General features: G+C 58.1%; 53 protein-coding genes and 2 pseudogenes (1 of these 55 only partly in view). 32 read left to right on the top strand and 23 right to left on the bottom strand.

Going from position 1 to position 56,553, the window contains the following annotated elements; all coding sequences use genetic code 11:
• Positions 1–194: 194 nt before the first annotated feature.
• A complete protein-coding gene (gene queD, locus ACZRMH_RS12270; protein WP_016781692.1) occupies positions 195–551 on the bottom strand; it encodes a 6-carboxytetrahydropterin synthase QueD in 357 nt (118 codons plus the stop codon).
• Between the two features lie 235 nt (positions 552–786).
• Here queD and ACZRMH_RS12275 point away from each other — a divergent pair, with 235 nt between their 5' ends.
• Genes ACZRMH_RS12275 through ACZRMH_RS12285 form a run of 3 tightly spaced genes read left to right on the top strand, consistent with a single transcriptional unit; the run spans position 787 to position 3,061 of the window.
• Positions 787–1,062 (top strand): PepSY domain-containing protein, encoded by a 276-nt coding sequence (locus ACZRMH_RS12275; RefSeq protein WP_464013724.1) that lies wholly within the window; start codon positions 787–789, stop codon positions 1,060–1,062.
• Positions 1,062–1,730: a response regulator transcription factor gene (locus ACZRMH_RS12280; protein ID WP_464013619.1), complete on the top strand. Its 669-nt coding sequence runs from the start codon at positions 1,062–1,064 to the stop codon at positions 1,728–1,730. Before ACZRMH_RS12275 ends, ACZRMH_RS12280 begins: the two co-directional genes overlap by 1 nt.
• Positions 1,727–3,061: an ATP-binding protein gene (locus ACZRMH_RS12285; RefSeq protein WP_464013620.1), complete on the top strand. Its 1,335-nt coding sequence runs from the start codon at positions 1,727–1,729 to the stop codon at positions 3,059–3,061. Before ACZRMH_RS12280 ends, ACZRMH_RS12285 begins: the two co-directional genes overlap by 4 nt.
• 20 nt (positions 3,062–3,081) lie before the next feature.
• Here the strand turns inward: ACZRMH_RS12285 and ACZRMH_RS12290 are convergent, their stop codons facing one another.
• Positions 3,082–3,837 carry a methyl-accepting chemotaxis protein gene (locus tag ACZRMH_RS12290; protein ID WP_464013725.1) on the bottom strand — a complete coding sequence of 252 codons (756 nt, stop codon included), beginning with the start codon at positions 3,835–3,837 and terminating at the stop codon, positions 3,082–3,084.
• 102 nt (positions 3,838–3,939) lie between these two features.
• Positions 3,940–5,229, bottom strand: a pseudogene (locus ACZRMH_RS12295) (cache domain-containing protein); the annotation flags it as partial.
• Positions 5,230–5,545: 316 nt separating this feature from the next.
• Here ACZRMH_RS12295 and ACZRMH_RS12300 point away from each other — a divergent pair.
• A complete protein-coding gene (locus ACZRMH_RS12300; protein ID WP_464013621.1) occupies positions 5,546–6,865 on the top strand; it encodes a Na+/H+ antiporter family protein in 1,320 nt (439 codons plus the stop codon).
• Positions 6,866–6,884: 19 nt separating this feature from the next.
• Here ACZRMH_RS12300 and ACZRMH_RS12305 read toward each other — a convergent pair whose 3' ends face one another.
• Positions 6,885–7,745 (bottom strand): pirin family protein, encoded by an 861-nt coding sequence (locus ACZRMH_RS12305; protein ID WP_464013622.1) that lies wholly within the window; start codon positions 7,743–7,745, stop codon positions 6,885–6,887.
• Positions 7,746–7,809: 64 nt separating this feature from the next.
• Positions 7,810–8,226 carry an OsmC family protein gene (locus ACZRMH_RS12310; protein WP_464013623.1) on the bottom strand — a complete coding sequence of 139 codons (417 nt, stop codon included), beginning with the start codon at positions 8,224–8,226 and terminating at the stop codon, positions 7,810–7,812.
• Between the two features lie 136 nt (positions 8,227–8,362).
• Between ACZRMH_RS12310 and ACZRMH_RS12315 the strand changes: the two genes are divergently transcribed.
• Complete coding sequence (locus ACZRMH_RS12315; protein ID WP_464013624.1) at positions 8,363–9,376, top strand: amidohydrolase family protein; 1,014 nt, start codon at positions 8,363–8,365, stop codon at positions 9,374–9,376.
• Positions 9,377–9,858: 482 nt separating this feature from the next.
• On the opposite strand, the gene fabB is transcribed toward ACZRMH_RS12315, so the two are convergent.
• The 3 genes from fabB to ACZRMH_RS12330 form a co-directional block, all read right to left on the bottom strand.
• Positions 9,859–11,079, bottom strand: coding sequence for a beta-ketoacyl-ACP synthase I (gene fabB / locus ACZRMH_RS12320; RefSeq protein WP_016781684.1), 1,221 nt, complete (start codon positions 11,077–11,079; stop codon positions 9,859–9,861).
• A gap of 11 nt (positions 11,080–11,090) precedes the next feature.
• Complete coding sequence (gene fabA, locus ACZRMH_RS12325) at positions 11,091–11,606, bottom strand: 3-hydroxyacyl-[acyl-carrier-protein] dehydratase FabA (RefSeq protein ID WP_003210552.1); 516 nt, start codon at positions 11,604–11,606, stop codon at positions 11,091–11,093.
• Between the two features lie 250 nt (positions 11,607–11,856).
• Complete coding sequence (locus tag ACZRMH_RS12330) at positions 11,857–13,755, bottom strand: response regulator (RefSeq protein WP_464013625.1); 1,899 nt, start codon at positions 13,753–13,755, stop codon at positions 11,857–11,859.
• 222 nt (positions 13,756–13,977) lie between these two features.
• Between ACZRMH_RS12330 and ACZRMH_RS12335 the strand changes: the two genes are divergently transcribed.
• The 8 genes from ACZRMH_RS12335 (at position 13,978) to ACZRMH_RS12370 (ending at position 20,238) form a co-directional block, all read left to right on the top strand.
• Positions 13,978–15,003, top strand: a complete 1,026-nt coding sequence (locus ACZRMH_RS12335) for an NAD(P)H-dependent glycerol-3-phosphate dehydrogenase (protein ID WP_464013626.1) — start codon at positions 13,978–13,980, stop codon at positions 15,001–15,003.
• A gap of 18 nt (positions 15,004–15,021) precedes the next feature.
• On the top strand, positions 15,022–15,354 hold the full coding sequence (locus ACZRMH_RS12340; RefSeq protein WP_464013627.1) for a DUF4389 domain-containing protein: 333 nt from the start codon (positions 15,022–15,024) through the stop codon (positions 15,352–15,354).
• Positions 15,351–15,800, top strand: a complete 450-nt coding sequence (gene sixA, locus ACZRMH_RS12345) for a phosphohistidine phosphatase SixA (protein WP_464013628.1) — start codon at positions 15,351–15,353, stop codon at positions 15,798–15,800. Before ACZRMH_RS12340 ends, sixA begins: the two co-directional genes overlap by 4 nt.
• A gap of 126 nt (positions 15,801–15,926) precedes the next feature.
• Positions 15,927–16,370, top strand: coding sequence for a hotdog fold thioesterase (locus tag ACZRMH_RS12350; RefSeq protein ID WP_464013629.1), 444 nt, complete (start codon positions 15,927–15,929; stop codon positions 16,368–16,370).
• A gap of 112 nt (positions 16,371–16,482) precedes the next feature.
• Positions 16,483–17,283, top strand: coding sequence for an alpha/beta fold hydrolase (locus ACZRMH_RS12355; protein WP_464013630.1), 801 nt, complete (start codon positions 16,483–16,485; stop codon positions 17,281–17,283).
• Between the two features lie 12 nt (positions 17,284–17,295).
• The gene (locus ACZRMH_RS12360) at positions 17,296–18,150 is read left to right on the top strand and encodes an alpha/beta hydrolase (RefSeq protein WP_464013631.1); all 855 of its coding nucleotides are present in this window, start codon (positions 17,296–17,298) and stop codon (positions 18,148–18,150) included.
• A 145-nt stretch (positions 18,151–18,295) separates the two neighbouring features.
• On the top strand, positions 18,296–19,114 hold the full coding sequence (locus ACZRMH_RS12365; protein WP_464013632.1) for a DUF4892 domain-containing protein: 819 nt from the start codon (positions 18,296–18,298) through the stop codon (positions 19,112–19,114).
• 74 nt (positions 19,115–19,188) lie between these two features.
• A complete protein-coding gene (locus ACZRMH_RS12370; protein WP_464013633.1) occupies positions 19,189–20,238 on the top strand; it encodes an AI-2E family transporter in 1,050 nt (349 codons plus the stop codon).
• Position 20,239: 1 nt separating this feature from the next.
• Here ACZRMH_RS12370 and ACZRMH_RS12375 read toward each other — a convergent pair whose 3' ends face one another.
• The 3 genes from ACZRMH_RS12375 to ACZRMH_RS12385 form a co-directional block, all read right to left on the bottom strand.
• Entirely contained in the window at positions 20,240–20,710 is a 471-nt protein-coding gene (locus ACZRMH_RS12375) for an RNA methyltransferase (protein ID WP_060696952.1), read from the bottom strand.
• A 166-nt stretch (positions 20,711–20,876) separates the two neighbouring features.
• Positions 20,877–21,251, bottom strand: a complete 375-nt coding sequence (locus ACZRMH_RS12380) for a YajD family HNH nuclease (protein ID WP_016781673.1) — start codon at positions 21,249–21,251, stop codon at positions 20,877–20,879.
• 52 nt (positions 21,252–21,303) lie between these two features.
• A complete protein-coding gene (locus tag ACZRMH_RS12385; RefSeq protein ID WP_464013634.1) occupies positions 21,304–21,990 on the bottom strand; it encodes a spermidine synthase in 687 nt (228 codons plus the stop codon).
• Positions 21,991–22,072: 82 nt separating this feature from the next.
• On the opposite strand from ACZRMH_RS12385, the gene ACZRMH_RS12390 reads away from it, so the two are divergent.
• Positions 22,073–22,366, top strand: coding sequence for a hypothetical protein (locus ACZRMH_RS12390; RefSeq protein ID WP_464013635.1), 294 nt, complete (start codon positions 22,073–22,075; stop codon positions 22,364–22,366).
• Between the two features lie 611 nt (positions 22,367–22,977).
• On the opposite strand, the gene ACZRMH_RS12395 is transcribed toward ACZRMH_RS12390, so the two are convergent.
• Entirely contained in the window at positions 22,978–25,023 is a 2,046-nt protein-coding gene (locus tag ACZRMH_RS12395) for a S9 family peptidase (RefSeq protein ID WP_464013636.1), read from the bottom strand.
• Between the two features lie 101 nt (positions 25,024–25,124).
• Between ACZRMH_RS12395 and ACZRMH_RS12400 the strand changes: the two genes are divergently transcribed.
• The 6 genes from ACZRMH_RS12400 to ACZRMH_RS12425 all read left to right on the top strand — a co-directional run bounded on the left by ACZRMH_RS12400 (position 25,125) and on the right by ACZRMH_RS12425 (position 29,594).
• Positions 25,125–25,619 (top strand): MFS transporter, encoded by a 495-nt coding sequence (locus tag ACZRMH_RS12400; protein ID WP_464013637.1) that lies wholly within the window; start codon positions 25,125–25,127, stop codon positions 25,617–25,619.
• A 34-nt stretch (positions 25,620–25,653) separates the two neighbouring features.
• Positions 25,654–26,430 (top strand): class II glutamine amidotransferase, encoded by a 777-nt coding sequence (locus ACZRMH_RS12405; RefSeq protein ID WP_464013638.1) that lies wholly within the window; start codon positions 25,654–25,656, stop codon positions 26,428–26,430.
• Positions 26,431–26,442: 12 nt separating this feature from the next.
• Positions 26,443–26,976, top strand: coding sequence for a DUF2937 family protein (locus ACZRMH_RS12410; protein ID WP_464013639.1), 534 nt, complete (start codon positions 26,443–26,445; stop codon positions 26,974–26,976).
• A 250-nt stretch (positions 26,977–27,226) separates the two neighbouring features.
• The gene (locus ACZRMH_RS12415) at positions 27,227–27,979 is read left to right on the top strand and encodes a 5-oxoprolinase subunit PxpA (protein WP_464013640.1); all 753 of its coding nucleotides are present in this window, start codon (positions 27,227–27,229) and stop codon (positions 27,977–27,979) included.
• The gene (locus tag ACZRMH_RS12420; RefSeq protein WP_464013641.1) at positions 27,976–28,680 is read left to right on the top strand and encodes a 5-oxoprolinase subunit B family protein; all 705 of its coding nucleotides are present in this window, start codon (positions 27,976–27,978) and stop codon (positions 28,678–28,680) included. Before ACZRMH_RS12415 ends, ACZRMH_RS12420 begins: the two co-directional genes overlap by 4 nt.
• On the top strand, positions 28,677–29,594 hold the full coding sequence (locus ACZRMH_RS12425; protein ID WP_464013642.1) for a 5-oxoprolinase subunit C family protein: 918 nt from the start codon (positions 28,677–28,679) through the stop codon (positions 29,592–29,594). The genes ACZRMH_RS12420 and ACZRMH_RS12425 overlap by 4 nt, the downstream gene beginning before the upstream one ends.
• Before the next feature lie 239 nt (positions 29,595–29,833).
• Here the strand turns inward: ACZRMH_RS12425 and ACZRMH_RS12430 are convergent, their stop codons facing one another.
• Complete coding sequence (locus ACZRMH_RS12430) at positions 29,834–31,012, bottom strand: vWA domain-containing protein (RefSeq protein WP_464013643.1); 1,179 nt, start codon at positions 31,010–31,012, stop codon at positions 29,834–29,836.
• Positions 31,013–31,033: 21 nt separating this feature from the next.
• Positions 31,034–31,879, bottom strand: a complete 846-nt coding sequence (locus ACZRMH_RS12435) for an AAA family ATPase (RefSeq protein ID WP_464013644.1) — start codon at positions 31,877–31,879, stop codon at positions 31,034–31,036.
• Between the two features lie 207 nt (positions 31,880–32,086).
• Between ACZRMH_RS12435 and cysK the strand changes: the two genes are divergently transcribed.
• The 3 genes from cysK to ACZRMH_RS12450 all read left to right on the top strand — a co-directional run bounded on the left by cysK (position 32,087) and on the right by ACZRMH_RS12450 (position 35,837).
• Positions 32,087–33,061 (top strand): cysteine synthase A, encoded by a 975-nt coding sequence (gene cysK, locus ACZRMH_RS12440; protein WP_464013645.1) that lies wholly within the window; start codon positions 32,087–32,089, stop codon positions 33,059–33,061.
• 216 nt (positions 33,062–33,277) lie between these two features.
• The gene (locus ACZRMH_RS12445) at positions 33,278–34,216 is read left to right on the top strand and encodes an aspartyl/asparaginyl beta-hydroxylase domain-containing protein (protein WP_464013646.1); all 939 of its coding nucleotides are present in this window, start codon (positions 33,278–33,280) and stop codon (positions 34,214–34,216) included.
• 757 nt (positions 34,217–34,973) lie between these two features.
• The gene (locus tag ACZRMH_RS12450) at positions 34,974–35,837 is read left to right on the top strand and encodes a DMT family transporter (protein ID WP_464013647.1); all 864 of its coding nucleotides are present in this window, start codon (positions 34,974–34,976) and stop codon (positions 35,835–35,837) included.
• A 29-nt stretch (positions 35,838–35,866) separates the two neighbouring features.
• On the opposite strand, the pseudogene ACZRMH_RS12455 reads toward ACZRMH_RS12450, so the two are convergent.
• From ACZRMH_RS12455 to ACZRMH_RS12470, 4 genes and pseudogenes are all read right to left on the bottom strand, one after another.
• A pseudogene (locus ACZRMH_RS12455) lies at positions 35,867–36,013 on the bottom strand (EamA/RhaT family transporter); the annotation flags it as partial.
• Positions 36,014–36,124: 111 nt separating this feature from the next.
• The gene (locus ACZRMH_RS12460; protein WP_464013726.1) at positions 36,125–36,502 is read right to left on the bottom strand and encodes a hypothetical protein; all 378 of its coding nucleotides are present in this window, start codon (positions 36,500–36,502) and stop codon (positions 36,125–36,127) included.
• Between the two features lie 22 nt (positions 36,503–36,524).
• The gene (locus ACZRMH_RS12465) at positions 36,525–37,673 is read right to left on the bottom strand and encodes a polymorphic toxin type 44 domain-containing protein (protein WP_464013648.1); all 1,149 of its coding nucleotides are present in this window, start codon (positions 37,671–37,673) and stop codon (positions 36,525–36,527) included.
• 205 nt (positions 37,674–37,878) lie between these two features.
• A complete protein-coding gene (locus ACZRMH_RS12470; RefSeq protein ID WP_464013649.1) occupies positions 37,879–38,769 on the bottom strand; it encodes a DMT family transporter in 891 nt (296 codons plus the stop codon).
• A gap of 138 nt (positions 38,770–38,907) precedes the next feature.
• Between ACZRMH_RS12470 and aceK the strand changes: the two genes are divergently transcribed.
• From aceK to ACZRMH_RS12495, 5 genes are all read left to right on the top strand, one after another.
• Positions 38,908–40,620 carry a bifunctional isocitrate dehydrogenase kinase/phosphatase gene (gene aceK / locus ACZRMH_RS12475; RefSeq protein WP_464013650.1) on the top strand — a complete coding sequence of 571 codons (1,713 nt, stop codon included), beginning with the start codon at positions 38,908–38,910 and terminating at the stop codon, positions 40,618–40,620.
• A gap of 84 nt (positions 40,621–40,704) precedes the next feature.
• Positions 40,705–44,616 (top strand): ATP-dependent RNA helicase HrpA, encoded by a 3,912-nt coding sequence (gene hrpA / locus ACZRMH_RS12480; RefSeq protein ID WP_464013651.1) that lies wholly within the window; start codon positions 40,705–40,707, stop codon positions 44,614–44,616.
• 210 nt (positions 44,617–44,826) lie between these two features.
• Positions 44,827–45,948 (top strand): beta-ketoacyl-ACP synthase III, encoded by a 1,122-nt coding sequence (locus ACZRMH_RS12485; protein ID WP_464013652.1) that lies wholly within the window; start codon positions 44,827–44,829, stop codon positions 45,946–45,948.
• A gap of 113 nt (positions 45,949–46,061) precedes the next feature.
• Positions 46,062–46,673: an RNA polymerase sigma factor gene (locus tag ACZRMH_RS12490; RefSeq protein WP_464013653.1), complete on the top strand. Its 612-nt coding sequence runs from the start codon at positions 46,062–46,064 to the stop codon at positions 46,671–46,673.
• A complete protein-coding gene (locus tag ACZRMH_RS12495; protein ID WP_464013654.1) occupies positions 46,667–46,900 on the top strand; it encodes an anti-sigma factor family protein in 234 nt (77 codons plus the stop codon). Before ACZRMH_RS12490 ends, ACZRMH_RS12495 begins: the two co-directional genes overlap by 7 nt.
• A gap of 127 nt (positions 46,901–47,027) precedes the next feature.
• Here the strand turns inward: ACZRMH_RS12495 and ACZRMH_RS12500 are convergent, their stop codons facing one another.
• A complete protein-coding gene (locus ACZRMH_RS12500) occupies positions 47,028–48,320 on the bottom strand; it encodes a putative porin (RefSeq protein ID WP_464013655.1) in 1,293 nt (430 codons plus the stop codon).
• Positions 48,321–48,600: 280 nt separating this feature from the next.
• On the opposite strand from ACZRMH_RS12500, the gene ACZRMH_RS12505 reads away from it, so the two are divergent.
• Complete coding sequence (locus ACZRMH_RS12505; RefSeq protein WP_464013656.1) at positions 48,601–49,725, top strand: GNAT family N-acetyltransferase; 1,125 nt, start codon at positions 48,601–48,603, stop codon at positions 49,723–49,725.
• Positions 49,726–49,743: 18 nt separating this feature from the next.
• Here the strand turns inward: ACZRMH_RS12505 and aqpZ are convergent, their stop codons facing one another.
• From aqpZ to ACZRMH_RS12525, 4 genes are all read right to left on the bottom strand, one after another.
• Complete coding sequence (gene aqpZ / locus ACZRMH_RS12510) at positions 49,744–50,445, bottom strand: aquaporin Z (protein ID WP_464013657.1); 702 nt, start codon at positions 50,443–50,445, stop codon at positions 49,744–49,746.
• Positions 50,446–50,646: 201 nt separating this feature from the next.
• Positions 50,647–52,479 (bottom strand): ABC transporter ATP-binding protein, encoded by a 1,833-nt coding sequence (locus tag ACZRMH_RS12515; RefSeq protein ID WP_464013658.1) that lies wholly within the window; start codon positions 52,477–52,479, stop codon positions 50,647–50,649.
• A gap of 196 nt (positions 52,480–52,675) precedes the next feature.
• Positions 52,676–53,239, bottom strand: coding sequence for a peptidylprolyl isomerase (locus tag ACZRMH_RS12520; RefSeq protein ID WP_464013659.1), 564 nt, complete (start codon positions 53,237–53,239; stop codon positions 52,676–52,678).
• A 155-nt stretch (positions 53,240–53,394) separates the two neighbouring features.
• Complete coding sequence (locus ACZRMH_RS12525; RefSeq protein WP_464013660.1) at positions 53,395–54,318, bottom strand: LysR family transcriptional regulator; 924 nt, start codon at positions 54,316–54,318, stop codon at positions 53,395–53,397.
• A 156-nt stretch (positions 54,319–54,474) separates the two neighbouring features.
• Here ACZRMH_RS12525 and ACZRMH_RS12530 point away from each other — a divergent pair, with 156 nt between their 5' ends.
• The 3 genes from ACZRMH_RS12530 to ACZRMH_RS12540 form a co-directional block, all read left to right on the top strand.
• Positions 54,475–55,074 carry an FMN-dependent NADH-azoreductase gene (locus tag ACZRMH_RS12530; protein ID WP_464013661.1) on the top strand — a complete coding sequence of 200 codons (600 nt, stop codon included), beginning with the start codon at positions 54,475–54,477 and terminating at the stop codon, positions 55,072–55,074.
• Positions 55,075–55,299: 225 nt separating this feature from the next.
• Entirely contained in the window at positions 55,300–56,160 is an 861-nt protein-coding gene (locus tag ACZRMH_RS12535) for a carboxylate/amino acid/amine transporter (RefSeq protein WP_464013662.1), read from the top strand.
• Between the two features lie 40 nt (positions 56,161–56,200).
• Positions 56,201–56,553, top strand: the 5' portion of a protein-coding gene (locus tag ACZRMH_RS12540; protein WP_464013663.1) for an RBBP9/YdeN family alpha/beta hydrolase. 208 nt of this gene lie beyond the right edge of the window; the window shows 353 of its 561 coding nt (coding positions 1–353); its start codon is at positions 56,201–56,203; the stop codon falls past the right edge of the window.

The following is a 56,553-nucleotide window of genomic DNA, read 5'->3' on the forward strand; positions in this document are numbered from 1 at the left end:
CCGATGGTAGTGTGGGGTTTCCCCATGTGAGAGTAGGTCATCGTCAAGATTAAATTCCAAACCCCCTGTCTGCTAACGCAGACAGGGGGTTTGTTTTTGCGCCGAGAAAAGTTGCGGTGCACGACCCGTTTTAGCGGGGGCTTTTTCAAAAGCAAAAAAAACCACCTCGCAAGGTGGTTTTTTTTGCCTGCTATTCAATCACCGTAGTAGATACAGCCACTGGTGCAGGTTTCATGAATGCGTATCGCCGACAACTCTGGAAGCAAAGGCTTCAACTGTTGCCAAATCCACTTGGCCAGCACTTCGCTGGTTGGATTTTCCAGGCCAGGAATATCGTTCAGGTAGTTGTGATCAAGCTGCTCATAAAGTGGCTTGAAAATCGCTTTGATCTCAGAAAAGTCACGGATCCAGCCAGTTGCAGGATCGATATCGCCGCTTAAATGGATCGCCACTTTGAATGAGTGACCATGCAGGCGACCGCATTTGTGGCCTTCAGGAACGAAAGGCAGGCGGTGTGCAGATTCGAAGGTAAACTCTTTGAAAATTTCCACAATATTTATAGCTCTTGAAGAAGTGACTATCGCCAGAGCGATAAATACAGGAGCGCAGTTTAACAGCTAACGCCCTGTGCAGGTGTATACCTCCCGGCAGGGCTGGGCCATTCAGTTTCAATTAAGCCAGTAGCGTTATGCTCCATGCTTTTGATAGTGCATAGATGACGTTGAACGGAGGCCAGAGAGGCAAGTGATAACAGTGAACCTGCGAACGGGCGGATTTGTCGTAGTGATGCTCTGTGCTTTCTGTTCTTTGGCCTTGGCACGGGACCTGGGGCAAGACGAGGCGCTGCGTTTGCGTGAGCAAGGCCTGATCCAGCCCATGGAGCAATTGCTGCAAAAAGCCCTCGAGCGCCATCCAGGTGCAAAGCTGCTGGAAGTGGAGTTGGAGGAGGATGACGACGTTTATGTTTATGAATTCGAGCTGCTTACGCCCGGTGGCGTTGTACGCGAGATCAAGCTGAACGCCAGTAATGGTCAATTGCTCAAAGACGAGGTAGATGATTAATGCGGTTGCTGCTGGTGGAAGATCATGTCCCTTTGGCCGACGAGTTGTTGGCCGGGTTAACCCGTTTGGGCTATGCAGTCGATTGGCTGGCCGATGGCCGTGATGCCCTGTATCAGGGGCAAAGTGAGCCCTATGACCTGATTATTCTGGATCTGGGCCTGCCCGGAATATCCGGGCTTGATGTCCTCAAGCAATGGCGGGCACAAGGGCTGGCAACCCCGGTATTGATTCTGACTGCCCGCAGTTCATGGTCTGAGCGCATCGATGGCCTTAAGGCCGGTGCCGATGACTATGTGACCAAGCCTTTTCATCCTGAAGAGTTGCAGTTGCGGGTGCAGGCGCTGTTACGTCGCGCCCACGGGCAACCGAATCAACCTTTGTTGAAGTGCGCAGGGCTGCAACTGGATGAGGCGCGCCAATGTGTGATCAATGATGGCGCTGAGGTGCAACTGACCGCGGCCGAATTTCGTCTGCTGCGCTATTTTATGTTGCACCCGCAACAGATTCTCTCCAAAAGCCATCTGGCCGAGCATCTCTATGATGGTGAGACCGAGCGTGATTCCAATGTGCTTGAGGTTCATGTCAATCACCTGCGTCGCAAGCTTGGGCGGGCCGTGATCGAAACCCGTCGGGGTCAGGGTTATATATTTGGCGCTGGCGCCCAGTGAGATCCATTCAGAGGCGTTTGAGCCTGGGTTTGGTCAGTGTGCTGCTGATTGCCGGGCTCGTGGTTGGCCAGGTCAGCCTGTGGCTATTTGAGACTGGCTTGCAGCGCTATCTGGAGTCGGGCCTGCAAAACGAAAGCGAAAATCTGCTGATTGCATTGAGTCGCGGCCCCCAAGGCTTGCAGCTGGATGAGCGGCGGCTGTCTCCAGCTTATCAGCGCCCTTTTTCCGGCCATTATTTCAGTATCGAGTTCGGCGATACTCATTGGCGTTCGCGCTCGCTGTGGGACGCGCAGTTGCCACGACCCAGCCAGCCCGGGCTGGACAGCGTGTTACAACCCGGCCCCGAAGGGCAGATGCTGCTGGTCTTGCGCAGTGACTACCAACGTTTGGGCCAGGCGGTGTCAATTAGCGTGGCTCAGGACTACACACCGATCCGTGACAGTTTCAAGCAGGTTCAGCGGATCGGTCTGGGCATGGGCGTCCTGGCGCTGATTGTCGTCTTGCTGTTGCAGCGGGTCACTGTTCGTCGCGCACTGCGACCCTTGGAAACAGCACGCAAACAGATTGCCCAATTACAGGCAGGGCAGCGTTCGCAACTGGATGCACAGGTGCCCCTTGAGCTTGAACCTCTGGTAACGCAGATCAACCATCTGCTGGCTCACACCGAAGACAACCTCAAACGCTCGCGCAATGCGCTGGGCAATCTGGGGCACGCTTTAAAGACCCCGCTGGCAGTTTTGATCAGCCTGGCCAATGACCCGAGGCTTGCTGCTTATCCCCAGATACAACATACCTTGCGTGAGCAACTGGAGCAGATACAGCAGCGTATGGGTCGCGAGCTCAATCGTGCCCGCCTGGCGGGTGATGCCTTGCCGGGTGCGCAGTTTGATGCCGACGCAGAGCTGCCCGGGCTGCTGTCGACTCTGGGCATGATTCACGGTGAGCATCTGGAACTGGTGCTCAAGGCTGCGCCGGGGCTGCATTTGCCCTGGGATCGGGAAGACATGCTCGAAATGCTCGGTAATCTATTGGATAACGCCTGTAAATGGGCGGATGCCCAGGTAGAGCTGAGTCTGAGCCAAACCCCGGGCGGGTATGTGATTGAGGTGCAGGACGATGGCCCGGGTATTCCCGAGGGCGAGCGTGATCAGGTATTCAGTCGGGGCACCCGCCTGGACGAGCAAACCAGTGGCCATGGTCTGGGCTTGGGGATTGTGCGAGACATCGTCGATGCCTGGGGCGGGGAGATGCAGCTTGAAACGGGGGCGCGCGGCGGGTTGCTGGTAAGAATCAAGCTCCCGGGACGTACGCAAAAGGCGACGACAGCCTAAGGCCGCCATCGCCCCTCGAATCAGACGCGGAACTGATCCATCAGTTTTTGTTGCTGGTTGGCCAGCGAGTTGAGTGACTGGCTGACCCGCGCCGATTCATTGGCTTGCTCGGACAATGACTCGGTTACATCGCGAATAGTAGCAACGTTGTTGTTGATCTCTTCTGCCACGGCACTCTGCTCTTCAGCAGCGCTGGCAATCTGCAAGTTCATGTCGGTAATCACGGTCACGGCATCGCCGATTTGCTGCAAGGCCGTTACCGCTTGGCCGACCTGCTCGACACTGCCCTGAGCCTGGCGATGGCTGTTGTTCATCGAGCTGACGACTTCCTGGGTGCCTGCTTGCAGTTGTTCGATAACCTGGCGTGTTTCTTCTACCGACTCCTGGGTCCGGCGCGCCAGATTACGCACTTCATCGGCCACCACGGCAAACCCGCGCCCGGCTTCGCCTGCGCGCGCCGCTTCGATCGCCGCGTTCAAGGCGAGCAAATTGGTCTGCTCGGCAATGGCACGAATCACTTCCAGCACCGAGCCGATTTTCTCGCTATTGGCAGCCAACCCTTCAACCTGGCTCATGGCCACGCTCATATCGGCGGCCAGATGGTCGATGCTGGTGGTGGTGCGATCGATGATGGTCAACCCCTGACGCGTTGCCTGATCGGCATCACGGGCGGCCTGAGCGGCTTGTGCTGCGCTGCGCGCCACATCCTGCGCGGTTGCGCTCATCTCGTGGGACGCTGTGGCTGCCTGATCGACCTGACGGAACTGCTGCTCCATGCCGGCGCTGGTCTGGGTGGCAATGGCCGCTGACTGATCGGCGGTACTGCGGGCATCCTGTACCGAGCGTTTGACCTCGGCGATGGTCGGTTGCAGCTTGTCGAGAAAACGGTTGAACCAGCTGGCCAACTGGCCCAGCTCGTCTTTTTTGTCGTAGACCAGGCGGCGGGTCAGATCGCCTTCGCCACTGGCAATATCTTCCAGCATATGGGCAACGCCAAGGATTGGCCGCGTCACGCTGCGGGCCAGCATCCATACCAGCAGCAGCCCGATGATTGCGGCCAGCGAACCCCAGGCCAGTTCTGCCAGAGCTCCGGCCTTGTTACGTGCGTCCAGCTCGGCTTGCAGGGCCTGGGCAGGGCCCACCAGCACTTTTTCCGGTACATCGAGCAATACGCCCCAAGGCTTGCTGCCCGGGATCGGCAGGAAAGGAGTAAGGACTTTCAAGCGTTGTTGGCTGCGAATGCTTTGCGCCTGATTGTCGTTGTGCATCATCCGCAGCAGTTCAGCACCGTCTGTGGTATCAATTTGGTCAAGGCGCTGAGCAAGTTTGCCGGCATCGGCACTGAAGCCGGCCAGGATGCCTGCCGAGCTGATAATGCCTACGCGGGTTTCACCGTTGTACAGCTTGTGGCTGGCTTGCAGGCTAAGGGCTTGCAGGCTGTTGAGGTTGATATCGACCGACAGCGAGGCGATGACCTTGCCATTGACCAGCAGCGGGAAAACGATGCTGGTCAGCAGCACGTTTTGCCCGTCAATCTCATAAAAGTAAGGTTCGATAATGCACGGTTTGAGCGTTGTGCGAGGGCAGGTGAACCACGCGTTATTGGCCTGGCCGCTGGGGCCGGTGCTGGTGTCGGACATATCCGATTCCGGCAGGGCCATGGAGGTCAGCTTGCCCGGTGTCGGTTGCGACCAGTACAGGGCAAAGCGCCCCTTGTCGTTACTGCCCAGCTCTTTTTGATGGTCGAACAACTGATCCTTGCCATCCAGGGCGTTGGCTTCAAACACCAGCGATAGCCCCAACAGGTCAGGGTTGGCCTGCAGGGCGGCCTTGACCTGGCGGGTCAGGTCTTCACGCAGGTCGAAGGCATCCAGAAAGCGTTTTTCAGATTGCTCACGCAAAAACAGGACCTGGCGGGCGAATCCGTTGCCGTACTGGTAGGCGTCCATAAACTGGCGGCTGATTGCCAGTGCCTGGGCTTCCCCCTGAGCTTCAATGCGCTCCTGTGCCGCCTCATTGAGCATCTTCGAACTCGATGCCTCCACCAGGTCGGCGGTGTGGTCCATGCGATAGAGCGAAAGCCCCACCAGCAGGGTGACAACAGCCAGCAGGCTGAGTCCGGCGAGAAGGGTGATTTTCCATTGGATGGAAAGCTGTCTGAGCGACATGGAGACATCCTAAAAAGAGGCTTTGTCTGTTAGCGGCCGTAAAGGCGTTTTCTTTACGAGAAAAGCTGATTTTTTAGTCGCGTGTGCCACCTTTAAAAAGGCGGCTTATCCCTTTGAATATTAGGGTTAAAGCCGGTGGTGAGGGTTTGCTTGCAGGGCTTTGGCATGCGCTTTGACAAGGCGCCGATGGTGTTGCAAAGTGTGCGCCCCCAAATTGGTCCACCCTTCCAGATCCGGCGATTGGAACAGTGTTCTTTTGCCCGAAATTTTCCGCTTTACGGTGTTTTATCGTGGTGCGCGCTATGAGGTTGTAATCATGAATGCAGTAATTGCCGCGGTCGGCATCATGCTGGTGCTCAGTCTGTCCCGTGTGCATGTAGTTATCGCCCTGATTGTGGGTGCCGTTGTAGGCGGCCTCGTGGGCGGGCTGGGTATTGAGGCTACACTCAATGCGTTCAACGGTGGTCTGGGCGGTGGTGCTCAGGTTGCGTTGTCCTACGCCATGCTGGGTGCTTTTGCAGTGGCGATCGCCAAGTCGGGCATGGCCCACGCATTGGCGGACAAAGCGTTGCTGATGGTCAACAGGCAACATTCAGCAGGGGGTAACAGCGTCAAGTGGCTGCTGATTGGCCTGCTGTTGGTAGTGGCTGTTTCTTCGCAGAATATTGTGCCGATTCATATCGCCTTTATTCCGTTGCTGGTCCCGCCTCTATTGTATGTACTGACCAAGCTGAAAATTGACCGGCGCCTGATTGCCTGTGTCATGACCTTTGGTTTGATCACGCCGTATATGTTCCTGCCGGTGGGCTTTGGCAATATCTTCCTTAACCAGATCCTGCTCGCCAACGTCAGCACCAGTGGCGTGGATGTCAGCCAGGTCAATGTGACCCATGCGATGGCCATTCCGGCCTTGGGCATGTTGTTCGGCTTGCTGGTGGCGGTGTTTATCAGCTACCGCAAAAAGCGCGAATATGACGTAAGCAAAATCGAGCAGGTTGAACAGGTTGCTGTCAGCTATAACCCGCGTACGTTGCTGGTAGCCGCTGCGGCCATTGCGGCGGCGTTTATCATTCAGCTGTGGCTGGGCTCCATGATCATTGGCGCGCTGTCAGGCTTTCTGATTTTCTCGGCCTCGGGGATTGTGCGCTGGCGCGAGACGGATGACCTGTTTACCGAAGGCATGAAGATGATGGCCATGATCGGTTTCATCATGATCGCGGCTTCCGGTTTTGCTGAAGTGCTCAAGGCCACGGGCGAGGTCAAGTCGCTGGTTGAAGCGTCAGCCGGCTGGATCAACCACAGCAAGGGTGTGGGCGCGTTGCTGATGTTGCTGGTGGGTTTGCTGGTGACCATGGGCATCGGCTCGTCATTTTCCACTGTGCCGATCCTGGCGGCCATTTTTGTACCTCTGTGCGTGCAACTGGGTTTCAGCCCCATGGCCATCGTGTGCATCGTTGGTACGGCGGGAGCATTGGGCGATGCTGGTTCGCCGGCGTCGGACTCCACCCTCGGGCCGACTTCCGGTCTGAATATCGACGGCCAGCATCACCATATCTGGGACACCGTGGTGCCCACGTTCCTGCACTATAATTTGCCGCTGCTGGCCTTTGGCTGGGTTGCGGCAATGGTGTTGTAAGGCGTCGGCGGGTCAGACTTCAGGGCAGTTCGATACGTCCGGTTTCCCCGGGAACTGTCGGCCAGTCACCCGCCGCCCAGCGGGCTCTGGCCTGCTCGATCAGCGCCGGGTCACTGGCGACGAAGTTCCAGTTCATGCGCCGCGGCGCGTCCAGTGGTGCGCCGCCGATCAGCACCAGATGGCTGTCTTCCTGGGCGAAGAGTGTCATCTCTTCGCCCTCCGGCATTAGCACCAGGCTGCGAGGCTCAAGGGGCTGACCGTCCAGTTGCACTTCACCTTCCAGCACATACAGCGCGCGTTCCGGGTGTTCGGCCGGGATCAGCAGGGTGGTGGCTGTTTGCATCTGTATTTCGGCATACAGGGTCGGGGCGAGCACAGGTACGGGTGAGATCAGGCAAAAACCCGTGCCGGCAATCAGGCGAATCCTTACCCCCAGACTCTCGCTGACCGGCAAGCTGTCGGCACGATAATGGCTGTAGTGCCCGGGGCCTTGCTCATGTTCTTTGGGGGAGGCCAGCCACACTTGCAGCCCGTGCAGGCTCGAACCCTGTGCAAGCAGGGTTGAGGGTGTGCGCTCGATATGGGCAATGGCCGCGCCTGCGGTCATCCAGCTGACTTCGCCGGGGCCAACCAGCTGGTCTGAGCCCAGGCTGTCCTTGTGTTGCAGTTGACCTTCAAACAGATAGGTCAGGGTGGACAGGCCGATATGCGGATGCTGGCGGATATTCATCCCGTGGCCCGGTGGATAACGGGTTGGCAGCATATGATCGAAAAATACAAAAGGCCCTACGCTGCGGCATTTGGCCGACGGCAGGGGGCGCAGGATCGGTTGGCCTTCGACATCCTCGGCGCGGGGCCGAATCACGGTCAGGGTAGGCATGGGACGGTTCCGGCAGTGGAGAAGCGTTGAGCATAACCCAACGCCGCTCAGTCCCGTCTGTGCGCTACTGGCTGAAAGCGCCTTCAGACAAGTGGGTTTCGATGGTGACCTCGGCGGTCGTCATCAGTTTATGCACCGGGCACTTGTCGGCCACGTTGTGCAGTTCTTCGCGCTGGGCATCGGTCAGTACGCCCTTGAGGGTCAGTTTGACGTGCAGGGCGTACTTGCCTTTGAGCTCTTCACTGGCGTCGTGTTTGACTTCAACTGTGACGCCAGTGAGCGGGATCTCCTTTCTTTGCGCGTAAAGCTTGAGCGTCAGGGCCTTGCAGGCACCGAGGGCGGCATCGAAGTAGTCATGGGGTGACGGTGCAGAGCTCTCGCCGCCCATGGACGTGGGCAAATCGGTGAACACTTCGTGATCGTCGATTTTGATGCTGTGACGAAAACCCTCGTGGGACGCGGTATTAACGGTAACAGTCATGGCAAACCTCCAGTGGCAGTTAAAAAGCTCCTGATCTTTATAGAGCATGCTGCGCGCCAAGCGTTCCTTCTGATTGCATGCTGAACCCTGGCGCGATCCTGCGGGTCTATTGAAGCTCATCGAGAGGAGATTGCAGGTGCGACTGAAATACTGCGTGCTGGCTGCTGCCCTGGCTTGCTCAAGCGCCTGGGCCCAGGCCCGTGAATATGCCTACAGCGATGCTCATCTGCATTATGTCGATTTCTTTCAGGAAACGGCCGGGATGGACAAGTTGCTGCGCGCCATGACCGACAATCGTATTGAGCACGTCATGATTTCGGGTGTGGCGGTCGCCAAAAAATGGCACGAAGACGAGCCCAGGCGCCCTCGTTACTATGCAGGCGATGATGCGGATGCCTACTGGTACAGTGCGACGGACGTGTGGGTGGCCGCGGCGGTCAACCGCTTGACCCCGGAGCAGCGTGAGCGCTTCCATCCTTTTCTGGCGGGGTTTAACCCCAATGACAAAAATTCGGCGGCGCATATCCAGCGCATGATCGATCTGGATCCGGGCATGTGGCAGGGCATCGGCGAGGTGTTTACCCGCCACGATGACCTGACGGCGCTGATTTCCGGGGACACGCCACGAGCCAATAACGAAGCCATGAACAAGATTTACGCGCTGGCGGCCGAGCATGATCTACCGGTTCTGGTGCATTCCAATATCACCTCAAAACGTGAGCGCAATCCCTTGTATCTGGCCGAGATTGAAGAGCCGTTATCCAGGCACCCCGATACCCGTTTTATCTGGGCCCATGCCGGGACCAGTGCCGAGATTCACCGGCATCAGACGCAAATGCCTTTTCTGTTGCCCACCCTCACGCGGTTGCTGGAAACCTACCCGAATCTCTACGTAGATTTGTCCTGGAGCATGCTCACGCCGTATTTGCTGGATGCACAGGGCAAGGCCAGGCCTGAGTGGGTTGCGCTTGTAGAGCGTTTCCCCGGGCGTTTTATGCTGGGCTCGGATGCGGTGGGGCGTTTCGATAAGCTGGGTAAGGAGTTGCGCAGTTTTGATCCGTTTCTGGATGCTTTGCCCGAAGATGTAGCGCGCAAGGTGGCCAGGGATAATTTTCTGGCCGTGTTGCCGAAGAAACGGATAAAGCCTTGACCAGTGGTGATGGCGTTTTGAGCCTCATCTCGCCAAGGCGATGCCTGAGTCAAGAGGGGCTCTGCAGGTGTAAACAACTGGTAGATCCGGCAATGTGTCCGTGTCGCCGCGCAATTCCTGTAGTCGCTGACGAGGAACGATGGCTGCGTTCGGCGAAGTAACCGTCGTGAACCCATGCCGCCCACTCATTCAGAGACACCGCGATTACCGGGCTTGCGACGACTGTGTCGTCGAACGTAGCCTCGTTCTACTCGTCAACGGCTACAGGGTTGAGCACACAGGCGTTTTCGAGGGCAGCGATTACACATCTGCTATTTCTTGAAGGCAAAAAAATGCCCCGGCTTAGCGGCAATGCTGTTCACTTAAGAGCAACGCTACTCAATTGTGGGAGCGGGCTTGCCCGCTCCCACAGAGGTAGAAATCGCTTAAGTGAACAACATTGCCGGCTTAGCGGGGCATTTTATATTTCGCGAGGGGAAGGCTTATTTGCCCGCCCAGCGCTTCAGTACCAGAGTGGCGTTAGTGCCACCGAAACCGAAACTGTTGCTCATCACATTGTTCAGCGTGACGTTCTCGCGGGTCTTGGTCAGGATCGGCATGTCAGCGACAGTCGGGTCCAGTTCCTCAATGTTGGCCGAACCGGCGATGAAGTTACCTTCCATCATCAGCAGGCAGTAGATCGCTTCGTGAACGCCTGCGGCGCCCAGGGAGTGACCCGACAGGCTCTTGGTAGAGCTGATCGCTGGAGCCTTGTCACCGAATACCGCGCGAACACCTTCCATTTCCTTGACGTCGCCTACCGGAGTAGAGGTGCCGTGGGTATTGAGGTAGTCGATCGGGCCGTCAACGGTGGACATTGCCATCTGCATGCAGCGGATGGCGCCTTCACCGCTAGGGGCAACCATGTCGTAGCCGTCGGAAGTCGCGCCGTAGCCAACGATTTCGGCGTAGATCTTGGCGCCACGCGCCAGGGCGTGCTCCAGTTCTTCAACGACAACCATGCCGCCGCCGCCAGCAATGACGAAGCCATCACGGTTTTTGTCGTAGGCACGGGACGCTTTTTCAGGCGTGTCGTTGTACTGGGTGGACAGCGCGCCCATGGCGTCGAACAGGAACGACTGGCTCCAGTGTTCTTCTTCGCCGCCGCCAGCAAAAACGATGTCCTGCTTGCCCAGCTGGATCTGCTCAACCGCGGTACCGATGCAATGAGCACTGGTGGCGCAGGCCGAGGAGATCGAGTAGTTCACGCCCTTGATCTTGAAGGGAGTGGCCAGGCAGGCCGAAACGGTGCTGCCCATGGTCCGCGTTACACGGTACGGGCCTACACGCTTGACGCCTTTTTCACGCAGGATATCCAGCGCTTCCATCTGATTCAGGGTCGACGCGCCGCCCGAGCCGGCGATAAGGCCGGTACGCGGGTTGGAGACTTGCTCCTCGGTCAGGCCCGAATCAGTGATGGCGTCTTTCATGGCCAGGTAGGCGTAAGCCGCTGCGTGGCCGACGAAGCGATAGATCTTGCGATCGATCAGCTCTTCGAGAGGCAGGTCAATGGAGCCGGAAACCTGGCTACGCAGACCCATTTCGGCATATTCCGGGTTGAATCGGATGCCAGGGCGACTTGCACGCAGGTTAGCGGAGACGGTCTCTTTGTCATTGCCCAGGCACGAAACGATGCCCAGACCAGTGATAACGACGCGGCGCATGCGGATAACCCTTAAAAGTTGTCAGTGGAAGTAAATACGCCGACCCGAAGGCCTTCGGCAGTATATATTTCGCGACCGTCGACAGTCACCGAACCATCGGCAATGGCCAGGTTCAGCTTGCCCTTGAGGACGCGCTTGATTTGAATGTTGTAGGTGACTTTCTTGGCGGTCGGCAAGACCTGGCCAAAGAACTTCACTTCGCCCGATCCCAGGGCACGACCGCGGCCCGGCAGACCCTGCCAGCCCAGGTAGAAGCCGACCAGCTGCCACATGGCGTCAAGGCCCAGGCAACCTGGCATCACCGGATCGCCTTCGAAATGGCAGGCGAAGAACCACAGGTCCGGGGTGATATCCAGCTCGGCGACCAATTCACCTTTGCCGTACTTGCCACCCTCTTCGCTGATATGGGTGATGCGATCCACCATCAGCATGTTAGGGGCGGGCAGTTGCGCGTTACCCGGGCCGAACAGTTCGCCGCGGCTACAGCGCAGCAGATCTTCCCGAGTAAAGGCGTTTTGTTTGGTCATGCGAGCTCCTCAATAATCCCATGCGGCGGGTGGGGCAAAATCTTCCCGACCAACTGAAACACAGGTGTTCCAGTTCGCCAGCCTACACATAGACTATTGCGTTGTAGTGAAAGTCACAGCGCAAAGGACACAAATGTACACTTGTGCACTGAAAATTTAAATCGGGCCGGTTCAGTGGCCCATTCGGGTGTCTAAGACTGCCGCACTTTTGTCTTTAACGCCAGTCGCAGGTGGCGTATTAGCCATTAAGTTACTGGACCCAGCGCTGCAGTATTTGTTCCAGATCAGCTCGTTTGAACGGCTTGGCCAGGTAATCGTTCATTCCCGCCTGCAGGCAGGTTTCCCGATCGCCCTGCAGCGCGTTGGCAGTCAAGGCAATAATGGGCAGGCCCCGGCAGCCGGGCAGTTGGCGGATTTGCCGGGTCGCTTCATAGCCATTGATGATCGGTAGCCGACAGTCCATCAGGATCGCGGCAAAACGTTCGGTATTGGCGAAGTGAATGGCCTGCGCGCCATCACTGACCAGGCTCACTTCATATCCGAGGCTGGTGAGCATGGCTTCGATAACCGTCTGATTGACCTGATTGTCTTCCACCAGCAGGACTTTACGCCCGGGTGTGCAGGCCGTATCTGGCTCTTGTTCCGGCATGAGGCCTAGCTTGATGGGTTGATGCAGCTCCAGGGGGATTTCCAGGGTGAAGACCGAACCATGGGTCTCTTCGCTCAAGGCATGCAGCGTACCGCCCATGCGCTCGGCCAGCGTGCGGGCGATGGGCAGCCCCAGGCCTGTACCGCCATAGCGCCGTGATATCGAGCTGTCGGCCTGCTGGAAAGCGTTGAACATGGAGTCGAGCTTTTCGCTGCTGATGCCGATACCGCTGTCGCGTACGGCACAGCTGAACCAGATCAGTTCATGATCGAGGCGTTGCCACTGAGGCTCGATACTGACCCGGCCATGTTCGGTGAACTTCAAGGCATTGCCGATCAGATTGACCAGAATCTGCCGGATTCGCGTCGGGTCGCCCAGTACCGGCAAGTCCTGCAACCCTTCAGGGATCGTCAGTTGCAAGTGCAGGCCACGCTGCGCGGCATTGTGCTGGAATGCCTGGGCGCAGTTGCTGACCAGTTCGGCGAGGTTGAAGGGGATATGCTCCAGCTCCAGGGCTGAACGTTCAATGCGCGAGAAGTCTAGGATATCGTTGATGACCTTGAGCAAGTGCTCGGTGGACTCCGACGCGAGAGCGGCATACTCAGCCTGCTCCTCGGTCATCTGCGTGGTTTCCAGCAGTTGCAGCATCCCTAATACGCCATTCATGGGGGTGCGCAGTTCATGGCTCATCATGGCCAGAAAGTCAGTTTTGGCGCGGTTGGCCCGTTCGGCTTCTTCGCGGGCCTGGATCAACTGCGCAATGGCCGACTGCTGTTCGCGGCTGGCCTGTTCCAGGCCTTCGGCCAGGTTGTTGATATGCTGGGCCAGGCTGCCCAGTTCGCCATCGTCGACCACTGGCAAGGGTCTCTTGTAGTCACCTTGCTGGATAGCCTTGACCGCCTTGCTCATATCGCTGATGGGCCTGGACAGGTTGGAGGCCAGGCGTCTGGCCAGCAGGTAGGTGAAGCCCAGGGCAAACAACGCGAGAATCACCGCCTTGAGCAGGATCTCTTGCTGGCGCGTGCTGAACGCTTCGCCGGACATGCCCACCAGTACCCGACCCAGATAGTCTTCTGCAGGCGCTGGCGCCTGGCTATTGCTGAGCAGGAAATACTCCCCCGAAGGGCTTTTCTGCAATCGCACTGGAGCCTGGAATACTTCAACCTGGGTCCCTTGATCAGGGCCGTGAGAGGGGTGCTCTGCGTGTGCCAGCACTTCGTTGGTACGGTTCTGCACCTGCACAAACTGAACGTGGGGGATGTTCAGCGATGCGTTGATCAGGGTTTCCAGCACATGGGTGTTGCCCGTCATCACCCCGTACTCGGTGGCAGGCGCCAACTGGCTGGCGATCAACTGGCCGGTGTGCTTGAGTTCCTGACGCAAGTCCTGGATGCGAACGAAGGTAAAAAAACTGATCAACAGCAAGGTCAACAGTAAAGCCGGGCCCAGGCTCATCATTTGCGTACGGGTGTGGATGTCCCACCGACTGCGCGCCATCATGGGAATCTGGCTCCTTTTAATTCATGACCCATGTAAGTTGTCATCCTTGACCTGCTGTCGTTCATTTTGAAGTGCAGCAAAGCTGCCTCTTGAATGTGAAAACCAGAAGGGCATGTTAACCGAGGTCCTGCACTTTTTCAGGCAAAGCTATCTATAGGCCAGGAGGGGTGCGCTCCGTATAATGCCGCCATTGCCACTGCTAGATGGAAAACGGGATTGCATATGACTGAACAGCACGCTATTGCGGTCTTGGGAGGCGGAAGCTTTGGCACCGCCGTGGCCAACTTGCTGGCAGAAAACGGTCATCGTGTGCATCAGTGGATGCGCGACCCCGAGCAAGCCGAGGCCATTCGCCTTAATCGTGAAAACCCTCGTTACCTTAAAGGCATCAAGATTCACCCGGGCGTCGAACCGGTTACCGACCTGCAGGCAACGCTCGAGGCTTGCGAACTGTGTTTTGTAGCCTTGCCGTCCAGCGCCTTGCGCAGTGTGCTGGCGCCACACGCCGAACGTTTGCGCGGCAAAATGCTGGTTAGCCTGACCAAGGGGATTGAAGCCCACAGTTTCAAGCTGATGAGTGAAATCCTTGAAGAAATCGCCCCGCAAGCGCGCATCGGTGTGTTGTCCGGACCCAACCTTGCGCGTGAGGTGGCTGAACATGCGCTGACCGCCACTGTGGTCGCCAGTGCCGATGAAGACCTGTGTACCCGCGTTCAGGCGGCCCTGCACGGGCGTACTTTCCGCGTCTATGCCAGTGCTGACCGCTTTGGCGTGGAGTTGGGCGGGGCGTTGAAAAACGTTTACGCAATTATCGCTGGCATGGCCGTGGCGCTGGGTATGGGGGAAAACACCAAGAGCATGCTGATTACCCGTGCCCTTGCAGAAATGACCCGATTTGCCGTCAGCCAGGGCGCCAACCCCATGACCTTTCTCGGGTTGGCGGGGGTAGGGGATTTGATCGTCACTTGCTCGTCGGCCAAAAGCCGCAACTATCAGGTCGGTTTTGCCCTGGGCCAGGGGCTGAGCCTGGAAGACGCGGTTACCCGCCTGGGCGAAGTGGCCGAAGGCGTGAATACGCTGAAAGTACTCAAGGCCAAGGCGCATGAGCTGAATGTTTATATGCCGCTGGTTGCCGGCCTGCATGCGATTCTGTTCGAGGGCTACACCCTGGATCAGGTGATCGGGCAACTGATGCGTGGCGAGCCTAAAACGGATGTCGATTTTATCTCCACCAGCGGTTTCAACTGAGCACGACAGGAGCAGTAGATGAACGACACTAAAAACGCACCCAAGTACGAGTCTCTGGTTTTGCGCGTGCTGTGGATGCTGGTTTTCCTGCTGGTGTGGCAGGTTGCGCAACTGGTGCTCGGCGGGCTGGTGCTTGTGCAGCTGGTTTACCGTGTGGTTTACGGTGCGCCCAACGGTGGCCTGATGAACTTTGGTGACAGCCTGAGCCTGTATCTGGCACAGATCGGCCGCTTCGGCAGCTTCCACACCGAGCAAAAGCCCTGGCCGTTTGCCGACTGGCCAGCCCCGCGCGCTCCGGAAGGCGAAGCACCTTATGTGCAGGGCGCCAAGGGCGAAGAGACCAAGCCATGAAGATCTGGATTTTGCGTCATGGCGAAGCCGAGCCTCATGCCCGCCGTGATGCCGAGCGCGAGCTTACGGCCCACGGTCGTGAGCAGGTGCTGCACAGTGCCGCCCGCTTGCTAGGCGAGCCGCTGGACAGCATTCTGGTCAGTCCTTACGTGCGGGCGCAGCAAACGGCTGAACTGGTGCGCAAGGCCCTGGGCATTACATCCGACTTGATCACCGTGCCCTGGCTGACACCCGAAAGCGAACCCAAATACGCGGTCAGCCAACTGCCGGACACTGGCAATGTGCTGTTGGTCAGCCATCAGCCGTTTGTGGGGGATCTGATCAGTCTGTTGTTGCACGGCCATATGCGCCAGCCCCAGCCCATGCACACGGCCAGCCTGGCTGAGCTGGAAGGTGAATGGCCGCTGGCTGGCAGCATGACCTTGCTCGGCGTGTACCACGGCTGATCGTTGCAATGGTTGCACAGTGCGGCCGTAGTGAAAGATAGTTGGGGGCGGATTAATGGCATTTTGACGCTTGCGCTGCTGGTCAAGCTGTCCGCCACCCCACCTCACTGACCAAGGAATGACCGCATGAGCCTGTGGACGACCCCGCCTGATCTGGCACGCCTCAATGAAATGCGCAAAAACACCATTTGCGACGTGCTGGACATCACGTTCGATGCTTTCGACGACAACTCGATCACCGCGAGCATGGTGGTGGATCATCGCACTCACCAACCGTTTGGTTTGTTGCATGGCGGTGCATCTGTGGTTCTGGCCGAAACCCTGGGTTCGATGGCCAGTTTCATGTGTATTGACACCACAAAATTCTATTGCGTGGGCCTTGAGGTCAATGCCAACCACCTGCGTGGCGTGCGCAGCGGCCGGGTCAGTGCGGTGGCGCGCCCGGTGCACATGGGCCGCACGACCCATGTCTGGGATATCCGCCTGAGCGATGACAACGGCAAGCTCAACTGCATTTCCCGTCTGACCATCGCCGTTGTGCCACTGGGTGAAACACCGCCAGCTCGGTGATCATACGGCCAGCTAATGGCCGTATCGTCGTCACTCATGGCGCATACGATCATTGATATGAGGAAAATTCCTACAGACAATAAGGCATACCTCCTACATCTGGATGCCTTGTATGTCTCGGCAGATTTTCTTCGCCCATGCCAACGGCTTCCCCTCGGGCACTTATGGCAAGTTGTTCAGTGCCCTGGCGCCGGATTTTCGTGTGACACATCTGTCACAGCATGGGCATGACCCGCGTTATCCGGTGGACAACAACTGGTACAACCTCGTTGATGAGCTGATTTTTCACCTGCAACAACAAGATGCACCCGTGTTGGGTGTGGGGCATTCGTTGGGCGGCATGCTGCACTTGCATGCGGCTATTCGTTGCCCGCATCTGTACCGCGGCGTGGTCATGCTCGACTCACCGGTGCTGACGCGCACTGATCAGTGGGTGATCCGTGCGGCCAAGCGTTTTGGCCTGATCGATCGTCTGACTCCGGCAGGGCGTACTCTGGGGCGGCGCGCCGAGTTCGCCGACCTTGAAGCCGCACGTACCTACTTTGCAGGTAAAACACTGTTTCGCAGCTTTGACCCCGACTGTTTCGAAGCCTATCTGGAGCATGGTCTGGAGTCTGTGGATGACCGCTTGCGATTGCGTTTTGACCCGGCCACCGAGATCGATATCTATCGCAGCGTGCCGCACACCAGCCCGGGGCGGGCCTTCAAGCTGCAGGTGCCGTTGACCGTGGTGCGTGGCCGCGACAGCCGCGTGGTCATGAGCCATCATGCCAAGGCCGTTGCGCGTATGCCCAATGGTGAGGCGCTGAGCGTGCCGGGCGGGCACATGTTCCCGTTGGAGCAGCCGCAAGACACTGCCAGCCTGCTCAAACAGATTTTTGCCCGTTGGGAACTGCGTCATCCCGGCCTTTAAAGAGCACTTTGCATGAGCCCTGTGGTTGAAGAAATTCGTCTGAGCCTGCCGCATATCGAACTGGCGGCACATATTTTCGGCCCCGAAGACGGCCTGCCGGTGATTGCCCTGCATGGCTGGCTGGACAATGCCAACAGCTTTGCCCGGCTGGCCCCAAAACTGAAGGGCTTGCGCATTGTGGCGCTGGACCTGGCCGGGCATGGTCATTCAGATCACCGCCCGCGCGGCGCCGGCTATGCATTGGCGGACTACGCCTTTGATGTGCTGCGGGTAGCCGAGCAACTGGGCTGGAAACAATTTGCCCTGCTCGGCCATTCGCTGGGGGCAATTGTGTCGGTGGTCATCGCCGGGTCATTTCCGGAGCGGGTGACCCGGTTGGCGCTGATTGATGGCATCGTGTTGCGCAGCGGCCCGGAAGGGGATGCGGCTGAGCGAATGGGCCAGGCGCTGCAGGCGCAACTGGCTCTGGAGCACAAGCGCAAGTCGGTACATCCGACTCTTGACCGGGCTGTTGAAGCACGAATGAAAGGTCTGGTAGCTGTTAGCCGCGAGGCTGCAGAACTGCTGGCCCAGCGTGGTCTGATGCCGGTGCCCGGAGGCTACAGCTGGCGTAGCGACAGTCGCCTGACATTGCCTTCGCCCTTGCGCTTGAGTGATGAGCAGGCCATGTCTTTTGTTCGGCGGGTCACGTGCCCGACGTCTTTGGTGGTGGCAGAGCAGGGCATGCTGGCCAGTCACCCCGAGTTGCTGGATCGTCTACCCTTCAAGCTGGAACGGCTGCCGGGTGGCCATCATTTGCACCTGAATGACGAAGCAGGGGCGATCCTTGTTGCAGACTGTTTCAATCGGTTCTTCGCTGTTCCTTGACTTGCGGCTGGCAACTGTCGAGGCTTGGCGGGTTGAAATGGGAGACAACCATGATAGATCTCTACACCGCTGCGACCCCGAAAGGCCACCCGGTCTCTATCGTGAGGATGCTGAGCCACACACCATCATTCGGTGAAATACGCCGATGAAAATACCCAATCGTTACATTCTGGCGTTGGGCCTGAGCTGTTTGAGCCCCTTGCTTTGGGCCAGCGACGTACCCGGCAGTCATGACTTGCCGGATGTGCCGCGCCTGGCCGACGCGCAAATTGTCGATTACAGCGTCAAGCCGGATGTCGAGCGCATTTACCCGATGGGCTCGATCCGCAAAATCAGTGGCCGCCTGCGATTTGAGGGGCAGGTCAATAGCCGTGGCCAGACCACAGCTGTCACTTATGAGTTACCCGCCGAGCATTCCGCCACCGAAGCCTTTACGGCTGCCCGTGAAGCGCTACAAAAACAGGGCGCTGAATTGCTGTTCTGGTGCCAGGCCCGTGACTGTGGTGAAAGCAGCCTGTGGGCCAATGAAGTGTTCGGCAATTCCAAGCTGACAGGTTCTGATGAGCAGCAATCCTACTTGTTGCTGCGTCGGGCCGCCCCTGACCAGAACCAGCTGGTGGCCCTGTATGGCATCAATCGCGGCAATCGCAAGGCCTATCTGCATGTGGAACAACTGCAGGCGAGTGCCGACCTGGGCGAACTGCTGCCGACCCCGGCGACCTTGCAGCGGCAGTTGAAAAGCACCGGCGAGCTGGATTTCCCCAAGCTTGCCAGCGAGCCGGATGACCAGTGGCTGACCCTGATCTCCCGGGCATTGAACCTGGATGCAACCTCCAGGGTCAGTTTGACCGGAGCCAAGGCTTCAGCCTGGCGTGACGGTTTGATCAGCAAGGGCGTACGTGCAGCTCGCATGGAACTCGGTAATGAACAGGCCAAGGGCCTGCATATCGAGTTGTTACGCTAAACCTGCGTAAACGGCGGCTACACTCTGCGTAGTCGTCGTCTTTCTTTGTTTTCTGAATTTTCTGTGGAACACACATGCTCAATAACGATCGCCTGCTGGTGCAGATTCTGCTCCTGGTGTTGTTCGGTGCCAGCCTGTGGGTAATGGCACCCTTCTGGTCGGCCCTGTTCTGGGGCGCGGTGCTGGCATTCGCCAGTTGGCCGCTGATGCGCCTGCTGACCCGTTTACTCGGAGGCCGCGAGTCGCTGGCGGCCAGCATCCTGACTCTGGGCTGGATGTTGCTGGTGGCTGTGCCGCTGGTATGGCTGGGGCTGAACCTGGCAGACCATGTGCGTGATGCCACCACCTTCGTCAAGGATGTACAGCTCGAAGGCCTGCCCGAATCTCCGGCCTGGCTGGCTGGTATTCCGATCGTGGGTGAGCGTCTGGTGGGGATCTGGAACACCATCGACGAACAGGGCGCCGCCTTGTTACTGGCGGTAAAACCCTATCTGGGGCAGGTGGGTAACTGGTTGCTGGCGCGCAGCGCACAGATTGGCGGGGGTATTCTTGAACTGACCCTGAGTATCGTCTTTGTGTTCTTTTTCTACCGTGACGGGCCGCGGCTGGCGAGCTTTGTACACGGTCTGCTGGAGCGCTTGATAGGTGATCGTGCCGATTACTATCAGGAGCTGGTAGCAGGCACCGTGCAGCGTGTGGTCAACGGGGTGATTGGTACCGCAGCTGCCCAGGCGTTGCTGGCGCTGATAGGTTTTCTGATCGCGGGGGTGCCCGGTGCACTGGTGCTGGGGCTGGCCACATTCCTGCTCAGCCTGATCCCGATGGGGCCGCCGCTGATCTGGGTGCCGGCCACGGCCTGGCTGGCCTGGAAGGGCGACTACGGGATGGCGGTATTCCTCGGTATCTGGGGCACGGTGATTATCAGCGGCGTTGATAACGTGCTTAAACCCTACCTGATCAGCCGCGGCGGCAACCTGCCGCTAGTGATCGTGTTGCTTGGAGTCTTTGGCGGGCTGATTGCCTTTGGCTTTATCGGCCTGTTTATCGGCCCTACCTTGCTCGCCATCGCCTACAGCCTGCTGGTGGACTGGAGTTCCAGCCAGCAGAACAGAGACAAGGCCTGACTTAACCGAACTTGGGGCCGGAGCGGGTGTTGTTGCCCTTGGCCAGACGGTCGTAGAGCACCACATTGACCGTTGCGGCCAGGTTCATGCAGCCATTGGTGGGAATGTAGATCACGTCTTCGCACCACTCCAGCACGTCTTTGCCCAAGGAGCCGTCTTCAGGGCCGAAGATGTAGATCGCCCGGTCCGGGTGCGTGTACTCAGGCAATGAGCGCGCGCCCTCGACCATCTCCACCGCCACCGGAATACAGCCCAGCGGGATGATTTTTTTCAGGTCATCGATACCGATCAGGGGGATGTCTTGATGGACTTTCTTGGTATCAGTGATGAAATCGCGGGCGCGCTCGTAACGCTTGCCGGTGTAAAACACCGACGCAACGCTGTAGCAACCAGCCGCACGCATCACCGAGCCGACGTTTTCCGGTGATTTGGGGTTATACAAACCAATGCAGCTGTACCGTTTGTTTGCCACGTGCCCGAGCCTTTGCGAAAAAAAGACGCGAGTATACGGCATTGGCACAGGGTGGGCTGTTATCTGTAGTCGCTGCCGCAGGCTGCGATCAGGGGCGCGGCGCCATGCGCAATACGGGTTGCTGCGCTACCCTTCGCAGCCTGCGGCAGCGACTACATAAACAAGGCTACTCGTCTTTCTTCATCAACCCGGCCAACGCTGCAAACGGGTTGTGGGTGGCCTTGGCAATTTTCGGGCTGCTGGTGGAGCTGTCCGAAAAGTACTGCTGGTCGGTGTAACGCGAGTGCTCGTTATCGTGGCAGTACAGGCACAGCAGCTCCCAGTTGGAACCGTCCTGCGGGTTGTTGTCGTGGTTGTGGTCGCGGTGGTGAACTGTCAGCTCGCTCAGGCGCTTGCCGGCAAATTCACGGGCGCAGCGGCCGCACACGTGGGGGTACATTTTCAGGGCCTTGTCGCGGTAGCCCATTTCGCGGTCACGCTGGGCGTCGGCCAGGATGCGGTCCAGCTTGGCAGTGTGGGAGGGTGGGTTCGCCGAACTCATGGGTTCACCTTGTAGGACTGATGACGGTTATGTCGTTAAGTTTAGCTGTTGGTCAGCCTTTGATTTTTTCTGCAATCCAGATTGTATGCCGTGTGCCCTTGTTGCCGTGGGCAAATACCTGGACTTCCTCAGCCTTGAAACCGGCTTTGCGCAGCTTGTCGGAAAACTGTTTGTCAGCGCTGGCAGACCATACGGCCAGTACGCCTTTGGGGCGCAAGGCCTTGGCGCAGGCGCTCAGGCCGCCGGCGGAATACAGCCAGCTATTGGCTTTTTGGGTCAGGCCTTCCGGGCCGTTGTCGACGTCGAGCATGATCGCATCAAAGCCGTTGGGCTCGGCTTGCAGCACCTTGGCCACGTCTTCCATGCGAATCACGGTACGCGGGTCCTGTAGCGGGTTACCCGACTTTTCCCCCAGCGCGCCGCGATTCCACTCCACGACACCGGGCACTAATTCGGCGACCACCACTTCGGCAGTTTTACCCAGATGTTTGAGTGCAGAGGCGAGGGTAAACCCCATGCCCAGACCGCCGATCAGCACCCGCGATTGCGGGCGGCCGGCGACTTTACGGCAGGGGATCTCAGCCAGAGCGTCTTCAGAACCGTGCATACGGGTGTTCATCAGCTGGCCGCCGTCGCCGCCCTGAATCTTGATCACGAAGTCTTCGCCATACTCGAACAGGCACAAGGCACCGCCGTTTTCGGGGATCGGAGTGGTGTCGAGCAAAACAAAACGTTTCATGGAAATCTCATTGAAGGGGGCAAAAACCGCAGGTTACGAGTAGCCTGAGGGCAGACAAGCCGGTCTGGCAACGGAGTGATTGATGAAACGCACTATTCTAACGGTCATTGCAGGGGCTGCGCTCTTGATAAGTGCAGCCCAGGCAACGGAATTGACCACAGTCCCGAGCCCCCCCGTAACTGCGGCGCCGGGTTCACCGGGTACCGCCACGCCGACCCCGTATCCGCAAATCACCCCGCGCGCCGTGCCCAAACCGGTCGCGGGAAGTGGCAGCCTGATCCCGTTACCGCCGATCGATCTGCCGCAACCGCCCAAGGATCAGGCGCTGCCGGGGCTTGAGCCGAAAGACCTGAAGGGCAAGATACCGGCTGATTAAGCTGACTGCTGACTGCTGACTCTGTGGCTGGCTGGTGACGCGGTCTTGTCAGGAAAATCGGGTGGATGCCATCGCGAGCAAGCCCGCTCCCACATAATGATCCCGGCAAGGTCCGAATTTTGTGAATGGCGCAAAACCTGTGGGAGCTGGCTTGCCTGCGATGCTGGCGACGCGGTTTGTCAGGTAAACCGCAGCGATGCCATCGCGAGCAAGCTCGCTCCCACATAATGACCCGGCAAGATCCGAATTTTGTGAGCAGCGCAAAACCTGTGGAGCTGGCTTGCCTGCGATGCTGGCGACGCGGTTTGTCAGGTAAACCGCAGCGATGCCATCGCGAGCAAGCTCGCTCCCACATAATGACCCGGCAAGGTCCGAATTTTGTGAGAAGCGCAAAACCTGTGGGAGCTGGCTTGCCTGCGATGCTGGTGACGCGGTCTTGTCAGGAAAATCGGGTGGATGCCATCGCGAGCAAGCCCGCTCCCACATAATGATCCCGGCAAGGTCCGAATTTTGTGAATGACGCAAAACCTGTGGGAGCTGGCTTGCCTGCGATGCTGGCGACGCGGTTTGTCAGGCAAACCGCAGTGATGCCATCGCAAGAAAGCCCATATTCAAATACCCAGCACCTTGAACACAAAGCCATATTCCAGCGCCACGTCGCGCAAGCCCTGATAGCGCCCGCTCATGCCACCATGGCCAGCTTCCAGCTCGGTCTTGAGCAGTAGCAGGTTGTCGTCGGTCTTGGTGGCGCGCAGCTTGGCCACCCATTTGGCCGCTTCCCAATATTGCACGCGGCTGTCGTTGTAGCCGGCAATCACCAGCATTGCCGGGTAGGCTTGTGCAGTGACATTTTCATACGGCGCGTAAGCCTTGATTCGCTCATACACTTCAGGCTCTTGCGGGTTGCCCCATTCGTCGTATTCGGTGACGGTCAGCGGCAGGTCCGGGTCGAGCATGGTGTTCAGCACATCCACAAACGGCACTTCAGCAATCGCCGCCTTGAACAGCTCCGGGCGCTGATTGAGTACGGCACCGATCAACAGGCCGCCGGCGCTGCCGCCACTGATAATCAGTTGCTCGCTGCTGGTCAGGCCCTGGTCGATCAGATGTTCGGCGCAGGCGATAAAGTCACTGAAAGTGTTGTGCTTGAACTCCTGCTTCCCAGCGCGATACCAAGCCTCGCCCAACTCTCCACCGCCACGCACATGGGCAATGGCAAAGGCCACGCCGCGATCGAGCAGGCTCAGCCGGGCATGGGAAAACCACGGATCAAGGCATTCGCCATAGGCACCGTAGCCATACAGGTAAAGCGGCACAGGTTTGCCCATCACATCGCGTTTGACCACCAGGCTGATCGGCACCTGAGTGCCATCGGGGGCGGTGGCCCAGAGGCGATGGCTGACGTAATCATCGGCATTGAAAGGCCCCAGCACCGGGGTTTCCTTGAGTACGCTTTGTTCGCCGGTGGCGAGAGTCAACTGGCGTACTTGCGCCGGGCGATTCAGGGCCTCGTAGCGCAGGCGAATATACTGGCTGTCAAATTCCAGGCTGTCTTGCACATACAGGCTGTAGGCCGCGTCCGGCAGTTGCACACGATATGACGGCTGGCCGTCGGGGCGTATTTCGATAATTGGCAAGCCTCCCTCGCGCAGGCTCAGGCACAAAGCCTGGGCGTTGAGGGTCATGCCTTCGAGCATCACGCTGTCGCTATGGGCAATCAGCGGCTGCCAGTCATTGCGTGACGGTACCTCGCCGAAGGCGTAATACAGGGCAAAGTTGATGCCGTCCTGATTGGTGCGGATAAACCACGCCCACTGGCCTTCAAACAGACCGTGATCGACGCTGTAGTCGTGGTTTTCAACCCGTGGTGCCAGACAGCTGAACGGCTGGCGCGGCAGGTTGGCATCCAGTACCCAGGTTTCGCTTGTGGTTTTGCTGTTGAGCAACAGAATCAGCTGGCGCTCGGAACTTGAACGGTAGCAATGCAGGAAAAAACGCCCGTCGGGCTCATGAAACATCTCTTGGGCATCTGTCTCGCCCAAGGTATGGCGAAACAGTTTGTGCGGGCGATGGGTGTCGTCCAGTTCAGCGAAAAACAGGGTCTGGCTGTCATTGGCCCAGGTCATGCTGCCATCGCAGTCTTCAAACGGCAGCTCGCTGACAGCGCCGCTGCTCAGTTCTTTGACGAACAGGCGATAAGTCTCTTCACCACTGGTGTCCAGGCTGTAGGCCAGGCGCTGGTGATCGGGGCTGATGCTGAAGGCACCCAGGGAAATAAACCCGCCAGCCGCCAGGACGTTCGGATCCAGCAGCAAGTGTTCTGCATTCTCGTCGACCTGTTGGCTGTCATCGGTCGGGCGCGGGCAGCGGTAATGGCGGGCGTATTCGTCACCGGCATTGGTGCGGGTGTAATACAGATACGGGCCCCATGGGGAGGGCAGCGACAGGTCGGTCTCGCGAATCCGGCCCTTGATTTCCTGAAACAGCGTCTCGCGCAATGCGGCCTGGTCGGCCAATTGCGCCTCCTGATAGCTGTTTTCGGCTCTCAGGTAGTCCAAAACCTCATCGCTGTCGCGATTTTGCAACCATGAGTAGGGGTCATCCCCCTCGACCTTATGTGCGATAGGAGCGCTGTTGGCGTAGGCTGATTGGGTCATTAAGTGTGCTCTGAAATCTGCATGAAAAAGAAGTGACGCTGACGGCGTTGCAGCCGCACTGCCTAAAAGCCGTTATCATAGCCTCTCATTGCCTGCCGACCATGGATACCATGACCGAGAACGACTATCTGATCGCATGGGGCCTTTACGCCTTTGCCGCTTTGGGCTGCCTGCTCGTATGGTTTCGCCTGACCCGCTTTATGTGGCGCTGGTTGCGCGAACCGCTGCGTGTGTTAATGGCCGTGTTGCTGTTCAGCCCGACCATTATTGACCCGGTCAAGGAACAATTCGCGCCAGCGGTGGCGATTACCGCTCTGGATCTGGCCTTTAAAGTCGGCAACAACGCCTGGCGTGCTGTTTCTGACTTGTTGATGTACGCCATTATTGCGTTGGTCCTGTATGGGGGCTTTGTGTTGATCCGCTGGCCAATCGAGCGTGCGAGCAAAGCCCGCAAGGCGCAGGCCGATGCGACAGCACAGGCGCATGCACACGACCCGGAAGACGACCAGCCTTTCGGCTCTGCTGGCAATGACCGTTATGCGCCGCAAAGCGCGCAGCGTGCAGCGGCGCCAACGCGGGTTGAGCCGCGGTTGTAATTTTTTCGTCGAGCCTGAATGCGAGAGTGCGAGCATGTGTGAACTATTGGGCATGAGCGCCAACGTCCCGACCGATATTGTGTTCAGCTTTACCGGCCTGATGCAGCGTGGCGGGCGTACCGGCCCGCATCGCGATGGCTGGGGTATTGCCTTCTACGAAGGCCGTGGCTTGCGTCTGTTCCAGGACCCGGGCGCCAGTTGCGACTCCGAAGTCGCCTTGCTGGTACAGCGTTACCCGATCAAAAGCGAAGTGGTGATTGGTCATATCCGCCAGGCCAATGTGGGCAAGGTGTGCCTGTCCAATACCCACCCGTTTGTACGCGAGTTGTGGGGGCGTAACTGGTGTTTTGCGCACAATGGCCAGCTGGCCGATTTTTCCCCGAGCACAAGTTTCTACCGACCCATTGGTGACACCGACAGCGAAGCGGCATTCTGTGATCTGCTCAACCGGGTACGCGAAGCTTTCCCCGAGCCGGTAGACGTTGAACGCATCCTGCCGGTGCTGGTAGCGGCCTGCGCCGAGTTTCGCAGCAAGGGCGTCTTCAACTGCCTGCTCAGCGACGGTGACTGGCTGTTTTGCTACTGCTCGACCAAGCTGGCGCAAATTACCCGCCGTGCGCCGTTTGGCCCGGCACGCTTGAAAGATGTCGATGTAATCGTCGACTTTCAGGCAGAAACCACACCCAACGATGTGGTCACTGTGATCGCCACCGAGCCGTTGACCGAAAATGAAACCTGGACGCGCTACGAACCGGGTCAATGGAGCCTGTGGCGTCGCGGCGAATGCGTCAGCCAGGGCACAACCGAATAAGGATGGGCGTGTATGTTCCTGAGCTACCTGCGGTTGGTGTTGTTTACGCTTGGGCTGTTGCTGGGCGTGCAAGTGCCGGGGTTTATCAATGATTACGCCAATCGTGTCGAAGCTCATCTGATCGAGGCGCAGACTGGCCTGGCGGGGTTCCAGAACACTGCCAACCAGTTTTTCAAAGGCGATCTGCAAGCTCTCGTAGCTCATTACCAGGCCAGCGATGACCCGGTGTTCCGCAGCGATGCCAGCAGCCTGGGCACCTTGCTCAACCGTCAACGCCTGCTCGATGAGCAGTTCCAGGCCATGCAAGGCCCGTGGTACATGCGCGCCCTGCAAGTGGCCTATGCGGCTGACCCGGCCATCCGCGAAGAAACCTACAATGCTTACACTTGGCAGGTAATGCTTTCGCCAAGTGCCATTGGCTGGGCGATGGCAGGTGCCTTGTTGTTTTCCTTTATTGTTGAAGGTTTTTTCCGCTTGGTGGACTGGGTAGTGCTCGGTGGCAAACGCCAGCGCGAACGCATTGCCCGCCGCGAGCGCAGCTACTGATCCCTTGTTGAAACAACCCTCTTGATACTGGCTGGTTTTTTGTGGGAGCGGGCTTGCTCGCGATGCAATCGGCACGGTCTGTAAGGCCGACCGAGGTGATGCCATCGCGAGCAAGCCCGCTCCCACTGTGTTTGTTTAGCAATCAAATTTTTCTTATGTCCGAGTCCGGCTTTTATTAGTTGGACGAACGGCACGCGGCTGTCGAAAAATGATCCTACCTAATCTATAAAAAGACCACAGGAGCATCATCGTGAGCCGCCTGTTATTGAATTGCGACATTGGTGAGAGTTTTGGCAGCTGGACCATGGGCCTGGATGCCGAAGTCATGCCGTTTATCGATTGCGCCAACATTGCCTGCGGCTTTCACGCCGGCGACCCGAGCATCATGCGCAAGACCGTAGCGCTAGCCGTGACGCACAACGTGAAAATCGGCGCCCACCCGGCGTATCAGGACCTGGCGGGCTTTGGCCGCCGCTCGATGAGCTATTCGGCGCAAGAAGTGCAGGATTTGCTGCACTATCAGATCGGCGCGCTGGACGGTATTTGCCGCGCTCAGGGCACCCGGGTCAGCTACGTCAAACCCCACGGTGCGATGTACAACGACATGATGGCCAACCCGGCGCAACTGCGGGCAGTGATTCAGGCCGTGGCTGCTTACGATGCAAGCTTGCCGCTGATGCTGATGGCCACTCGCGACAACAGCGCGGCCCAGGCGCTGGGCGATGAGTTCGGCGTCACATTGTGGTTCGAAGCCTTCGCCGACCGCGCTTATGACAGCGCCGGACGTCTGGTCTCTCGCCAATTGCCGGGGGCAGTCCACCACGAGTCGGATGTCATTGTGCAGCAGGCCCTGACCATCGCTGCGGGCAAGGCGCTGGTTGCCAATGACGGCAGTGCTTTGCATCTGCATGCCAATACCCTGTGTGTGCATGGCGATAACGCCAGTTCGGTTGCCGCCGTGCAGCGTATTCGCGAGGCCTTGAATCAGCAGGCGCAGGCATGAAGCCGCGTATCGAGGTCGTAGCACTCGACTGCCTGATGCTGCGTCTGTTCGATGAAATCGCCGAAACCAATATGCCGTGGATGCTGGCCACCAGTGAACGGCTGCGTGCCTGTTTTGCCGGGCATCTGATCGATCTGGTGCCGTCTTACACCACGCTGATGGTGCATTACGACGGGCTGGCGCTGACCCCGGCCCAGGCCCGTGAATTGATCGCCCAGGCCCTGACCGATCTGCGCCCGGAAACCCGCAACCTTGGCCAGTGCCATGTGTTGCCGGTGTGGTACGACCTGAGCGTTGGGCCGGAACTGAACCTGCTGGCCAAGCGCGCGGCTTGCTCGGTCAAAGATGTGATTCGTCGTCACAGCGAGCATGAGTACCAGGTATTTGCTCTGGGCTTTGCCCCGGGTTTTGCCTTTATGGGCCTGGTTGAAGAGGCTTTGGCTGCGCCACGGCTGAATACGCCGCGCAAACGGGTTGCCAGCGGCAGCGTCGGCATTGCCGAGCGCCAGACTGCGGCTTACCCGGCGCAATCCCCTGGCGGCTGGAACCTGATCGGGCGTACCCCAAGTGCGCTGTTTGACCGCGAGCGTGAGGGCTACAGCCTGATGCAACCGGGCGATACAGTGCAATTCGCGCCCATTTCCCACGCTGAATTTATCCGTTTAGGCGGTGATGACACGCCTCAGGAGGCCCTGGCATGAGCCATTTATTGATTCAGGCCAGCACGCCGTTGTGCCTGTTGCAGGATGCCGGGCGATTTGGCGTGCGCCATCTGGGCGTGACCCAGGGCGGCGCCGCGGACTGGCTGTCGATGGCCTGGGCCAATTGGCTGCTGGGCAACTCACCGGATGCGGCGGTTATTGAAATCACCCTGGGTGGCCTGACCCTGGTCGCCCAGGCCGATTGCACCCTGGCACTGGCGGGCGCCGACCTTGCGGCCACAGTGGACGGCCAGGCGCTCAAGCCCTGGCGCAGTTTTGCCCTGAAAAAAGGCCAGACCCTGGCATTTACCCAGCCACTGAGCGGTGCCCGGGCTTATCTGGCAGCTCCTGCGGGCTTTGTTGCGCCGCAAGTATTGGGCAGTTGCGCCACCGTGGCCCGCGAGCAGCTCGGTGGGCCGGATGGCTTGGGTCGCGGGCTGGTCGCCGGTGATGAACTGAGTTTTGCGGGGGATGTACGGCCATTGCGTGAGTTGCCCCGCGAGTTGCAACCGGGCTTTAGCGCCAATCCGGCGCTGGACGTGGTGCTGGGAGCGCAAATTGGCGCCTTCAGCGGGCAAAGTACCTTCGACGCCTTCAACAGCCCGTGGACGCTGGACACTCGCGCCGATCGCATGGGCATTCGCTTGCTCGGGCCTGCGTTGGTGTATCAGGGCGCACCGATGATTTCTGAAGGGATACCGCTGGGGGCCATTCAGGTGCCCCCCGATGGTCAGCCGATTGTATTGCTTAATGATCGACAGACCATTGGTGGCTACCCGCGCCTGGGTGCCTTGACACCTTTGGCGCTGGCGCGGCTGGCCCAGTGTTTGCCGGGGGAGGGCGTGTCCATGCGCCCGACCACGCAGGAGGCGGCGCAGCGTCAGCATGTGGGGTTTATGCAGCGGTTCGGCTGAAATCCATGTGGAAGCTGGCTTGCCTGCGATGGCATCAGCGGTGCTTCAGCCAAACCCCACCGCCTGCATCGCGAGCAAGCTCGCTCCCACAATGTTCCCTGCCAAGTTTGAATTTTGTGGTGCCACAAAACTTGTGGGAGCTGGTTTGCCTGCGATTCAGACAACGCGGTGTTTCAGGTTAACGGCATTGTTGCCATCGCGAGCAAGCCCGCTCCCACAGGTTCAATGCATCATCTGTGTTACTTCGCCAAAAACCGCATCCCTTCTTCCAGCCCGTCCAGGGTCAGTGGATACATGCGGTCTTCGATCAGATCACGGACGATCCCGATCGAAGCCGTGTAATGCCATGTGTCCTTGGGATACGGGTTAATCCACACCAGCTTTTTGTATTTCTCCATAAAGCGCTGCATCCACTTGTAACCCGGCTCTTCGTTCCAGTGCTCAACACTGCCCCCGGCATGGGTGATCTCATACGGTCCCATCGTCGCGTCACCGATAATGATCACCTTGTAATCGGCGCCGTACTTGTTCAGCAGGTCCTGGGTCGAAATACGCTCAACCTGACGACGCTGGTTATTCTTCCACACCGACTCATAGATGAAGTTGTGGAAGTAGTAGTACTCCAGATGCTTGAACTCGGTTCTGCACGCGGAAAACAGCTCTTCGCAGATCTTGATATGGGAGTCCATCGAGCCGCCGATATCGAACAGCAACAGCAGTTTGATATTGTTGCGCCGCTCTGGACGCATCTGAATATTCAGCAGTCCGGCATCGCGGGCGGTATGGTCGATGGTGCCGTCGATATCCAGTTCTTCTGCAGCGCCCTGGCGGGCGAATTTCCGCAGACGGCGCAGCGCGATCTTGATATTGCGCGTGCCCAGTTCGACCTGATCGTCGAGGTTCTTGTACTCGCGCTGCTCCCATACCTTGGCCGCCTTGCCCTGGCGCGCTCCGGCATCGCCCACGCGAATGCCTTCGGGGTGATAGCCGCCCGAGCCGAACGGGCTGGTGCCACCGGTGCCGATCCACTTGTTGCCCCCGGCATGGCGTTCCTTTTGCTCCTCAAGGCGTTGTTTGAACGCCTCGATCAGCTTGTCCAGGCCGCCCAGGGACTGGAGCTGGGCACGGCCCTCGTCGCTTAGCGAACGCTCGAATTCCTTGCGCAGCCAGTCTTCGGGGATCAGGGCTTCAAGGTGCTCGTTGAGGTTCTGCAAACCATTAAAATAGGCGCCGAAGGCCCGGTCAAACTTGTCAAAATGGCGCTCGTCCTTCACCAGAATTGTGCGCGCCAGAAAATAAAACTCGTCCATGTCGGCGAAGGTCACGCGGTTTTTCAGGGCATTGATCAGGTCCAGCAGCTCACGCACTGAAACCGGAACCTTGGCCGCGCGCATTTCATTGAACAGATTAAGCAGCATGCTTATCGCCTTCTCGAAAAATCAGCGATTGGGACGACGGCTCATAAACGCCAGGCGCTCAAGCAATTGCACGTCCTGCTCGTTTTTCACCAGCGCGCCCGCCAGTGGCGGAATGGCCTTGGTCGGATCTCGTTCGCGCAATACGGCTTCGCCGATATTGTCGGCCATCAGCAGCTTGAGCCAGTCCACCAGCTCGGAGGTTGAAGGCTTTTTCTTTAGCCCGGGGACTTTGCGCACATCAAAAAATACGTCCAGGGCTTCGCTCACCAGCTCCTGCTTGATGTTCGGGAAGTGCACGTCGACAATTTTTTGCAGGGTGGTGCGATCCGGGAAGCTGATGTAGTGGAAGAAACAACGGCGCAGAAACGCGTCAGGCAGTTCTTTTTCGTTGTTGGAAGTAATGATAATGATCGGTCGGACTTTGGCCTTGATCGTCTCGTCTGTCTCGTAAACGTAGAACTCCATCTTGTCGAGTTCTTGCAGCAGGTCGTTGGGGAACTCGATATCGGCCTTGTCGATTTCGTCAATCAGCAGGATCACCCGCTCTTCGGCCTCGAAGGCTTCCCACAACTTGCCCTTTTTCAGGTAATTGCGCACATCGTGAACCTTGTCCACGCCCAGTTGCGAGTCGCGCAGGCGGCTGACCGCGTCGTACTCGTACAGGCCCTGGTGGGCCTTGGTGGTGGACTTGATATGCCAGGTGATCAGCTTGCAGCCAAAGGATTCGGCCAGTTGTTCGGCCAGCATGGTCTTGCCGGTGCCGGGCTCGCCCTTCACCAGCAGCGGACGTTCCAGGGTGATGGCCGCGTTGACCGCCAGCTTCAGGTCATCGGTGGCCACATAGGCGCGGGTGCCTTCAAACTTCATCTGCAATTCCTCAAGCCATGACCCGGGCCCTGCAAAGGGCAGGGCGGGAGAACCAAAAAAGTATGTCCGACTATAACGCGCTACCCGCATAACGTGAACGCAGACGCGCCATTCAGTCTCTGAATAAGGCGTCACGCCATGACTGGACGCCTGTGAACGTGAGGCCTACCCTTGAGGCCTTCCCAAAAGGTGCACAAGGACCTCGCCATGAGCCGCATTTTTGCAGACAACGCCCAATCCATCGGTAATACGCCTTTAATACAGATCAACAGCATCGCCCCCCGTGGCGTGACTATCCTGGCCAAGACCGAAGGCCGTAACCCTGGCTACTCTGTGAAATGCCGGATCGGCGCCAATATGATCTGGGACGCCGAGAGCCGTGGCGTGCTCAAGCCGGGTATGACCATTATCGAACCGACCTCGGGCAATACCGGCATTGGCCTGGCGTTTGTTGCTGCGGCTCGCGGTTACAAATTGATCCTGACCATGCCTTCATCGATGAGTCTTGAGCGGCGCAAGGTACTCAAGGCTCTGGGGGCCGAACTGGTCCTGACCGAGCCGGCCAAGGGCATGAAAGGCGCCATCGACAAGGCCGCCGAAATTCTGGCCAGCGATACGCTCAATTATTTTATGCCCCAGCAGTTTGAAAACCCGGCCAACCCGGCGATTCACGAAAAGACCACCGGCCCGGAAATCTGGAATGACACCGATGGCGGGGTCGATGTACTGGTGTCTGGCGTCGGCACCGGTGGCACCATTACCGGAGTTTCGCGCTATATCAAGCACACCCAGGGCAAGCCGATCCTGTCGGTCGCGGTAGAACCCATCACTTCGCCGGTGATTACCCAGGCGCTCGCCGGTGAAGAGATCAAGCCTTCACCGCACAAGATCCAGGGCATCGGCGCGGGTTTTGTGCCGAAAAACCTGGATCTGTCGATTGTCGACAAGGTTGAGCTGGTCAGTGATGACGAATCCAAGGCCATGGCCCTGCGCCTGATGCACGAAGAAGGCATCCTGTGCGGGATCTCCAGCGGTGCCGCCATGGCCGCAGCGGTGCGCCTGGCGGAAACCCCGGAAATGCAGGGCAAGACCATTGTCGTGATCTTCCCTGATTCGGGCGAACGCTACCTGTCGAGTTTCCTGTTCAGCGATATGTTCAGCGAGCAGGAATTGCATCAGTAACATTGTCAGGGGCCGGCTTGCCGGCTCCGCAGGGTTTTGCAACTGACGCAAATCAAGCGGTTTAAGCAACCGCTTGGGCATAATTGGCCGTTGTTACGTAAGACTTAAGGCTGAATATTGGAATTCGCTGGTTTTGTCCTACGTCGGTAGTATTTATCATGGCCGGCTGCCACGTCGGGCTATGGTTGCCGCACGGTATTTTCGAGGAGTTGTTGCATGACCTTATCCTTCGCCATCAAGGCAGGGCTGATACTGCTGTTTGTCGGCAGCATTCTTTACGTGCATTTGCGCGGCAAGGCGCGGTTGCCGGTGTTGCGCCAGTTCGTCAACCACTCCGCGTTCTTTGCGCCCTACAATGCCCTGATGTACCTGTTCTCGGGCGTGCCGTCCAAACCTTACCTGGACCGCAGCAAGTTCCCCGAACTGGATGTGCTCAAGGACAACTGGCAAGCGATCCGCGAAGAAGCCATGCACCTGTTTGACGAGGGTTACATTCGCGCTGCAGAAAAGAACAACGACGCCGGCTTTGGCTCGTTCTTCAAAAAAGGCTGGAAGCGCTTTTACCTCAAATGGTACGACAAGGCGCTGCCATCGGCTGAATTGCTGTGCCCGAAAACCGTTGAGCTGGTCAACAGCATCCCCAACGTCAAAGGTGCCATGTTCGCCTTGCTGCCGGGCGGTAGCCACCTCAACCCGCATCGCGACCCGTTTGCCGGATCGCTGCGTTATCACCTTGGCTTGTCGACCCCCAACTCCGATGCCTGCCGCATCTTTGTCGATGGCGAGGAATATGCCTGGCGTGACGGTGAAGACGTGATGTTCGACGAGACGTACGTACACTGGGTCAAGAACGAAACCGATATCACCCGCGTCATCCTGTTTTGCGATATCGAACGCCCACTGACCAGCCCGCTGATGACCCGCATCAACCGTTGGGTCAGCGCACAACTGGGTAAAGCCACCGCACCGCAGAACCTCGATGACGAGCGCGTAGGCGGTATCAACAAGGCTTACGCCTGGAGCAAAACCTTCAGCGACCGCTTCAGTGGCGTGGTCAAGCAGTGGAAGCGCCGTAATCCCAAGCTGTACCGCATTGCCCGGCCGATATTGGCGGTACTGGTGCTGGTGCTGTTATGGCGCTGGTTGTTTGGCTGATTTCATACCCAAAAAAACCGCTCATTCACGAGCGGTTTTTTTTTGGAGTTTTTTAAGTCAGCTGCCCGCTAAAACACCTGCAGGTTCATCAGCTTTACTGCCGTTGAGCGTAATGCGCAAAAAACGCTGCTGGGAGATCGAAGCTGTTGAGCCCATGGGCTTGCTCTCAGTACGAGGCTTGTGTTGGGTGGGGGCAGGCGTTGTGATCGTGATCGGCATATTGCCACCAGATTGGTTGTTTATTGTACAACGAAGTCGATGCTAATCTTTCTCTAAGCGGACAACAAGCCGCCCGAATGCATCAAATTGAAACCCCAGTTCCTGGTACACCTTCATGGCGCCCGCAGCGGGATCTGGGTCTTGGCATAAGGAACATTTAGTGAATTGGCAGCCCACTGATTTACTCGACTCCCGTGTGTTTTTAATCAGCTGAGTCGTTGCATTTGATGTCGAGCGCTGGTTATAGTTGGTATTCGATTGTTCTCTTCAAAAAAGATCAGCCCATGCCGGTTTCCATTCCTCACAGTTGCGTCGCTTCAGCAGTCTTTGCTGGCGTGGTGACGTGCGGGAATCAGCAGCCTGCGCAGATCAGTCACTATCCTCCTCCTGTCAGTCGCACTGTGGTGTACGTCGTCGTATCGCCACCGGGTGTTGTAGCGGGCTGAGCCGAGCGTTCGGTTGCCCGTACCCGTCTAAAAAACCAATGAACTTCAGCTACGGCTGAGTCGGCTTTTTTGCCTGATGACAGGTGCTATCCATGTTTTCGATTTCCAAAGAGTCCGCGCTGGCGGCTGCGTCCACGTGCCTGTTTGTACTGCTGTGGAGCAGCGGCGCGATTTTCTCAAAATGGGGGCTGGCGCATGCGTCGCCGTTTGCCTTTTTGTTGATTCGTTTTGCCATCGCCCTGCTGGCGCTAATGCTGATAATTCCGTTGATGAAGTTTCAACTGCCCCGTGGCAACCGGGCGATCAGTTATGCATTGGCCACCGGCGTGGTGCTGCTGGGGGCGTATCAGATCTTTTATCTGCTGGCGCTGGATCTGAAAGTCACCCCCGGGGTGATGGCCACCGTTATGGGGGTACAGCCGATTCTTACCGCGGTGATCATGGAGCGCAGGCATTCCTTCAGTCGTTCCCTGGGGTTGCTGCTGGGGCTGGCCGGCTTGGTCCTGGTGGTGTACCAGGGCATCGGTCTGGCAGGTTTGTCATGGACCGGAATGCTCTACGCCCTGTTGGCACTGGCCAGCATGACGGCAGGCACCTTGATGCAGAAGCGCATTACGCAAAACCCGCTGGGCACGCTGCCGTTGCAATACCTGGCGGGGTTGCTGGCCTGTGCGGTGTTTGTGCCGTTCCAGCCGTTTCACTTTGAACACAGTGCGGGCTTTGTCGTACCGGTGTTGTGGATGGGGCTGGTGGTCTCGGTACTGGCAACTTTGCTGCTGTACCGGATGATCGCCAGGGGTAATCTGGTCAATGTCACCAGCTTGTTCTATCTGGTGCCTGCGGTGACCGCAGTGATGGACTACCTGATCTTTGGCAACAAGCTTGCAGCCTTGAGCCTGCTCGGGATGGCGATGATTATCATCGGTCTGATGTTTGTGTTCCGTAAGCCCGCTTGAGCCAATGCCGCTCCCACAAAGAGTTGTTCTTACTTGGTCGCGGCTCCAGGCTTAAGCACCAGCCACAGTGCCACTGCGATCAGCATGCCGCCATACAAATGCGCCATCGACAGTGGCTCACCGAGAAACAGCGCGCCCCATAACACGCCAAACGGCGGGATCATAAAGGTCACGGTCTATGCGTGGTGGCTGCACTCTGTAGGGATGTGACCCGCGCGGGCACATTAGTCTGAAGCTTTGATTTACTGATGTTGAGGCCATTTGCAGTGCGCATGCCATGGCCTCTGTCAGGGCTTTGCAGTGTCGATGACGCATTGTTTCAAGCTGTCTTCGTCTGTACCGCTGCCTTCACTCCTGTCAATGCCGCCGTTGGCATCGAGATAGATGTCAGTGTTCGGCCATTTTGGCGTGATACTGACACAGTGATGGCGCCCCTTGTCGCTCCACCAATCCAACTGCATGAAAAAGTGTTCGTCTGGAAAGATAAAGCCATTATCAGAAGTACCGCCTCCGGGTTGCATCCGTCCTTTGTATATCCGATGTTGCACGTTCCAGATGTACTTGAGTTCTTCCTTGCCGTTTTCGGCGTAATGCACGGTTACTGTCGGCTCAAGAAGGGTCTTCCCCACAAAAAATAATAATGCTAGTAACGGAATGTATAACAACCAAGCGCATCCAGACCTTCTCTTATTCGCATTTGTGGTTGTCAATTCCTTCTCCCCAGTTCTCTGGTGCTATTGTCAGCACTTCGTCCATGATCATCTTCGCGGTTATCCCGCCGTTGGGGTGCAGGTTGGCGAGTCTCACGCCGATACTGATCGATACCCTATCAGCAACATCGTCCCATGATCGCAGCTCCGTCCATGGGCTGGCTGTTGGGTGTGGCCCGGGCAGCGTCCAATCCTTTGCGGGCTTTTTTACCCATTCCTCGCCCTTTCTCAGGGCGTCCGAGGCGATTTGCTCAGCCCCGGCGCCGTCCAGCAACACGCTCTCAGACAGTCCGCCGATGATTCCGATATATCCATAATGGATATTCGACCATATATCGTAGAAGTACATGTACTTCCCTTGCTTGTGCCAGAAGGTGCCATTAAACAGTGCTTTCAGCTTCGGCTTGTGGTCCCACTCCTGATTCTGGCCCACCTTCCTCGTCCAGATTGCGGCGGCTGCAACTTTATGCGCCTTTGCGATACAGCTGAAGTTTGGTGGTCCACCCAAGCGCGCAAGCATTGGCAGTTTCGCGAACTGCTTTGCGGCTAAATCGGGGTCGTAGTTGATCAGCTTTTTCATCTCCAGCACAGCCGGATCGTGGATGTTGCGGTTCATCTCACCGGCAATGTAGCTGGCCAGCTCTTCCATCTGATCAGGATGATTGCAAACGACAGGTTGCGTTTTTTCGAGCAGTGTTGTCTCCGGGCTGATCAAACCAGTCAGTCCTTGAGTCGGGATATCACAGGTGTATTCGCTTTTGTAGGAACCATTACTGATGGCTTTTGCCCAGGCGTGCGTGGCGGCTTGAGCCAGCGCAGCAAACTCTGAGGCGATGGTCACTCTACCGTCTTCAGCGGCCATCATCGTGCGCTGAGTGGCGAGCAAACGATTACTGCCTAAAAGGCAGCCGCATTGCACTGCATGCCCATGAGTTGCCACTGCAATCCCCTCAACGATAAAGGTCGGATTGCCTTCAGCGATAAATCCTATGCTGCTGCATTTGGGGCACCACACCGGGTCGCTGATTCTGGCGGCCTCCCGGTACTCTACATAAGTTGTGGCTGATCCTTTGATCACCTTGCCACCGGTCGTGGTTGGGTCACCTTCCCGGATTACGTAGGCCACGGGATGCATTCCTTCGAGAGCGTTTTTCTCGATGTTAGTGACTCACGCCTTGGAAGGATGTAGGGCAACTCCTAAATATCGTGCTCTATTTTAGCGGCGGCGGGCATGGGACTTTCCAGAGCGAGCTGCGACCCTTGAGCTAGATCGTTGTGTTTGTGTTCCGTAAGCCCGCTTGAGCCAATTCCGCTCCCACAAAGAGTTGTTCTTACTTGGTCGCGGCTCCAGGTTTAAGCACCAGCCACAGCGCCACTGCGATCAGCATGCCGCCGTACAAATGCGCCATCGACAGTGGCTCGCCAAGAAACAGCGCGCCCCATAACACGCCAAACGGTGGGATCATAAAGGTCACGGTCATGGATTTGACCGGGCCGATGCTGGTCAGTAAACGGAAATACAGGATGTAAGCAAACGCCGTACATACCAACCCCAGCCCCAATAACGATAGCCACACACTCATGCCGCCCCAGCTGGCTGGCGGCTGAGTGGCCACGCTCAGCGCAAACAGCGGCAACAGGAACAGCGTGGCCCCCAGCATGCTGCCCAACGCCGAAAGCCGTGGGTCCAGGCCGCCTTGCTGATCCAGCCAGCGCCGTGCCAGAAAGCCGGCAAAGCCATAAAAGGTGGTAGCCAGCAGGCAGGCGAGGGCGCCCATCAGCAAGTCCAGGTTAAAAGCCACTGGCCCGGCGCGGGTCAGAATCCCTACGCCAAGCAACCCGAGAAACACCCCGGCCATTTTCGTCAGAGTCAGTTTTTCGCTGAAAAACAACCCGCCAATCAAAACGCCCATAAGTGGGGTGGTGGCGTTAAAAATGGACGAATAACCGGCAGGTAATACCTGGGCTGCCACCGAATACAGAGTGGCCGGAATCCCGGAGTTGACCACCCCCAGAATCAGGATCACCTTGAGCTTGCCGCCGAAATCCCAACGTACACGCATCAGCGCCAGAATCACTACCAGGCCGGTCGCGGCGATGGAAACTCGAAAAAATGCCGTAGGGATGGTTCCGAGTACCGGTGCGATTATCCGCATAAACAGAAAACTGGCGCCCCAAATACCGGCCAGCGACAGCATGCGGACCAAATCGACAAGTCTCACGGGAATTTCCTTACAAGGTTTGAGCCGGGCAGTGTAGGGGATGCTGCGCGCAAGGCAATGGTTGCACCTGCTAACAATTGGCCACTAAGCTCATCCTCATAACAAAACCCTCACCGACAGTCGTGCAGAGGTTCCACCATGCCCCAATCCTGGCCGGCGGCCGCCATCGCGCAAATGATCCTTGATGGCTTTGATGATTACCGCGAGCACTTTCGTCAGATCACCGATGGCGCTCGCGCCCGGTTTGAAAGGGCGCAGTGGCAAGATGGGCAGGTTGCCTCGGCGGCCAGAATCAATCTGTATGAGCGCAAGGTCAGCGAAATCCGGCAACGTTTGCAGGGCGCTTTTATCGATCAGGACTTGCTCGATGCCGAGCAATGGCCACGGGTCAAAAGTGCCTATATCCGTCTTATTGACCTGCGTTTCGACGATGAGCTGGCCGAGACCTGGTACAACTCGACCTTTTGCAGTCTGTTCAGCCATGACCTGATCAGCGACGGTTGCATGTTTATTCACACCACCCGTCCTGTATTGCGTCAGGCCCGTGCTGCGCAAACTCGTACCTATTGCCCGGGCGGGCAGTTGGCGCAGGTGCTGGCGCAGATTTTCAGCGACTTTGCCTTCGATGAGCCTTACGCCGACCTGCCGGGGGATTTGCTCAGGCTCGAAGCCCAGTTGCGCGACAGCTTACCGGACTGGGTGTGCAAGGACCCGCAGTTGAGCATCGAGCTGTTTGCGTCAGTGCTCTATCGCAACAAGGGGGCCTATCTGCTGGGGCGTCTCTACACCCGGGACGAACAATGGCCGCTGGTGATCCCGTTGCTGCACCGTGAAGGCCATGGGATTCAGATCGACGCGCTGATTACCGACGAAGCCGAAGTGTCGATCATCTTCTCGTTCACCCGCTCGTATTTCATGGTGGATGTGCCGGTGCCGGCCGAGTTTGTCGGCTTTCTCAAACGCATCCTGCCGGGCAAGCATATCGCTGAGCTGTACACCTCGATCGGCTTTTACAAACATGGCAAGTCCGAATTTTACCGGGCGTTGATCAATCACTTGGCCAGTACCGATGACCGCTTTGTCATGGCCCCCGGAGTGCGTGGCATGGTCATGACCGTGTTTACCCTGCCGGGCTTCAATACGGTATTCAAACTGATCAAGGATCGCTTCTCACCGTCGAAAAACGTTAATCGCGCCACGGTTATCGAGAAGTACCGTCTGGTAAAAAGCGTCGATCGTGTCGGGCGAATGGCCGATACCCAGGAGTTTGCCGATTTCCGCTTTCCGGTCAGCAAGTTCGACCCCGAGTGCCTGGCCGAATTGCTGGAAGTCGCGCCTTCAACCGTGGTCGTGGAGGGGGATCAGGTATTGATTCGCCATTGCTGGACTGAACGGCGCATGACCCCGCTCAATCTGTATCTGGAAAACGCCAGCAGCGCGCAAGTCCGCGAGGCGCTGGATGACTACGGGCTGGCGATCAAGCAGCTGGCAGCGGCCAATATCTTCCCCGGCGATATGCTGCTGAAAAACTTTGGCGTCACCCGCCATGGCCGCGTGGTGTTCTATGACTACGACGAAATCTGCTACCTGACCGAAGCCAACTTTCGATATATCCCGCAGCCACGGACTCCGGAAGACGAGATGGCCAGCGAACCCTGGTATTCCATCGGGCCGCTTGACGTGTTTCCTGAGGAGTTCCCGCCGTTCCTGTTCGCCGATATTGGTCAGCGCCGACTGTTCAACGAGCTTCACGGCGATCTCTACGACGCCGATTACTGGAAGGGCCTGCAAACGGCGATTCTGCAGGGCAAGGTGATTGATGTGTTTCCCTATAGGCGCCGAGGCCAATAGTGTTCCTGCATACAATAGGCTCTGTTTCCCTCACAAATCTGCGACAATCCGCCCCCTGCATTTACGAAGACTCTTGCGCACCTGATGACTGACGAATCGCCTGCTATCGACCAACTGTTGAAAAACCTTGATCAAGCCATGATTGCCGACCGCCACAAGTTGCGTCGGCAGTTGCATGAGCTGCGCAAAAAGCCTGACGAGGCCAAGCTGGCCGTCTGGGCCGAGCGGGTGCAGGCGTCGTGCGCGCAGGTGACAGCGCGGGCGGCCAGTGTGCCGCTGATTCGCTATGACGAAAACCTGCCGATTGCCGCCAAGCGTGACGAGATCAAGGCCGCGTTGCTCAAGCATCAGGTGCTGATCCTGGCCGGTGAAACCGGCTCGGGTAAAACCACTCAGCTGCCGAAAATCTGCCTTGAAATCGGCCGTGGCCAGCATGGTCTGATCGGCCATACCCAGCCGCGCCGAATCGCTGCGCGCAGTGTCGCCAGCCGGGTGGCCGAAGAGCTGGGTACACCGTTGGGCGCGCTGGTCGGCTATCAGGTGCGGTTTGAGGATCAGAGCGATTCCAACACCCTGGTCAAGCTGATGACCGATGGCATCTTGCTGGCCGAAACCCAGCACGATCGTTATCTCGAACGCTATGACACGATCATTGTCGACGAAGCCCACGAGCGCAGCCTGAATATCGATTTCCTGCTGGGTTATCTGAAGATTTTGCTGCCGCGTCGTCCCGACCTGAAAGTCATCATCACCTCGGCGACCATTGACCTGGAGCGTTTTTCCAAGCACTTCGATGATGCGCCTATTGTTGAGGTGTCGGGCCGCACCTTCCCGGTTGAAACCTGGTATCGACCGTTGACCTCCGAGCAGGATGAAGAGGGCAACAATGTCGAGGAAGACCTGAGCGTCGATCAGGCCATTATCGCCACCCTGGATGAGATTGCTGCGTTCGAGCGCAGTGAGCGCAAAAGCCCGGGTGACGTGCTGGTGTTCTTGCCCGGCGAGCGCGAAATCCGCGATGCCGCCGACATGTTGCGCAAGGCGCAGCTCAAACACACCGAAATTCTGCCTTTATATGCGCGACTGTCGCCTGCCGAGCAGCAGCGGATTTTCCAGTCGCACCCGGGGCGTCGTGTGGTGCTGGCCACCAACGTGGCGGAAACCTCACTGACCGTGCCCGGCATTCGCTATGTGATCGACAGCGGCACTGCGCGTATCAGTCGTTACAGCTACCGGGCCAAGGTCCAGCGTCTGCCGATCGAGGCGATTTCCCAGGCCAGTGCCAACCAGCGTAAAGGTCGTTGTGGTCGCGTAGAACCGGGCATTTGCGTACGACTTTATGCTGAAGAGGACTTTAACGGGCGCCCGGAATTTACCGATCCGGAGATTCTGCGTACCAACCTCGCGGCAGTTATCCTGCAGATGCTGCACCTGCGTCTGGGCGAGATTACGGCGTTTCCGTTTATCGAGCCGCCCGATGGCAAGGCGATCACCGATGGTTTCAACCTGCTGCAAGAGCTGTCGGCGGTTAACCGCGAAAATCAGCTGACCCCGCTGGGGCGCCAGTTGGCGCGCTTGCCGGTGGATCCGCGCATGGGCCGCATGCTGCTTGAAGCTGCCAAGCTCGGCAGCTTGCAGGAAGTGTTGATTGTTGCCAGTGCGATGTCGGTGCAAGACCCACGCGAACGTCCGCCCGAGCGTCAGCAAGCAGCCGATCAGGCCCACGCGCAATGGAAAGATGTGGACTCGGACTTTGCTGGCCTGATCAATGTGTGGCGCGGTTTTGAAGAGCAGCGCCAGGCCCTGACCGCCAGCCCGCTGCGCAACTGGTGTCGGAAAAATTTCCTCAACTATTTACGCTTGCGCGAATGGCGCGACTCCCATCGTCAACTGAGCCTGATTTGCCGCGACATGCAGCTCACGGTCAATCAGGAACCGGCCGACTACCCGAAACTGCACAAGGCGGTGTTGTCCGGCTTGCTGAGCCAGATCGGGCAAAAAACCGAAGACGGCGATTACCTGGGTGCGCGTCAGCGTCGGTTCTGGATTCATCCTTCGTCCGGGCTTGGCAAAAAGCGTCCGCAATGGCTGATGACCGCCGAACTGGTGGAAACCACCAAGCTGTATGCGCGCATGGTGGCCAAGATCGAGCCGGACTGGATCGAACCGCTGGCCGGGCATTTGATCAAAAAGAACTACTTTGAACCGCACTGGGAGAAGAAGCGCGGGCAAGTGGTGGCTTACGAGCAGATCACCTTGTTCGGCCTGATCGTGGTCGGTCGGCGGGCGGTGCATTACGGGCCGATCGACCCGGTGCTGTCGCGTGAACTGTTTATCCGTGAAGGGTTGGTGCGTGGCGAGATTCAGTCGCGGGCCAAGTGCCTGACGGCCAATGCGCAGTTGCTGGAGCAACTCGACGAGCTGGAGGCCAAGGCCCGCCGTCGCGATATTCTGGCCGATGAAGAAACCTTGTACGCATTTTACGATGCCCGCCTGCCTGCCGAGATCCATCAGACCGCGACCTTTGATAGCTGGTATCGGGTCCATAGCCAGAAAGATCCGCAGTTGCTGATCATGCGCGAAGAAGACGTGCTGGCCCGCGAAGCCACCGAAATCACCGCTCGGCATTTCCCTGACACACTGCATCTGGGTGATTTGACCCTGGAGCTGAGTTATCACTTTGAACCTAACCATCCCCGTGATGGCGTAACGGTCAAAGTACCAGCGCCGCTGCTTCCGGTATTGCCCCCAGAGCGCCTGGAGTGGCTGGTGCCCGGGATGATCGAGGCCAAGTGCATTGCCCTGGTGCGCAGCTTGCCCAAGGCATTGCGCAAAAACTTTGTGCCGGTGCCGGACTTTATCAAGGCAGCGCTGGAACGCATGGAGTTTGCCCAGGGCTCGTTGCCGCAGACCCTGGGCCGCGAATTGCTGCGCATGACTGGCGCCCGGGTCAGTGACGAAGCGTGGGCGGAGGCTGCGCTGCAGGTCGAAAATCATCTGAAGATGAATATCGAAGTGGTCGATGCTGACGGCAAGTTCCTCGGCGAGGGCCGTGATCTGGCCGAGTTGACCGCGCGCTTTGCCCAGGCCAGTCAGGCCGCCCTGGCAGTGCCGCAAACAGCAAAAAACCAGCAGCCGGTCGAGGCCAGGGTGTTTGCCCCGGTGGCAGAGAAAACCCAGCAAAAGATCGCCGGACTGTCGATGACGGTTTACCCGGCGCTGGTGGAGGAGGGCAACACGGTCAAGGAAGGACGCTTCTCGACCCCGGCCGAGGCTGAATATCAGCATCGCCGCGCCTTGCAACGTCTGCTGATGCAGCAACTGGCGGAACCGGCGAAGTTTTTGCGCGGCAAGCTGCCGGGGCTGACCGAGCTGGGCTTGCTGTATCGCGAGCTGGGTCGGATCGAGAGCCTGGTTGAAGATATCCTGCTGGCCAGCCTCGACAGCTGCATCCTTGAAGGCGAAGCGGTATTGCCCCGTGATGGCGCCGGACTGGCCTCGCTTGCCGAGCGCAAGCGCGGGGCCTGGACCGAGCATGCCGAGAGGCTGGCGAAGCTGACCCTGGATATCCTCAAGTTGTGGCACGGTCTGCAAAAACGCTTCAAGGGCAAGATCGATCTGGCCCAGGCGGTTGCTCTGAATGATATCAAGCAGCAACTGAGCAATCTGGTGTACCCGGGTTTTGTTCGCGAAACCCCGGCGCAGTGGCTTAAAGAACTGCCGCGTTACCTCAAGGCTATCGAAATGCGCCTTGAAAAACTGCCGGGCCAGGTGCAGAAAGACCGGGTCTGGAGTGGTGAACTGAGCGGGCTTTGGGCGCAATATCAAGCCCGTGCCAGCAAGCATGCCCAGGAAGGCAAGCGCGATCCGCAGCTTGAGTTGTACCGCTGGTGGCTGGAGGAGTACCGCGTATCGCTGTTTGGTCAGCAATTGGGTACCAAGGTGCCGATTTCGGACAAGCGCCTGAGCAAGCAGTGGAGTTTGGTGGACGCGTGACCCCTGGCCGATCTGTAGTCGCTGCCGAGGGACGAAGGCTGCGAGCTTTTGGGCTCATCCAATCGCCGCTTGCGTCCCTCGGCAGCGACTACAAAGTGCGGTTGGCGGCGTAAATAACGCCAAATGCTGCCTTTTATGGCAAACTTCGCGGCTATCAGTACCAGAAACGAATTCAATATCTTCTGTCAGAACAGAATAAGAGGAACGACCGTGCATAACGTCGTCATCAGCGGCACCGGCCTGTATACCCCGGCCAACAGCATCTCCAACGAAGAGCTGGTGCAGTCTTTCAATACCTATGTGCAACAGTTCAACGCCGACAACGCGCAAGCCATCGAGGCAGGCGAAGTCCAGCCTCTGGCCGAGTCGAGCGCCGCGTTTATCGAAAAGGCATCGGGTATCAAAAGCCGTTTTGTGATGGACAAGGACGGCATCCTTGACCCGCAACGCATGCGTCCGCACCTGCCTGAGCGCTCCAACGACGAAATGTCGGTGCTCTGCGAAATGGCCGTAGGCGCGGCCAAACAAGCGCTGGAACGAGCGGGCAAGACCGCTGCCGATATCGACGGCGTGATCGTCGCCTGCTCCAACCTGCAGCGCCCGTATCCAGCCATTGCCATCGAAGTGCAACACGCACTGGGCATTCAGGGCTTCGGTTTTGACATGAACGTGGCCTGTTCTTCGGCGACCTTCGGTATCCAGACTGCCAGCAACAGTGTCCAGCTGGGCCAGGCCCGCGCGGTACTGCTGATCAGCCCGGAAGTATGCACCGGTCACCTGAACTTCCGTGACCGTGACAGCCACTTTATCTTTGGCGATGCCGCGACCGCAGTGGTTGTCGAGCGCGCCGACCTGGCAACCTCCGCACATCAGTTCGATATCGTCAGCAGCAAATTGCTGACCACGTTCTCGAACAATATCCGCAACAACTTTGGCTTCCTTAACCGTGCCTCTGACGAGCCAGCGGACAGCCCGGACAAACTGTTCGTGCAGGAAGGCCGCAAGGTGTTCCGTGACGTGTGCCCGATGGTGGCCGAACTGATCGGTCAGCACCTGGCGGAAAACCAGCTGGATGTGGCCGAGGTCAAGCGCTTCTGGCTGCACCAGGCCAACCTGAGCATGAACCACTTGATCGTGCGCAAGCTGCTGGGCCGCGAAGCTACGATCGAAGAGGCTCCGGTGATTCTCGACACTTACGCCAATACCAGTTCGGCCGGTTCGGTGATTGCCTTCCATAAGTATCAGGATGATCTGGCTGCTGGCTCGCTGGCAGTACTTAGCTCGTTCGGCGCCGGCTATTCGATTGGCAGCGTGATTTTGCGCAAGCGCTAAATACAACGCATTACCTGTGGGAGCAGGCTAGCTCGCGATTCAGGCAAACGGGTTGAGCTGAATGACCGTGTTGATGCTATCGCGAGCAAGCCCGCTCCCACACGGGGAGGCCTATGGTAATCGCTGACAACCCTGAACTTTTAAAGCGGCTGCTGGCCGGCGATCAACAAGCTTTTCGCGAGCTGGTCAGTACCTATCAAAGCGCCATGCGTGCCGTGGCCTATGCCATTGTCGGCAATCGCCATGCTGACGAAGCTGTCCAGGACGCCTGGCTGTCAGTGGTACGCAATCTGTCCGGGTTTGAAGGCCGTTCGAGCCTGAAAACCTGGCTGCTGACCATCACCGCCAACGCGGCGAAAAATCGCTACAAGCAAAATCGTCGTGAAGTCTTGCTCGACGATATCGCCTCCCCCCACGGCACCATTGACGATGACCGGTTTTCCAGTGATGGCCACTGGTTGCTGGCGCCGTTTGCCTGGCATCAGGACACCCCTGAAGCCTTGCTCACCGAAGATGAATTGCGCGAATGCCTTGAGCACACGCTGCTCAGCCTGCCGCAGTTGCAAAGCAGTGTGCTGGTGTTGCGCGAGCGTCAGGGACTGGAACTCGAAGAGATTTGTAATCTTCTTCAGTTGTCGCTCTCTAATGTCCGGGTGCTGGTGCATCGGGCCCGGCTTAAAGTCTTCGCGACGGTGGAGCATTTCGAGGAAACAGGCGAATGTTGACCTGCAAACAGCAAGTAGCTCGCTCAAGCGACTATCTGGATGGCCAGCTGAGTTTTCGTGAGCGATTGTTGGTGCGTCATCATTTGATGTTCTGCCCGAACTGCAGACGTTTTATCAAGCAAATGCGTTTGATGAGCGCCACGTTGAAAAAGCTTCCTGAACCCTTGCCCGCGGATCTGGAGCAAACGGTTAAGCTGATGATGCGCGAGCAGTCGCGCCGGGGGTAGGGGAAAAGCGCGAATGCAGTCGGTGGATGTGATGGGGCCGACGGCATTCACGCTGTGCTTTTGTGGCACAAAACGCTGAATGACTTCAGCGTTTTGTTTGTTGAGTGAAGCTGTTTGCAACCCGGTTTTAGAACTTGGCTTCCAGGTCCAGCTGCAAGGTGTTGGCCTTGGCATCTTTTTGGGTCGACGTTGCGTAGTCGGCCTTGGTCAGGAAGTAAGTCACACCCACACCAAAGTTCTTGTCGATTTCATAACCCACTTTGAATTTGTGGCCGCGTGAACCGGTGGTGCCGTTGGCGAAGTCAGAGTCAGTGAAGGCACCGACCACTGCGTTACGCTGAATGTCGCGGTAGTTGTAGTCCAGGCTGAAGGCGTCGAGCTTGCTTTTGAAACCCACCAGCCAGGCGTTGTCCTCATCGCTGTCGGTCGCTGCGTTGTGTACGTATTGGCCGTACAGCGACAGTGGCAGCGGCAGGTTGGCGATATCGACCTGACCGAAGCCTTCGTACAGACGGAACTCGTCTGTACTGTTGCCGTTGACCGCCAGTGCGCAAGGGGTGGTCTTGGTCCCGGTGGTAGGGCAGGAGCTGTCCTTGTCGTTGTCGTAACTGTAGACACTGCCACCCAGGGTGACTTTCAGGCTGTCGGTGGGTGCGAATTTTGCTCCCAATTGACCGGCATATAGACGCAGGTCGTGGTTGAACTGCACGCCTTCGCCGTCAACGTTGTCCTTGAGGGTGTAGTAACCGGCGCTACCAAACATTTCGACGCCGCTGTTACCCAGGCTGTGCTTGTAGGTGGTCGCCAGGCCTTCAGGGTTGATATCACTGTCCCAGATCACATCGCCCATGCTGACCCAAGGTTGTGGCATCTTGCCAGCAATCAGGTGCAGGTCCTTGACGGCGGTCGGGTGGTAGTCGATGAAAGCCTGATCCAGCCACAGCTGCTTCTTGTCGAAGTAGTTGTCCAGATCCTGGTTGGTGGAGCGCGCATCGTCGCCGCCGCCGGTGGCGATACGAATACCGGTGTTCACTTGCGGGTTGATTTCGGTGTAGGCACCCAGACGGGCACGAATACGCTGGCGGTCCTTGTTCTTGCCATCGGATTCGCCGTCGATCTTGACGGTTTCCTGACGAACTCGCACATCCCCCTTGAGTTCGGTCTTGGCAGCCCAGGCCACTTTCTGTTCGAAGGCGGTCAGGTCGGATTTCTTGACCTGGTTGGCGGCAGCTTCTTGCTTGGCTTGATTCTCACTGGCGAGTTCGGTTTGCAGCTCGGAGTATTGCGCCGGCGATATGGAACCGTTGGCTTTCAGCATTTCGAGCAGTTTGGCATCGACCGCAGCGCTGGCCGGAACGCTCATGGCCAATACCAGGCCACCACACAGTCCCGCAGCAACCCGTGTAGATACAAGACGCATTGTGAATCTCCCAGTGCTGAAATGGCCCTAGCCATCCCAAGAAAAATCGGCCCTTTACGGGCTCACGTTAACGAGGCTTGGGTGTGTCATGAGCGTGTTGGCAAACAGGTCACTCATAACCCCGTGTTCTAAGAAGCGGCGCCAGTATCGCGGCTGGATATGACAGAAAAGTGGCATTCTGATAGCAAGTCTGTGACAGTGATTTCAGTCGCTTAAAACCGCTGGCGGCTGGCTTGTGGTGCTACCATCGGCGCTCTACGCCGCGCTTCGGGGACTCTCAATGCCGTTACAACGACTGGACAGCCTGTCTGCCATTACCGCTCAGGAATGGGATGCACTGGTGCCAGTGGCGCAGCCGTTTTTGCGTCATGCCTTTCTCAGCACCCTTGAAGACAGCGCCAGCCTGGGCCCGCATTCGGGTTGGCAGCCCGAGCACTTGTTGCATTACGAGAACGGGCAACTGCTGGCGGCGCTGCCCAGTTACCGAAAATGGCACTCCTACGGCGAATATGTGTTTGATCACGAGTGGGCGCAGGCCTGCGAGCGGGCGGGCATCGAGTACTACCCCAAACTGCTGACCGCAGTACCCTTCAGCCCCGTCAGTGGCCCGCGCCTTTTGGCCGCCCGTGCCGAGGACGGGCTGGAGTTGCTGGCGGCATTGCCCGGGTATCTGGAGATAGAAGGGCTGTCCAGCGCCCATATCAATTTCACCGATACCCTGGCTGATACCGCACTGGAGCAACAGAGCGGCTGGATGCAACGGCTGGGTTGCCAGTTTCATTGGCAGAACCGTGAGTACCGCGACTTCCAGGACTTTCTCGATGCCCTCAGTTCACGCAAGCGCAAGCAGATGCGCAAAGAGCGCGAGCAAGTGGCGGGGCAGGGCTTTGAGTTCGAATGGCTCGAAGGACAGCAGGTCAGCGAAGCGCAATGGGATTTTGTCTATGCCTGCTACGCCAATACCTATGCGGTGCGTCGGCAAACGCCGTACCTGACCCGGGCGTTTTTCAGTCTTTTGGCCGAGCGTATGCCCGAATCTATCCGCCTGGTGTTGGCCAAACAGGGCTCGACCCCGGTAGCCATGGCTTTCAGCCTGATCGGGGGAGGCAGTTTGTATGGTCGCTATTGGGGTTGCCTGGCCGAGTACGACCGCCTGCATTTCGAAACGTGCTTTTACCAGGGTATGGATTACGCCATTGCCCAGGGTATCCAGCGCTTTGATGCCGGTGCCCAGGGCGAGCACAAGCTGATCCGCGGCTTTGAGCCGGTGATCACCCATTCATGGCATTACCTGCGCCATCAGGGCCTCAAAGCTGCCGTGAGTGACTTTCTGCAGCGTGAGCGGGTCGGGGTGCTGGCGTATGCCGAAGAAGCGAGGTCGGCACTGCCCTATCGGCAGGCCTGAACCTCGCGCCGGGGCTTGTCAGTTGTCTTCCTTGCCCAGCCAGCGATAGGTCAGCCCGCCGATGGCTGCGCCTATCAGCGGCGCCAGCCAGAACATCCACAACTGTTGAATCGCCCAGCCGCCGACGATCAGGGCCGGGCCCGTGCTGCGCGCCGGGTTGACCGAAGTGTTGGTGACCGGGATCGAGATCAGGTGGATCAGGGTCAGCGCCAGACCGATGGCGATAGGCGCGAAACCTGCAGGGGCCCGTTTATCAGTGGCGCCCATGATGATCAGGATAAACATCGCCGTCATGGTGATTTCAATTATCAACCCCGAGACCATCGAGTAGCCCCCGGGTGAATGCTCGCCATAGCCGTTGGCAGCCAGCCCGCTGGCGGCCAGATCAAAGCCGGGCTTGCCGCTGGCAATCATGTACAAAAGCCCGGCCGCAATCACCCCACCCAAGACCTGGGCAATGATATAGGCAGGCAGTTCTTTGGCAGGAAAGCGCCCGCCGACCCACAGGCCGAACGATACGGCAGGGTTGAGATGGCAGCCGCTGATATGGCCGATAGCGAACGCCATGGTCAGCACGGTCAGGCCAAAAGCCAGTGCAACCCCGAGCAGGCCAATGCCGACATCCGGGAACGCTGCGGCAAGCACAGCGCTGCCACAACCGCCAAGTACCAGCCAGAAGGTACCGAGCAACTCAGTTACGGAACGTTTGAACAAGGTCATGGGAATGTCCCGGATAGATAAATCTATCGAGCAATTGAAGCTGCGTCGCCTCCTGCGGTTGACTGCAGAATTCTCCCGAATCCTTCTTTCAGTACAGCACTCTCCGGGCTTTTTACCAGTACCATAAAAAACGCCAGAGCCCTTTTAAAACGGGCGCTGGCGTTGTGTTTCACGGGCTTTACAGCTGGCTGATTGCGAGGCTCAGTCGATACCGACAAAGCCTCCCGTCTGGTGCTGCCAGAGCCGCGAGTACAAACCGCCCCGGGCGAGCAGTTCGCTGTGGGTTCCGGTTTGCGCGATATGGCCGTTTTCCAGCACCACCAGCCGGTCCATGCGGGCGATTGTTGAAAGGCGGTGAGCAATGGCAATTACGGTTTTGCCTTGCATCAGGGTTTCGAGGCTTTCCTGAATGGCGGCCTCGACTTCCGAGTCGAGAGCCGAGGTGGCTTCGTCCATGATCAGGATCGGCGCGTTCTTGAGCAGCACGCGGGCAATAGCGATGCGCTGGCGCTGACCACCGGAGAGCTTGACCCCGCGCTCGCCGACATGGGCATCGAAACCGGTGCGGCCCTGGGCATCGGACAGCAACGGGATAAACTCATCGGCCCGGGCTTTGCGCACGGCTTCCCACAGCTCTTCGTCGGTTGCATCCGGTTTGCCGTACAGCAAGTTGTCACGGATGGAGCGGTGCAGCAGCGAAGTGTCCTGGGTAATCATGCCGATCTGTTCGCGCAGGCTTTCCTGGGTGACTTCGGCGATATTCTGATCGTCGATCAGGATGCGACCACCTTGCAGGTCATACAGGCGCAACAACAGGTTGACCAGAGTCGACTTGCCAGCGCCCGAAGGGCCGATCAGGCCGATTTTTTCGCCGGGCTTTATCACCAGGTTGAGGTCGCTGATGATCCCGCTGCGTTTGCCATAGTGGAAATCAACGTGCTCAAAGCGCACCTCACCACGGTTCACGGTCAGGCGCGGTGCATGTTCGCGGTCAGTCACCGCCACTGGCTGGGCGATGGTTTGCAGGCCGTCCTGGACCATACCGATATTTTCAAAAATGCCGTTGACCACCCACATGATCCAGCCGGACATATTGACGATGCGGATCACCAGGCCGGTGGCCAGGGCAATGGCGCCGACGCTGATCAGCGACTGGCTCCACAGCCACAGCGCCAGGCCGCTGGTGCTGACAATCAGTAGGCCGTTCATGGTAGTGATGACCACGTCCATGCTGGTAACGACGCGGCTGGCCAACTGGGTTTTTTCGGTCTGTTCGATAATGGCTTCGCGGGCGTACTGCTGCTCGAAGTGGGTGTGGGCAAACAGTTTCAGGGTGGTGATATTGGTGTAGCCGTCGACGATGCGGCCCATCAATTTCGAGCGCGCATCGGAAGACACCACCGAGCGCTCTTTGACCCGGGGGACGAAGTAGTACAAGGCGCCGATATAGCAGACGATCCAGGTCAGCAGCGGGATCATCAGGCGCCAGTCGGCTTCGGCAAACAGCACCAGCGAACTGATCGCGTAGATCAGTACATGCCACAGGGCATCGACCGCCTGCACGGCCGAGTCACGCAGCGAATTACCGGTTTGCATGATGCGCTGGGCGATGCGCCCGGCGAAATCGTTCTGGAAGAAGTTGAGGCTTTGCTTGAGCACGTAGCTGTGATTTTGCCAGCGAATCATGCTGGTCATGCTCGGGCTCAGGGTCTGGTGCACCAGCAGGTCGTGCAGGCCAAAGAACACCGGACGGATGATCAGTGCGACCACGGCCATCCAGATCAGCTCGCCACTGTGGACCCTGAAGAAGTCGGTATTGGGCGTGCCCTGGGTCAGGTCGATCAATGTGCTCAGGTAGCTGAACAGCGACACCTCGATCAGTGCCGCGATCAGCCCGACCACCAGCAAGGCGGCGAAGATGGGCCAGACCTGACGCAGGTAGTAGAGGTAAAACGCCCAGACAGTGCTGGGAGGGGCGGCGGTGGGAGCTTCGCGGAAAATATCGATCAGTTGTTCGAAACGGCGATAAAGCATTGGCACTGACGCCCGCAGCGCGGGCTCTCCTTTAGTGGTGTGACCGGTGCAGCAAAATTCTGTAGTCGCTGCCGCAGGCTGCGATAAGGTTCGCAGGACCTTTAAGAAAGGGCTGCGATGCAGCCCATCGCAGCCTGCGGCAGCGACTACAGGGTCTGACTTTGACCAATCAATGCTTCCTGCATGATTGAGGCTATCAGTCGATACGCTTGGCTGACTTGATCAGTACCGGGTCGATCGGCACATTTTGCATGCCCTGTTTGGTGGTGGTTTGCGAATTGACGATCTGGTCAACCACGTCCATGCCATTTACTACCTTGGCGAAGACGGCGTAGCCGGCGTCACGGCCCGGGTCCAGAAACGCATTGTCGGCCACGTTGATAAAGAACTGGCTGGTCGCGGAGTTCGGGTTGGAGGTGCGAGCCATCGACAGGGTGCCGCGCACGTTATGCAGGCCATTGCTGGCTTCGTTCTTGATCGGGTCACGAGTCGGCTTTTGCACCATCTGCGAAGTGAAACCGCCGCCTTGCACCATAAAGCCCGGGATCACACGGTGGAAAATGGTGTTGTTGTAGAAACCGCTGTCGACGTATTTGAGAAAATTGTCGGTACTGATCGGTGCCTTGACCGGGTCCAGTTCGATTTCGATCTTGCCGAAGCTGGTATCCAGCATGACATGAGGGGCTTTGGCGGTGTCAGCAGCCATCAGGTTGGTGGCTAACAGCAGGGCGCCAGCGGCAAGAGCAATTTTTTTGAGCATGGTTCAGTGATCCTGAAAAGTGGGGTGACTGTTCAATGCCACACTGGCAGCGGTGCATTGAACCAGTGCCCGTGCCACATCCTGCAGAGGCGGATGTTCACGGGCGGCGGGTGTTGGACAGGATATTCCCGAATCAGGTTCCTGCCCACTGCTCTTCACGCTTGCTGCGGCGCAGCGAAAGGTGCATCCAGCGGGGCTTTGTCGAAAGTTTGCAACAATTCGACAAGGATTTGCGTGGCCGGGCCCAGCGGTTTGTCCTTGTTGGCATACAGGAAAAACACCGGGTGGCGGTCGCCGCCCTGATTAAGTGGTAATGGCTTGAGTACGCCTTCCTTGAGTTCGCGTTCGATCATGTGCCGTGGCAACCAGGCAAAGCCCAGCCCGCTGCCAACAAAGGCGGCGGCCGTGGCCAGGCTGCCCACGGTCCAGCGCTGCTCGGAGCCGAGCCAGCCGACATCCCGTGGTTGCTGGCGGCCGGAGTCGCGGATCACGACTTGCAACTGGCTTTCCAGATCCTGGAAGTGCAACTCCCGCTGCAGGCGATGCAACGGGTGGTCCGGGTGGGCCACCGCGATAAATTCCACAGTGCTCAACTCGGTGCCCAGATAACCGGGAATATTGAAACTGCTGATAGCCAGGTCAGCCACGCCTTCGAGCAACACCTCCTCGACACCGGACAACACTTCTTCACGCAGACGCACGCGACAGCCACGGCTTTGCGGCATAAAGGCGGTCAGGGCGCGCACCAGCCGGGCATTGGGGTAGGCAGCGTCGACCACCAGCCGGACCTCGGCTTCCCAGCCTTGCTCCATATGATGGGCGAGGTCTTCGAGCTGGCTGGCTTGCTTGACCAGTTGCCGCGAACGGCGCAGCAATACGCCGCCTGCCTCGGTTAGCACCGCCTTGCGCCCGTCGATCCGCAGCAGCGGTACGCCGAGTTGGTCCTGCATGCGGGCCACGGTATAACTGACGGACGACTGCGAACGGTGGAGTACTTCCGCAGCCTGGGCGAAGCCGCCATGGTCAACCACAGCCTGCAAGGTGCGCCATTGATCAAGGGTCACGCGGGGCGCTTTCACGATAAATTCCTCTGGTGTTGAACTGACGACAGGATACCGCTAAACAAACAGGTTTATAGATAGGTTGTAGCAGGTATTTACGCTTTTTTATCGAATCAATGCTCTCTAATCTTCACTCCATCGCCTTACAGCACTTACCGATGGAGCTTATCCGCCATGTCCAACGTTCTGATCATTGAAAGCAGCGCCCGCCAGCAAGGTTCGTTTTCCCGCCAGTTGACTCAGCAGTTCGTCAGCCAGTGGCAAGCAGCCCACCCTGCCGATCAAGTGACTGTTCGCGACCTCGGCCTGAACCCGGTGCCACATCTTGACGCCAACCTGCTGGGTGGCTGGATGAAACCCGAAGCGCAACGCAATGCTGACGAGCAGGCCTCTCTGCAGCGCTCGAACGAGCTGACCGATGAGTTGCTGGCCGCTGACGTACTGGTGATGGCGGCTCCGATGTACAACTTCGCCATTCCGAGCACCCTCAAGGCCTGGCTTGACCATGTATTGCGCGCCGGAGTGACCTTCAAGTACACCGAAACCGGGCCGCAAGGGCTACTGGCCGGCAAGCAAGCATACGTACTGACTGCGCGCGGCGGGCTATATGCGGGTAGCACCACGGATCATCAGGAACCCTATCTGCGTCAGGTCATGGCGTTTATCGGAATTCACGATGTGACCTTTATCCATGCCGAAGGCATGAACCTGGGCGGTGACTTCCAGGAAAAAGGCCTCAACCAGGCCAAGGCCCGGCTGGCTGCAATCGCATAATCTGTTAATCGGCAGATAATCGCCCGATGGCTTAATCGATTCATTGCTCCTTCAAGCATGCGGTTCGCGCATCGAACCTCCCTTTGCACTTTCTTGAGTGCTCGTACCCGATCAGCCCTTGCGCTGGATCGGGTTTTTTTTGTCCGGGTTTTGCAGGGGTCTGGTATTGGATGAGGGAAAACCGCTAAGGTCGCGCACATTCTTTGGGGCGCGGGCGAGATATCCATGGGCTATCTGTTATTTATCACCTTTGTTCAGGCGTTTTCCTTCAACCTGATTGGCGAGTATCTGGCCGGGCAAGTCGACAGTTACTTTGCGGTGCTGGTGCGCGTGGTACTGGCGGGGCTGGTGTTTCTGCCACTGACCCGCTGGCGTCAGGTAGAGCCCGGCTTTATGCGCGGCATGCTGCTGATCGGCGCCTTGCAGTTCGGTATCACCTACGTCTGCCTGTACCTGAGCTTCCGGGTGCTGACGGTGCCTGAGGTGCTGTTGTTCACCATCCTGACGCCCTTGCACGTGACTCTGATTGAAGATGCACTTAACCGCCGATTCAATCCGTGGGCGCTTGTCGCGGCGCTGGTGGCGGTGATGGGGGCTGCAGTGATTCGATTCGACAGCATCAGCCCGGATTTCCTCAAAGGCTTCTTGCTGCTGCAACTGGGCAATTTCACCTATGCCGCCGGTCAGGTGATGTACAAGCATCTGGTGGCCCGCTACCCGAGCGATTCGCCGCATTACCGGCGCTTTGGTTTCTTTTATCTGGGGGCTTTGGCGGTGGTGCTGCCTGCGTTCCTGATGTTCGGCAAAGCCGATTTCTGGCCGCGTGGTCCTGTGCAGTGGGTTGTGCTGGTGTTTCTCGGGCTGGTGTCTACCGCACTGGGCATGTACTGGTGGAACAAGGGCGCTTGTATGGTGCGGGTCAGCACCCTGGCGGTGATGAACAACATGAGTGTGCCGGTGGGCTTGTTGATCAACCTGCTGTTCTGGAATCAGAACGAGCCCTTGGGCCGGTTGTTGATCGGCGGGCTGGTGATTGTCTTTGCCGTCTGGATCAGCCGGCTAGACCGCAGGGCTGTGACGGTCTAAGGTCAATCCCAGTCATCCATCGCCTGAAGGGAGAGTCGCAATGACAGTCAGGGTGTTGATATTGCCGGGCCTGTTCAACTCAGGAACAGAGCATTGGCAATCTCACTGGGAACAGCGCTACAGCGGATTGCACCGGGTAAAACAGGAAGACTGGGAAACTCCAGTCTGTACTGACTGGGTGCAGAACCTGCAGAAAAAGATCACCAAGAGCGAGCGGCCGGTGGTGCTGGTAGGCCATAGCCTGGCGTGTACGCTGATCGCCCGCTGGGCGCAGCAGCACCCCAAGGAGGCCAGGCGGGTGCGCGGGGCGTTGCTGGTAGCACCCAGTGATACCGAAGCCGAGAGTTATCCGGCCGGTACCAAGGGCTTCAGCCCGATGCCGCTTGATGCCCT

The sequence above is a fragment of the Pseudomonas sp. B414 genome, from assembly GCF_055408445.1.

Bases quoted from the DNA above. Each gene is read 5' to 3' on its own strand.
- ACZRMH_RS12275 (WP_464013724.1), top strand. From the start codon at position 787: ATGCTCTGTGCTTTCTGTTCTTTGGCCTTGGCACGGGACCTGGGGCAA.
- ACZRMH_RS12280 (WP_464013619.1), top strand. From the start codon at position 1,062: ATGCGGTTGCTGCTGGTGGAAGATCATGTCCCTTTGGCCGACGAGTTG.
- ACZRMH_RS12290 (WP_464013725.1), bottom strand. From the start codon at position 3,837: ATGGAGCAGCAGTTCCGTCAGGTCGATCAGGCAGCCACAGCGTCCCAC.
- ACZRMH_RS12300 (WP_464013621.1), top strand. From the start codon at position 5,546: ATGAATGCAGTAATTGCCGCGGTCGGCATCATGCTGGTGCTCAGTCTG.
- ACZRMH_RS12305 (WP_464013622.1), bottom strand. From the start codon at position 7,745: ATGCCTACCCTGACCGTGATTCGGCCCCGCGCCGAGGATGTCGAAGGC.
- ACZRMH_RS12310 (WP_464013623.1), bottom strand. From the start codon at position 8,226: ATGACTGTTACCGTTAATACCGCGTCCCACGAGGGTTTTCGTCACAGC.
- fabB (WP_016781684.1), bottom strand. From the start codon at position 11,079: ATGCGCCGCGTCGTTATCACTGGTCTGGGCATCGTTTCGTGCCTGGGC.
- fabA (WP_003210552.1), bottom strand. From the start codon at position 11,606: ATGACCAAACAAAACGCCTTTACTCGGGAAGATCTGCTGCGCTGTAGC.
- ACZRMH_RS12330 (WP_464013625.1), bottom strand. From the start codon at position 13,755: ATGATGGCGCGCAGTCGGTGGGACATCCACACCCGTACGCAAATGATG.
- ACZRMH_RS12335 (WP_464013626.1), top strand. From the start codon at position 13,978: ATGACTGAACAGCACGCTATTGCGGTCTTGGGAGGCGGAAGCTTTGGC.
- ACZRMH_RS12340 (WP_464013627.1), top strand. From the start codon at position 15,022: ATGAACGACACTAAAAACGCACCCAAGTACGAGTCTCTGGTTTTGCGC.
- sixA (WP_464013628.1), top strand. From the start codon at position 15,351: ATGAAGATCTGGATTTTGCGTCATGGCGAAGCCGAGCCTCATGCCCGC.
- ACZRMH_RS12350 (WP_464013629.1), top strand. From the start codon at position 15,927: ATGAGCCTGTGGACGACCCCGCCTGATCTGGCACGCCTCAATGAAATG.
- ACZRMH_RS12355 (WP_464013630.1), top strand. From the start codon at position 16,483: ATGTCTCGGCAGATTTTCTTCGCCCATGCCAACGGCTTCCCCTCGGGC.
- ACZRMH_RS12360 (WP_464013631.1), top strand. From the start codon at position 17,296: ATGAGCCCTGTGGTTGAAGAAATTCGTCTGAGCCTGCCGCATATCGAA.
- ACZRMH_RS12365 (WP_464013632.1), top strand. From the start codon at position 18,296: ATGAAAATACCCAATCGTTACATTCTGGCGTTGGGCCTGAGCTGTTTG.
- ACZRMH_RS12370 (WP_464013633.1), top strand. From the start codon at position 19,189: ATGCTCAATAACGATCGCCTGCTGGTGCAGATTCTGCTCCTGGTGTTG.
- ACZRMH_RS12380 (WP_016781673.1), bottom strand. From the start codon at position 21,251: ATGAGTTCGGCGAACCCACCCTCCCACACTGCCAAGCTGGACCGCATC.
- ACZRMH_RS12385 (WP_464013634.1), bottom strand. From the start codon at position 21,990: ATGAAACGTTTTGTTTTGCTCGACACCACTCCGATCCCCGAAAACGGC.
- ACZRMH_RS12390 (WP_464013635.1), top strand. From the start codon at position 22,073: ATGAAACGCACTATTCTAACGGTCATTGCAGGGGCTGCGCTCTTGATA.
- ACZRMH_RS12395 (WP_464013636.1), bottom strand. From the start codon at position 25,023: ATGACCCAATCAGCCTACGCCAACAGCGCTCCTATCGCACATAAGGTC.
- ACZRMH_RS12400 (WP_464013637.1), top strand. From the start codon at position 25,125: ATGGATACCATGACCGAGAACGACTATCTGATCGCATGGGGCCTTTAC.
- ACZRMH_RS12405 (WP_464013638.1), top strand. From the start codon at position 25,654: ATGTGTGAACTATTGGGCATGAGCGCCAACGTCCCGACCGATATTGTG.
- ACZRMH_RS12410 (WP_464013639.1), top strand. From the start codon at position 26,443: ATGTTCCTGAGCTACCTGCGGTTGGTGTTGTTTACGCTTGGGCTGTTG.
- ACZRMH_RS12420 (WP_464013641.1), top strand. From the start codon at position 27,976: ATGAAGCCGCGTATCGAGGTCGTAGCACTCGACTGCCTGATGCTGCGT.
- ACZRMH_RS12425 (WP_464013642.1), top strand. From the start codon at position 28,677: ATGAGCCATTTATTGATTCAGGCCAGCACGCCGTTGTGCCTGTTGCAG.
- ACZRMH_RS12430 (WP_464013643.1), bottom strand. From the start codon at position 31,012: ATGCTGCTTAATCTGTTCAATGAAATGCGCGCGGCCAAGGTTCCGGTT.
- ACZRMH_RS12435 (WP_464013644.1), bottom strand. From the start codon at position 31,879: ATGAAGTTTGAAGGCACCCGCGCCTATGTGGCCACCGATGACCTGAAG.
- cysK (WP_464013645.1), top strand. From the start codon at position 32,087: ATGAGCCGCATTTTTGCAGACAACGCCCAATCCATCGGTAATACGCCT.
- ACZRMH_RS12445 (WP_464013646.1), top strand. From the start codon at position 33,278: ATGACCTTATCCTTCGCCATCAAGGCAGGGCTGATACTGCTGTTTGTC.
- ACZRMH_RS12450 (WP_464013647.1), top strand. From the start codon at position 34,974: ATGTTTTCGATTTCCAAAGAGTCCGCGCTGGCGGCTGCGTCCACGTGC.
- aceK (WP_464013650.1), top strand. From the start codon at position 38,908: ATGCCCCAATCCTGGCCGGCGGCCGCCATCGCGCAAATGATCCTTGAT.
- hrpA (WP_464013651.1), top strand. From the start codon at position 40,705: ATGACTGACGAATCGCCTGCTATCGACCAACTGTTGAAAAACCTTGAT.
- ACZRMH_RS12490 (WP_464013653.1), top strand. From the start codon at position 46,062: ATGGTAATCGCTGACAACCCTGAACTTTTAAAGCGGCTGCTGGCCGGC.
- ACZRMH_RS12495 (WP_464013654.1), top strand. From the start codon at position 46,667: ATGTTGACCTGCAAACAGCAAGTAGCTCGCTCAAGCGACTATCTGGAT.
- ACZRMH_RS12500 (WP_464013655.1), bottom strand. From the start codon at position 48,320: ATGCGTCTTGTATCTACACGGGTTGCTGCGGGACTGTGTGGTGGCCTG.
- ACZRMH_RS12505 (WP_464013656.1), top strand. From the start codon at position 48,601: ATGCCGTTACAACGACTGGACAGCCTGTCTGCCATTACCGCTCAGGAA.
- aqpZ (WP_464013657.1), bottom strand. From the start codon at position 50,445: ATGACCTTGTTCAAACGTTCCGTAACTGAGTTGCTCGGTACCTTCTGG.
- ACZRMH_RS12515 (WP_464013658.1), bottom strand. From the start codon at position 52,479: ATGCTTTATCGCCGTTTCGAACAACTGATCGATATTTTCCGCGAAGCT.
- ACZRMH_RS12520 (WP_464013659.1), bottom strand. From the start codon at position 53,239: ATGCTCAAAAAAATTGCTCTTGCCGCTGGCGCCCTGCTGTTAGCCACC.
- ACZRMH_RS12530 (WP_464013661.1), top strand. From the start codon at position 54,475: ATGTCCAACGTTCTGATCATTGAAAGCAGCGCCCGCCAGCAAGGTTCG.
- ACZRMH_RS12535 (WP_464013662.1), top strand. From the start codon at position 55,300: ATGGGCTATCTGTTATTTATCACCTTTGTTCAGGCGTTTTCCTTCAAC.